This window comes from Paraburkholderia sp. AV2 (assembly GCF_054968425.1).
In genome coordinates this window covers 1-52,845 of sequence record NZ_JBANLK010000045.1, presented here as the reverse complement: position 1 = coordinate 52,845, position 52,845 = coordinate 1, and the positions used below count along the sequence as shown (strand labels likewise).

Sequence of the window (52,845 nt, the reverse complement as noted above, 5' to 3'; positions counted from 1 at the left end):
TCGTCGAAAGCGCGAAAGACCGAGATTCTAGTGACCCGGTCCCCTTCTTGCAAGCAGTTTTTTCGAGGCCCCGGGCGGAGCCCCGAGAAGCACTGATCCGGCAGCGCCAGATCGACCCTGATCACACGTGACGCGACATCACGCGTTCGACGATCCGCAAATAATGATTCAGATCCGGCGTCGGTTTGCCAGCCGCCTTCGCGAGGTCGTCCCAGCGGCGCAGACGCACCGCGTCCTCCGCGAACGGGCGCTTCGCAAACTCGCGCGCCTGTTCTTCGCTGTAAATGCCGCCCTGCAGTTCCAGGCTACGAACCGAATCTGCCGACAGGCAGCCGAAATAGCCCTCGTCGGTCGCACAGAGATAACGCTTCGCATCCACGTGCAGCTTGATTGGCTCGAGCACGCTATCCGGCAGCACCGCGCGCAGAAACGGCAGTGCGTAGTACTGGTGGAGGTCGTCGATACCGCGCTCGGTCGGCGTCTCGCCCTGGCGATTGAGAAGGTGACCGAGGTCGTGGAGGAACGCCGCCGCCACCAGTTCCTCGCTCGCGCCCTCCTCCTCGGCCAGCGCGCCACTTTGCAGCGCGTGCTCCAGTTGCGTGACCGGCTCCCCGCTGTACGCGAGCGCGCCGTAGCCGTCGAACAATCCCTTGATATCCGCCAGACTCAATGCCATCCCACTTGCTCCCAGTTCCATAGCGGCAGCCCACACGCTCCCGCTTTCCGCCTCTACCATTGCAGCTCGCGCCGCCTCGAATCCTCAGTCCGCCCGGCGTCGCGGCACCCGCGCCGCGATCACCAGCAACGCCGCCAGCGACACGATCAGGAGGATCAGCGATAGCGCCGACGCCGGCAGGTAATAGCCACGCTCCACCGCGCCCACCACGACGATCGGCACCGTGGCAAAGCCCGGCGGATACACCGTGAGCGTCGCGCCCAGCTCGCCCAGCGACAGCGCAAAGCCAAGCGCGAGACTCGCGCGGATCGCCGGCACGAGTTGAGGCAGCACGACACGGCGCAGCACCATCGACGGCGGCGCACCGAGGCTGGCCGCAGCCTCGCGCAGAATGGTCAGTTCGGGCCGCAACGCGGCCGACGCACAGCGATAACAGAACGGCAGCACGAGCGCGAGCTGCACCAGCACGACGATCGCGGCAGACCCCGAGAGATCGAGCGGCGCCTTATGGTAGGCAATCAGCACCGCGAGGCCGAGCACGACGCTCGGTATGCCGTTAGGCACCATCGCCAGCGTATCGACCACCACGCCAAGGCCGCGCCGGTCGCGCCCCTCGAGCACCAGCGCGAGCCACAGTCCCAGTACGGTGCCGAGCACCGCCACGCCGAAACCCACCTCGAAACTCGTGAGGAGTGCGTCAAAGTCATCCGAACCGAGACGCTCGAACCAGCGCATGCTGAAGCCATCGGGAAGGATCGTGCCGGACCAGTGCGATGCGACGCTCGACAGCGCCACGACAATCACCGGCAGCACGAACAGCCAGAAACACAGCAGCGCGGCGAAGCCCGCCAGCGCGACGCCCGCCATGCGCGCAGCGAGATTGCGCTCGGCCGCCTTCGCGCGGGGATGCAGCGGCGGCAGCGCCATGCGATCGGGATTAGCGGCCATGACGCGCGCCTCCTTGGGAACGGCGGTTCACGCGCCGGTACAACGTATAGAGCGAAAGCGACATGGCGAGCATCACGACCGCGCCGGCGGCGGCAGTCGGCAGATCGAGGTCGACCGTCGCCGAGCTGTAAATCGCCACCGGCAGCGTGACGAGGTGCGCGCTGCCGAGCACGAGCAAAATGCCGAACTCGTTGAACGTCAGCAGGAAGCACAGGATCGTGCCCGCCGCGATGCCCGGCCACGCAAGCGGCAGGATCACGCGCGCGGCGACCATCCACGTGTTCGCGCCGAGACTGCGCGCGGCTTCGATCAGCCGCATGTCGAGCAGCGCGAACGCGGCGAGCGTGGGACGCACCACGAATGGCGCGTAGAACACGACTTCCGCGAGGATCACGCCGCCCATGCCGAACAGGAAGTCGAGCGGCGGCGCCTGCAGATGGAAGAGGCGCTGCAGCCCGATGCTCACCGAACCCTGCGAGCCGTAGAGAAAGATCAGCGTAAAGGCGACGAGAAACGAGGGAAACGCCACGAACAGTTCGAGGAAGCGCGTCACGAGGCGCGCCCCCGGAAACGGCTTGAAGAACAGCATCGCGGCAAGCGCGACGCCGAGCACCGAGGCGAGGCCCGCGCTCACGCAGAGGATCCAGAGCGTCGTGCCGATCACGCCGCGCGAATCGGGATTGCCGAAGAACGTCGCGTAGGCGCCGAAGCTCAAGCCGTGCGCACCGGTGAGGCTCAGCAGCACGAGACGCACGAGCGGATAGACGACGATCGGCCCGAGCACGAACACGAGCAAAAACGCGATGTGCCACTGCGCGCGGCGCTCGCGGCGGCGCACGGCGGCCGCGTGCGCGTCGGCGCCCGCCAGCGGGAGCGCGGAATCAGGGGTTGATAAGGACGACATCTTCCGCCTCGTAACGCAGGGATACGCGCATGCCTTTCTCCGGCGTCATGCCGTGGCCGCGCTGCAGGGTGACGAACACCGGCTCGTTCGGCATGGCGTCGAGCAGCACCGGCACCGAGAGCACCGAGCCGTACCATTCGACCGATTCGACCGTGCCGTGCAGCGAGCCCTCGCCGAGCGGCACGATGCGCAGGCTCTCCGGCCGCAGGCAAGCGAGCCTGTCGCGCACGTCGTGGCGCGCGTCGCCCACCGGGAACACGACGTTCGGCGGCAACAGGTTCGCCGCGCCAAGATAGCGCGCCACATAGGCGTCGTTCGGCGTGTCGTAGAGTTCCTGCGGCGTGCCGAGCTGCGCGATACGACCGTCGCGCATGAGCAAGGTGCGATCGGAGAGCACGAGCGCATCGTCCTGATCGTGCGTCACGCAGACAATCGTGAGATCGGGCAGGCGCTCGTGCAGCGCCTTGAGCTCGGAGCGCACCGAATGGCGCAGATTGGCGTCGAGCGCGGAGAGCGGCTCGTCGAGCAGCAGCACGTCCGGCTCGATCACGAGCGCGCGCGCGAGCGCCACGCGCTGCTGCATGCCCCCGGAAAGCTGCGCGGGCATGATGTGGCCCGCGTCGCCGAGCTGCACGAGTTTGAGCGCGTCGGCCACGCGCCGCGCGATATCGCGCGACGGCACGCCGCGTGCCTTGAGCCCGAACGCGACGTTCTCGAACACCGAAAGGTGCGGGAACAGCGCGTAGCTCTGAAAGAGGAGACCCAGATTGCGCCGATGCGGCGGCACATGGGTCAGGTCGCGGCCCGCTACGTGGAGCGAGCCGGCGAGTTCATCGGCCTCGATGAACCCGGCGATGAAACGCAGCAGCGTGGTCTTGCCACAACCGCTGCGGCCGAGCACGGTCAACAGCTCGCCGCGCCGGATCGTGAGCGACAGATCGTCGAGGACAGTGCGGGTGCCGAAACGGACGCTCAGACGGTCGATCTGGACGCCCGCGGTTTCCGTTGCGCCTGCGGTTTCCGTTGCGCCCGTGATGCCGGACTGGTCCGGCAGGGCGCGGGCCATGCCGGCCGGCGAGAGGCTTGCAGTATTCACCGGGTTCATCTCCTTCGCTTATTACCGACTACCAACCACGCTTACTGCGGCTTGACGACTTCGAGCTGCTTGCCCGACGAGCCGATCACTTCGTTCTTCCAGCGCGTGGCCCAGTCGCCCTTCTTCGCCATCACCTGATTCCAGTCCACCGGAATCAGCTTGACGCCCGCAATCGCCTGCTTGACCGCCTCGCCGTTCTTGCCCGTGAGCGCAACGTCCGTGCGGCCGGGGATGCCGAAGATGTCCGGCACCTTCGACTGCACCTGCGTCGACATCAGGTAGTCGATCAGCTTCTTGCCTTCGGCCTGGTTCGGGCCGTTCTTGATCAGGCCGATCGCGTACGGGAGCTGGAACGTCGTGGGATGACCGCCGGCGTCGGCCGCGAGGAAGATCGGCTTGAGCGAAAGACCGCCGTTGGCCGCGTCGTCGAGATCCATCTGCAGGTCGCCGTTGGCCACCGCGATTTCGTTGCGCGAGAGCAGCACGTCGAGGTAGCCCGTGCCCTTCGTGTGGAATTTCGCGCTCTGCTCGAGCTTCTTCAGATAGTCGAACGCCTTGTCTTCGCCCATCAGCGAAGTCGTCAGGATGATGACGGCCATGCCGTCGCCCGCCGTCGCCGGGTTCGAGTACGCGACCTTGCCCGAGTAGTCCGGTTGCAGGAGGTCGGCAAAGGTCTTCGGCTGGTTCTTCACGACGTCCGGGTTGATCGCGAACGAGAAGTAGTTGTTCACGAACGTGGCCCACGAACCGTCCGCCGACTTCGCCATCGCCGGCACGTTCTTGTAGTTCACGCTCTGGTACGGCTGCAGCAGACCGTTTTGCTGCGCCTGCTGGATGAACGGCGGCAGCGTGACGAGAACGTCGGCCTTCGGCGAATCCTTCTCGACGGTGGCGCGGTTCACGACTTCGCCGCTGCCCGCCGTCACGATGTTGACCTTGACGCCTTCCTGCTTCTCGAAAGCCGGCAGCACATCACGATAGAGATTTTCGAGACCGTCGGCCGTGTAGAGCACGACTGCGTTGGCCGCGTGCGCGCTCAGCGCGAAGCCTTCCAGCATCAGCGCGGCAGCCAGCGTCGGCAGCAGTTTGCGTGCGAAACCCGCGCGATGGGAATTCCTGTGGTTCATGTCGCTCTCCGAAGGCAAAAACCGGGGTTGCTCGGGGATACCCGATGCGTGTGTGATCGAACGTCGGCGGACTCTGCCGCCTGCCTTGCCCCGGCCGGCGCCGCCACGAATTGCCACTTGTTTGCAATCCGCCCGGCCCGGCCCGAAAACCGCGGCCTGCACACGGCGCCGGCTGTGGCCCGCCTGACGTGCAAGCCCATCTGAATGGGCATCGAGAGAATCTCAAATTTCCGTGACACTGCCGTGACGAATGTGGCAATCGACAAAAAATTCCACAAATTGCCAATTTTCGATTTGAGCGAAATTGCAGCGTGGCGCGGCACCTTGGTGGCGTCTTCGCGGTGCAATCGGCAGATCGGAATGGCGGAGAAAAGCCGCCTAGGGAACCCGGCGCAAATCGTCGCGCCGGCCGGCTTTCGCCTCAGACTGAGGCGACGATCAGTTCGGGCCCGCGCGCCGCGATCGCGAGCACGACCGACTTCTCCGGCGCGCCCTCGGTAATGACGTAGCGCACCCGTTCGAAGCCGTTGATCCGCACCGGCGTCACGCGCCCGAACTTCGACTGGTCGGCCACGACGATCGCGCAGCCCGTGGCCATGAGCATGCGGCTGCGCACCTCGGCGACCATGCGCGAGTAATCGGTCAGCCAGCCGTCGACGGTGATGCCGCCCGCGCCGACGAACGCATAGTCGGCGTGATACTGGTCGAGCTGCTGCACGGTGTCGAGGCCGAATGTGGCCTCTTCGTGATCGGACAGCTCGCCGCCCAGCAAGGTCACGCGGTTTTCGTTGCGGCGGCCGAGCAGCAGCGCAATGCGCCAGTCATTGGTGTAGACGGTCAGCCGATGGCGGTCGGTGAGCGCGCGCGCCACGGCGTGCGTCGTGCTGCCCGAGTCGATGATGACCGAGGCGCCGTCGGGCACGAACGCGGCCGCACGCTCGCCGATCATGCGCTTCGCGTTGGCGTTGGCCGCCTCGCGCACGTCGATATCGGGCTCGCGCCGGCCGCTCGAAAGCGCACCGCCGTGGGTCGTGACGAGCAGCCCGCGCTCAGCGAGCGTATTCAGATCGCGCCGGATGGTCTCGCGCGAGACACGCAGCTCGCGCACGAGCTCGGACACCGAAAGCGCGCCATTCCTGTTGACTTGCGAAAGGATGTATTGGTGACGTTGTTCTGCAAGCATCTCGATGTGCGGCGCATGGCGCGCGTGGATTCGGAAAGGCCGCTGTATTGTATTACGTAGGGGGCGCACGGCATGCCCTTGCCTGCAGCCCACGCCTGGCGAGACGCGAAGCAGCAGCAATCCGCCCCCGGCGAAATCGCACTGCCGCCCGACACGCAACCCTGCTACTCTCGCCCTGTGCCCCATGTCCTGCCCCGCGGGCGGCACGGCTTTCATCGACAACGGCATCGATGCGTTCGAAACTCCGACAACTCCGACTCCTCTTTTGTGCGCTGCGTTACGGCGTCAGGCTGCTCTGGCTCGCGGCGCCCGAACATCACAAGCTGCACTGGTTCCTCACGCTGGCTTCGCGCCTGCGCGACGACGCCCGTTTCGCCTCCAGCCTGCACGGGGTGCTGCCTCAACTCGCGCCGCTCGCGGCCACGTTCGCGCAAACGATGGCGGCACGTCCCGAGCTCGCCGCGACGACCCTGCACGACGCCATCGAAGCGCTCGAGCGCCTCGATGAGCCGCTCGCGCCAGAGGGCCTCGACGCGGCGCTCCATGCCGCACTCGGCAAGCCACCGAAGACCGTGTTCTCGTGGATCGCCCCCACGCCGGTCCATCACGGCTGGTGCGAGCAAACGCACGTCGCGCGGCTGGCGCTGCCCATCAACGGCCATCAGAGGGTGACGCTGCGCGTGCTGCGCACCGACCACATCGAAGCCGTCGACGACGAAGCCGCGCTGCTCTGCGGCGCCGCGCGCTGGCTGGAGCGTTTCTCGCACGCCGCGCGCGAGCTGCGGCTACGCGAGCTGGCGCTGGTGCTGCGCGAGGATCTGCAGCGCCGCTTCGATCTGCGCGCGCAGGCCGCGAACCTGAGCCAGGCCGGCCATCATCTCGCCGACAACCCGCGCATTGCCGTGCCCGACGTGATCTGGGATCTGTGCACGCCGCACACGCTTGCCGTCCAGCATATCGACACGGTCGGCGCCACCGATCTGGCCGGGCTCGCCGAGCATGGCATCAACGTGACGCGGGTTGCGACCAACCTGATCGAAGTCGTCACGCAACAGGCGTTCGAGCACGGCTTCTTCCACGCGGCCATCGACGCACGGCATGTCTCGGTCAGCGTCGAAGAGCCGACACGCGGACGTCTGGTGCTCGCCGGTCCGGCGATGATGACGAGCCTGTCCTCACCCGAACGCGAATTCTTCGTACACGGCGCGACGGCGCTGTTCCAGCAGGACTACGGGCAGCTTGCCCAGTTGCATCATGCCGCCGGCCATGTGCCCGCGCACGCGCGCACCGAGCAGATCGAAGCCGAGCTGCGCACGCGCAGCGAAGCGCATTTCGCGGACGCTGCCGACACTCGCAGCGCCGGCGCGCTCTTCCACCAACTGCTGCACGCCGTGCAGCCGTTCGGCGGCGAGGTGTCGCCGCGGCTCGTGGCGGCGCAACGCGCATTCAGCCAGGCGGAGGATCTCGCGCGGACGATTCACCCCGGCGTCGACGCATGGGGTATCGCGCAAAGCACGCTCGCCGGCCTGGCGCAGCGCGATCTCGACCATCGCGGCTGGATCCGGCGGCTCTCGCAGGAGCTGCCTCATCTGGCGCAGATCGCGCCGCGCGTGCCGCAAATGCTCTTTCATTTCCTGCAGCACCACGCGGGGCCGCGGCACGGCCATCCCGCGGCGGCGAGCGCGCCGCACGCCGATCTCGCCGAAGCGCTGCGCCGCGAATACCGGCGTACGCGCACCCTGCTTGCCGCCTGCGCGCTGTGCGGCGCGGCCGTCGGCTTGGCGGCGGTCTGGCTGGGGCACTGAAGCGGGCGGCCGCCCGGCAGCCTGGGGTTGGGCGTGGGGCATTGCAGTCCTGAACAAGACGCGTCGCGGCGGCCGGGCGATACTGCCGGCCTTTCGGATCCCCCGCGCATGCGCGCTCCCCTGCAACCGACACCGATGCTCGCCGCCCTCGCTCCCGCCCTGTTCGTTATCCTCTGGTCGACGGGTTTCGTCGTTGCCCGCGCCATCGCCCCCTACGCCGACCCCAACCTGTTTCTGCTCGCGCGTTTCGCGGGGACGGCCGCGTTGTTCGCGGGCGTCGCGCTGATCGCGCGCGCGCCGTGGCCGCGCGGACGCCAGCTCGGCAAACACCTGTTCGCCGGCGCGCTGCTGCAGGGGATCTATCTCGGCGCAGGCTACTGGGCCGTCGCGCAAGGTTTGAGCGCAGGCGTCATGGCCCTGCTCGGCGCGCTCCAGCCGTTGCTCACGGCCGCCTTCGCCGCGCGGCTCTTCGGCGAGCGACTCGCGCCGCGCCGCTGGGCCGGCATGGCGCTCGGGCTCGCGGGTGTGGTGCTCGTGCTGCTGCCGAAGCTGCAGGCGGCCGCGCACGGCGCATCCGCGCCGGGCCACGCGCTCCCGGGACACGTGAACCCGCTGCTCGTGGTGATCGTCGCGGTGGCGGCAGTCGGCTCGATCACAGCGGGCACGCTCTATCAGAAGACCTCGCTCGCCGAGGCCGATATTCGCAGCGCGAGCGCCGTGCAGAACGCGGGCGCGGCGATCGTTGCCGCGCTGCTCGCGCTGGCGCTGGGGGAAACGCGCTGGGTCGCCTCGGCGACGCTCTGGTTTTCGCTCGCCTGGGGTATCGCCATGCTGTCGGGAGCGGGCGTGACACTGCTGGTGCGGATGGTCCGCCGCGGCGACGCGGCGCGCGCCACGGCCCTGCTCTTTCTCGCGCCGCCGCTCGCGGCGCTCGAAAGCTGGCTGCTCTTCCGCGAAACGCTCACACCGCTGCAGATCGCGGGCTTCGGCGTGGCGCTCGTGGGCGTGCTGATCGCGCGGCGCGATCAGACCGGCGATGCGCCCGCTCGCGCAATGCGCAAGGCGTCGCGCGCCTGAACCATGACGGCACGCGGCGCGCCGTCCCGTGCCCGGGTACGTCCCCGGTTTCGTCCGCCGTTCTGCCCTTAATCGGCCGTATCGCCACCTGCGGGCACCTTCGCGCGCGCCTTGCTGCCGGGAGCGGGCGCCCAGGCGGGACGCGTCTTGCGCTCCGAATCGATGACGACGACGAAGCGCCCCGCCCAGGGCGTGGCCTCGCGATCCGGATGCAGCACCCAGAGCGACTTGCCCGACGCGACGAGCGCTTCATACTCGGCGTCGATGATGCCGTAGTGATCGAAGAACATATTCAGCGACGCCGGAATCCGCACGCAGCCCTTCGAATGGCGAATGCCGAGCAGCGGCTCGAGCCGGTCGGGATCCGTGGCATGCATCTGGAAGCGCATCTGCGAGTAGCCGCCCTTGCCCCAGCCGCGTTCGCCGTTTACCCAGCCGAAGTCGTAGATGCGCATGTCGCGCTTGCCATAGCCGCGTATGCCGTTGTCGTTCATCGTGCCTTCGGCGCGGAAGTCCATATTGCCCGGGGTGTGCTCGAAGACACCGAGCGGCGTGAGGAAGTGATCGAACTCGCCGGGCCGTCCCGTCGCAACGGGCGAGGCGCCGATCATCTGCCAGCGTTCGCCGGGCGTCGCGCGAAAGTAGATGAAAAGCGCCTGGACGTTCGCGGAACGATCCACGAGGACGACGAATTCGCCCGCCAGCTCGCCGAGGTTCGCCGCTTCGAGCGCCGTCTGGAGACGTTCGCCGTAGGCGTGCTGGTCCGCGAGCGGCACGCTCAGGCGGCGCGTGACTGCGCGTGCGAATACCGCGCGCATTTGCAGCGCACGGTGCATTTCCTCGGCGGCCTGCTCGGGCGTGAGCGTGGGATGTTCGGGCAACGTGAACCCTGCAGGCGCCGAGGCTCCAGTGGGTGCTGAAGCGGCAGCGGCAGAAGCGGCGGCGGCCGATGTCGCGCTGCCAGAGGCCGGTGCGGCGCCCGACGCGGACGAAGCACCCGGCGCGGGTATCGCCGCGGAAGCAGGCACAGCCGACGAAACCGGCGCCGACGCGGCACGGGATCCAGCGCTCGATACGGCTCGCGGCGCCGTCCCGGCCGAAGCAGGCGCGACTTGCACGGCCCCCGATGCCACGTGCGCCGCAGCCGCCGACGCGGCGTCGGCCGACCACGCGGGACTCACCGCCCAGCACGCGCTGGCGCAGAGCGCGAGACGCAACGCCGGCGGCAACGAGCGGCCGGCACGCCGCAAGGAAAAACAGGAGGCGCCGCCCCGTATGCCGGCCTTTACGCGCACGCCAGGCCGGCGCGAAATCTTGTTGTTCATCGTTCGAGTACGGCCCGAGTGATTACGGCCTGATTATGCGTTCGGTGTGAAGGGAAGCGGCGTAATACCAGACGTTCGGAAACCGGAACAGGAAAGCGCCGACCCTCGCAGCGCTGGCGAGGCGGCGTACGCGAGAACTCGCGCCATGCGAAACAAAGGGAACGTTACGGCTGGGCGGACTCGCCCTCGAACGGATCGGCGCTCACCTGCAGCGCAACGCCCGCGAGATGCCGGCCCTGCAACTGGCGCGCGACCGCCTCGGCAACGTAGGGCACATCGGCGTGCAATTCAAGGTCGGCGTGCGCGTTGGGCGTACCGACGTCGTACACCGTCACGTCTTTCGCATAGTGACCGAGTTCACGCGTGAAAAAGTCGCGGACTTCCTGCTCGCTGCAGGACGCGGGAACATTCCAGACCGTGAGATGCGGCATGGCCAGGCTAGCGCGGATAGCGCGCGCGATCCGCACGCACGCGGACGGGTTGCAGGCTTGCACGCGAACGTGCGCGAGTCCACACCACCTGGCCGAGCAGCGCCGCGACAGAAAGCAGCAACAGGGTGGACGCGATCATTTCACAACTCCTTCTTTTTTGACTAATCTCAGCATAGTCTCAATTCGAGACTCCTGCGCTGCGGCATATTGCCGTTGAGATGAAACCCGCTTTACCGTTTCGCCAATCGAACGCAACCGGCAGGCCCACCGGTATGGGAGCGCTCACTGACCGTCGTCGCTGGCTGCCGTGAGGTCTGCCGAAGTGCTCGCACCGCAGGCCATGCGAGTGAGGCGCTCATATTCGCTCACCCAGTTACCGAGGATGGCGTTCTGGGCATCGGCCAGCGACATCTGGCCCGCACACACGCAGCGCTTCAACCGGACCGTCAACAGCGCCTTGCGGCGCTCCCCGCCATGCCCGCCCCACGGCAGCAGGTCGTAGTTCTCGACCGCATCCGGCGATCCGCCGAGCACGATGGGCACGCGCCGGTCGAGCGCATAATCGGCGCCTTCGTCGGCCTCGATGCCACGCTGCGCGAGCAGCCTGTCCTTCAACGCCATCGACTCGTCGAACGGCGGCGCGACGGTATCGGCATAGCCCGGACGGCAGATCGTTTCGCCAACCGATTGCTGGGTCACGCGCGAATCCAGCAACTGCGCGTCCTGCGCCGCGGCGGCCAGATGGTGCATGCCGCCGGCAACGGTGAGCAGCAACAGCACAATGTGCCGCACGCGCGCGCGACGGGTCGGAACCACAGCCATGCTGCGCGCGATGCGGCGTCTTTCTGCCTTTTCTGCGTTCATGGGTAGGCGCACCATAAGATGCGGAATGGATTGTCTACCGGGATTATTAAAACATATTCGAAATTCTTCGTGGCGAATGCCGCTCAATTCCGCCACCGGGCGCAGCAGCGCCTCATAACGCGTCACATAAACGACATGTGAGTCAAACCCCGGTTTCTACATGACAATTTTATTTCGCAATGCAAATCGTTAGCGCCTGGGCAAGGAAATAGCCCGGACGGCGACGCAGCAGCCCACGCGAGCTCGCGCAAAGCCGGCCGTATGGCCAATGGCAGCGAGAAAACCGATAGAGCATAATGAGCCGCCAGCCGGCGCCCGCCCGGGCGCAGCTCGCTCATTCGAAGAAACGAGGAATTCCCATGTCTATCACCATGTATCAAGCCTCGGTGCCCGTCCTGATCCGCGGCCTCACCAGTCTGCAAACCATCATCGGCAAGGCGCAGGCGCACGCGGCCGAAAAGCAGATCGACCCGTCGGTGCTGACCGCCGCACGGCTCTTCCCCGACATGCTGCCGCTCACGCGCCAGATCCATATCGCCACCGATACGGCCAAGGGCTGCGCCGCGCGTCTTGCGGACGTGGAGGCGCCGAAGTTCGAGGACGTCGAGGTGACGTTCGACGAACTGCATTCGCGCATCCAGAAGACCATCGACTATCTGAACATGTTCAAGCCCGAACAGATCGACGGTTCGGAAGGCCGCAGCATCACGCTCAAGATGCGCAGCGGTCCGATCGAGTTCAGCGGTGTGAATTATCTGCTGGCCTTCGTGCTGCCCAACTTCTACTTCCACGTCACGACGGCTTACGACATCCTGCGCCACAACGGCGTCGAACTCGGCAAGCTCGACTACCTCGGGCGCCCGTAAGAAGGTAAGCGGCGGGTAAAGCGACGCGGGCCGCTTCGCAGCGGCCCGCACCCTCGCACCGAAGCCACCGGAGCATCAGGACGGCGGTGTCTCGCGCCGCCCCTCAATCGAGAGACAGGCGCACCGCAAAGGCCACCAGCGCCGAAGAAAACGCCCACTTCTGCACGGTCTGCGCAACCGGATGCTTGCGCAACCATACGGCAATGCGCGCGGCGCCCAGCACGTAGAGCATGTCGAAAAGCGCGCAGACGATAACGAGCAGAATGCCCAGTTGCAACACCTGCAGCCACACCGACCCCGCCTGCGGCCGGATGAACTGCGGCAGCAGCACGGAGCAGAACAGCAACGCCTTGGGATTGAGCAGGTTCGTCAGCAGGCCCTTGACGAAGTCCGCGCGGCGCGAACGTGCCACGGCCGTCTGAGTGCCCGCCTCCGGCAGCGCGAAGACCGGCGCCCGGAAGATTTGCAGCGCCACCCACCCCAGATAGACCGCACCGACATAGCGCACCCCGTCGTAAAGCCACGGCGCATTGTGCAGCAGCGCCGCTAGGCCGCAGGCCGAGAGCGTAACGTGCGTCGCGCGCGCAATGCCGAGGCCGCAAGCCGCCGCGAAGCCGCTCCTCGCGCCGCGGCTCATGCTGGTCTGCATCACGAGCGCCATGTCCGCGCCGGGCAAGGCGCTAACGATGATCAGGGCGACGACGAACATGAGCAGCAGGTGGGCGGAAATCATGATGACCTCGTTGGATGGAGGCTCTATGTTGCCGCCAACGAAGGAGCGATTTCTGGCGATTTTCTTGCGCCTCCTCGCCACGTTTGGAGCAATGCACTAAAATTTCCCCATCCATCAAGGAAATCCCCTCCCGCCTCATGAGCGACATCGACAAACTGGACAGGGCGATCCTGCGCGCGCTGCAAACGGACGCGCGCATCTCGAATGCGCGGCTCGCCGAAACGGTCGGGCTGAGCGAGACGCCGTGCGCCCGCCGCCTCAAGCGGCTCGAGCAGGACGGCTATATCGAACGCTACCGCACGGTGCTGTCGCGCCGCGCACTCGGGTTCGGCGTGGTGGCGTTCGTGTACGTGCGCTTCGCCCAGCACGACCGCACGCTCGCGGATCGCTTCGAGCGCGAAGTCTGCGCGATTGAGCGTATCCTCTCCTGCCATAACGTATCGGGCACCGCGGATTACATCCTGCAGATCGTCGCGCGCGACCTGGACGACTACGGCACCTTCATGCGCGACCAGTTGCGCGGCCTGCCGGGCGTGACCGCGGTGGAGTCGGCGCTGTCGCTGCGCGAGGTGAAAGCCGACAACGGCCTCCCCCTGCCGTGAGCACCTCCCGTCTCCACGCTGCCCATTTCACCCCTCTCACACCGGAGCTTTCGATGACCCCAGAACAGGCGCGAGCCGAAGAATCCCAGGCCATGGAGCGCGTGCTGACCGCTACGCAGCGCGTCCAGTCGGCGTTCACTTCGTTACAGTCGCAGTTTCCGCCGGCCGGCGACGGCCGCCCCTCCCAGTTTGCCCTGACGACGTTCGACGCCGCCCTGCAGGAGCTGGAAGACGCCCAAGCCGCCTTCGACGAATTGCTCAACGATCTACTGGACGGCGAGCGCTGAGCGGTCGAAGCGCTCGCGCGCGAAGGCCGCGATCCGCTCGCAGGCCTCGAAGAGCCGAGGTTCGTCGACCACGAAGCCAAGACGGACATAGCCGTTGGCCGTCTCTCCGAACGCGCTCGCATCGAGCACCGAGACCTTCTGCGCGTTGAACAACTGCCAAGTGAATTCGTGCGTATCGAGCCCCGTGCCGCGCACGTCGATCATCATGAACATGCCCGCCTCCGGCAGCAGGCAACGCAGGCCGGGCACACCGCTCAGCCGCTCGTAGACGATATCGCGCCGGCGCCGGTATAGCTCGCGCATGTCGGCGACGATCGGTGCGCGGTGCTCCAGCGCGGTCAACGCCGCCTCCTGAATAAAACCTGGCAGTCCGTAAAACATGCAAAGCGCGAGCCGGCTGAAATGGCCGACCAGCGTTTCCGGCGCAATCGCCCAGCCGAGCCGCCAGCCCGCCATCGCATGCGATTTCGAGAGGCTGCCCAGCGTGACGGTACGCTCCGCCATACCGTCCAGCGTGGCGATGCTCACGTGCTCGCGCTCGAAGGTGAGGTCGGCGTAGACCTCGTCGGAAACGACCCAGAGATCGTGCGCCTTCGCGATCTGCGCGATACGTTCGAGGTCCTCGCGCGGCATCACCACACTGGTCGGATTGCAGGGCGTCGCGAAGAAGATCGCGCGCGTGCGCGGCGTCACCGCGGCGGCAAGCGCGTCGCAGTCGAGATGAAAACCGTGCGCCGGATCCACGGGCACCGGCACGAGCGTCGCGCCCGAAGCGCGTATCGCGGCCTCGTAGGTCAGATACATCGGCTCGGGCACGAGCACCTCGTCGCCGGCTTCGCACAGGCACAGCGACGTGGCGAACAGGCCGTTCTGCGCGCCCGCGCAGAGCATGACGTGCTCCTTGCCGACCGGGCGCCCGCTGCTGTTCGCGTGCTCGCGCGCAATGGCCTCGCGCAGCGGCTCGCGGCCCATGATCGTGGTGTAGTGGGTGTCGCCTGCGCGCAGCGCGGCCACCGCGCGTTCCACGATCGCCTCCGGCGTGCCGAAGTCGGGGTCCCCCACGCTCAGCACGATCACGTCCTCGCCACGCGCCGCCGCCTGCTGGGCGGCATGATGGATCTCCCACGCCGTCGTTCGCCTGCCCTGCAGGCGCTCGACCAGATTCGAATACTTCATCGCGCTCGGCTCCTTGAGTCGTTCTCGTTCGCTCGCGCGCGGCAAACCCGGGCCGCGGCGCCGCTCATGCGGAACTGGTTCGGATCGTTGTCCGGACTGGCATTGTGCCCCGGACCCTCCAGGACGGCAAAGCGGGACCGCAGCGCATTGGTGCTAACCCGCAAACCGTTCGATAATCGCACACGCATGTGCGTTCAACGCGCGTAGACGGGCGCGCAGCGATTGCCGTAGCGTGCCATGCGGCCTATGCTCGCTTCACCCAACGCCCCACCCCGGCACGACGCCGGGGCACTGCCACAAGACCCGGCCGCGCACCGCGTTCGCGCCAGCCTCAGGAGACACGATGACCCCCGCCTTTGACACCCCCGATGCGACAGCTTCGCGCCGCTCCCCATCCCGCGCGCGGCGCGCGGCCATCGGCAGCTTCGTGGGCGCCGTCGTCGACTGGTACGACTTCCTGCTCTACGGCATCGTCGCCGCGCTCGTCTTCAACTCGGCCTTTTTCCCCAAGGTAAGTCCGACGATGGGCACGCTCGCCGCATTCGCGACGTTCGGCGTGGGTTTCCTGTTCCGTCCGCTCGGCGGCGTCGTCTTCGGCCACTATGGCGACCGGCTCGGCCGCAAGCGCATGCTCGTGCTGACCGTCATGATGATGGGTCTCTCGACGGTCGCGATCGGCTTTTTGCCGACCTTCGCCACGATCGGCTGGTGGGCGCCCGTGCTGCTCGTCGTCCTGCGCGCGCTGCAGGGTTTCGCCGTGGGCGGCGAATGGGGCGGCGCGGCGCTCATGGCCGTGGAATCGGCGCCGCAGCACAAAAAGGCGTTCTATAGCAGCGGCGTTCAGGTGGGCTACGGCGTGGGTCTCGTGCTCGCCACCGGCATCGTCTGGGTGCTCAATCACACGTTCGGCGAAGCGGCGTTCAAGGCCTGGGCCTGGCGCGTGCCGTTCGTGCTCAGCATCGTGCTCGTGCTGATCGGCCTGTGGGTGCGCCGGAGCATGGACGAGTCGCAGGAGTTCGTCGAGAAGGTCGAGCATGCCCATCACAAGGTTCGCATGCCCGTGATCGAGGCGCTCACGCAGCATCCGAAGGCCTTCCTGCTGATCGTCGCGCTGCGCCTCGCCGAACTGTTCACGATGTACATCGTCACCGCCTTCGCGCTCAGCTACTCGACGACGAACCTCGGCATGTCGCGCGACGTGTTCCTCAGCATCGGCCTCATGGTCGGCGCGATCAGCTGCGCGACGATCCCGTTCTTCGCCGTGCTCGCCGACCGCTTCGGCCTGCGCCGCATCTACATGATCGGCGCCGTGGTCGGCCTCGCCTCGGCCATCCCGTTCTTCCTCGCGCTCGAAGCCCGGTCCGTCGCATGGATCGTCATCTTCTCCATACTGCTCGCCAATCTCGCGCACGACATGGTGGTGAGCGTGCAGCAGCCGCTTTTCACCGAACTGTTCGGCACGGAGTATCGCTACAGCGGCGCCGGCGTCGGCTACCAGTTCGCGAGCGTGGTGGGCGGCGGCTTCACGCCGTTCATCGCGGTCGCGCTCGTGGGGGTGGCCGGCGGCTCCTGGCACCTCGTCGCCGGCTACCTCGCCGCCGGCTGCCTGATCTCGCTCGTCGTCGCCGCCCGCATGCGCGCCGCCTGACGCCCCGCCCCGCCGCGTTGCGTTGCGGCGCGAAGAACGCCCCGAGCCCGCGCGCAAGCGCCGGGCCCGGGGCGTTCGCGCTTGCGTCTCCTTGTGCCGGCTTGCACCCGTTCCGGCTCGCTTGATAGACTGCACGCAAACCTCCCGCCGCCCTCCGGCACCCACCGCATGACCGAAAATGCTCTCCATGTCTGATACGCGATCCGGCGGCAATCCTGGTGGCAATCCCGGCGACAATCCTCTAGGCATTCGCGGTCTCGAGTTCGTGGAGTTCGCCTCGCCGGATCCCGCGGCGCTGGCGCAGTTGTTCATCCGCCTCGGCTTTCGCGCCGTGGCCCGGCACCGGTCGAAGGCCGTCACGCTGTACCGGCAGGGCGACATCAATTTCCTCGTCAACGCGCAGCCCGATTCGTTCGCGAGCCGTTTCGCCGACGTAAACGGCGTGGGCGTCGTGGCCATCGGCATGCGCGTCGAGCACGCCCAGCAAGCCTGCCACCAGGCAATACGCTGGGGCGCCTGGCGCTTCGACAACGAAACGATCGGGCCGCAGGAGTTGCGCATTCCCGCCATCCAGGGCATCGGCCATTCGCTGATCTATTTCGTCGAGCGCTGGCGCGGCAAGCCGGGCGGAGACGAGTCGGTATTCGACGTCGACTTCGTGCCGCAGGACGGCATCGACAACGTGCAGGCCGTCGTCGCAGGCACCGGTCTGGAGACGGTCGATCACCTCACCCAGGTCGTGAGCCGCGGCACGCTCGCCGAGTGGACGGACTTCTATCGCACGGTGCTGCACTTCTCCGATACGCCCGAAACGAACGCGAACTGGCATGTTTCGGAAGCCTCGGGCGTGATGGTGTCGCCGGGCAACCTGATCCGCATTCCGGTGTACGAGGAAGGCGCGCCGCGTACGGCGCTGATGCACCGCTACCTGCACGAGCACGCGACGGATGGCGTGCAGCACGTGGCGCTCTCGACGAAAGACATCTTTTCGGCAGTCGATCGGCTGCGCGAGGCCGGCCTCGAACTGGTCGAGCCGCCCGCTCCGTATTACGACCAGCTCGACGCACGCCTGCCCGGGCATGGACTCGACATCGACGCGCTGAGAAGCCGGCATATCCTCGTCGATGGCGACACCACGGGCCCCGGCGCGCCGCGCCTCTTCCTGCAGACCTTCGTGCGCCGCGGGCTGGGCGAGATGGCGCTGGAGATCGTCGAGCGGCGCGGCGACGAAGGCTTTGGCGCGGGCAATCTCGCGGCGCTCGAACAGGCTCGCCTCGCCCTGGGGGCAACGCGGCCGTCGGGCGGACAGTAAGCCAGTAATTGCGCCGGCCAACCGGCCGGCATGAAACCAGACAGGACCGAGTGCATGGATCGCCCGCCGCTTGCGAGGCGCGACTGGATCGCGGGGCTGGAAAAGGGTCTCGCGATCCTCGAAGCCTTCGACAGCGAACACGCCCGCATGACGCCCTCCGAGGCGGCCGCCCGCACCGGCCTCACGCGCACGGCGGCGCGCCGCTATCTGCTTACGCTGCAACATCTGGGCTATGTTGCCGGCGACGGCAAGCAGTTCGGCCTCACGCCGCGCGTGCTGCGCGTGGGTTGGTCGTACTTCGATTCCGCGCGCCTGCCGAGGCTCGTGCAGCCGTATCTGCAGCAACTGAGCGCCCGCATCAACGAGTCCGTGTACGTGAGCGTGCTCGACGCGTGGGAGCTTGTCTTCATTGCCCGCAACAGCGCCTCCCGCGTGATGACGACCGGGTTCGTGCTGGGCGCGCGCGTGCCGGTGCCGCTCACCTCCCCGGGCATGGTGCTGCTCGCGCACCACCCCGACCAGGAGGCCGTGCGCCGCTGGCTCGGCACCGTCGATCTGCATCCGTTCACGCCGCACACGCTGACCGCGCGCACGCCGCTCCTCGAAGCGATCCGGATCGCACGCGCCAGCGGTTACGCACTCGTCGAACAGCAGTTGCAGTCCGGCGTGCGCGGCATCGCCGTACCGGTCAAGAATCGCCACGGCGAGGTCGTGGCCGCATTGAGCACCAACATGCCGATCGGCCGGGAGTCGGCGGAGAAGGCCGTGCAGCGCGTGCTCGTGCCGCTGCAGGAAACGGCGCTGGCGCTGATGAATATCGTCTAACAGGAGCAAGGCTTATGGGAAGCATCGACGCGGTTGTGGCGGCGGCTGTCGCCTTCGTGGCCAGCCATTTCCTTCTGTCTCATCCCCTGCGCAAACCGTTGGCCGGCGCAATCGGCGAAGCGGGATTTCAGGGGGTCTACTCGCTGGTCGCCTTCGCGACCTTCGGCTGGCTGATCGCCGCCTACCTCAAGGCGCCGCTCACCGAGCCCCTGTGGCAGGCCGGCGACGCCCTCTGGGCGCTGGTGTCCCTCGTCATGCTGATCGCGTCGATCCTGCTGATGGGCTCGCTGATCCGCAATCCCGCGCTGGCCACGGGCGGGCGGCCCGCGCCGTTCCCCGAAACGGCGCGCGGCGTGTACGCGATCACGCGCCACCCGATGATGTGGTCGTTCGCGCTCTGGGGGCTCTGCCATATCGCCGTGTTCCCGGTGACGAAAAGCATCGTGCTGGCCGCGGCCATGATCGTCCTCGCGCTCGTGGGCGCCGCCTTGCAGGACCACAAGAAGGAGCGGCTCGAGCCCGAACGCTGGCCTGCCTGGGAAGCGAAAACGAGCTACGTGCCGTTTGCGGCAATCATTGCGGGTCGCGCGCGGCTGGGCGGGTTCGGCCTGCATGCGCTGCTTGGGGGCCTCGTCGTCTGGCTGGTCGCCACCTGGGCTCATATCCCGCTGACCGGCTGGCACGCGGGCATCTGGCGGTGGATCTAGCGGTCGGCCGAAACGAAAAAAAAGCCGCTCCGAAGAGCGGCCCTCGCCAACGGACAGGCGGGCACGCAGCCCGCCGGCCCGTTCAGTCGTCCAGCAAGGACAGATCGCGCACCGCGCCCTTGTCCGCCGACATGACCAGCTTCGCGTAAGCCTTGAGCGCAGCCGACACCTTGCGCGGACGCGGCTTCGCAGGCTTCCACCCGAGCGCGTTCTGCGCTTCGCGGCGGCGCGCCAGTTCTTCGTCGGACACCAGCACATCGATCGTGCGGTTGGGGATGTCGATGCGGATCCGGTCGCCGTCGCGCACGAGGCCGATAGCGCCGCCGGCCGCCGCCTCCGGCGAGCAGTGTCCGATCGAAAGGCCCGAGGTGCCGCCCGAGAAGCGCCCGTCGGTCAGCAGCGCGCATGCCTTGCCGAGGCCCTTCGACTTGATGTAGCTCGTGGGGTACAGCATTTCCTGCATGCCGGGGCCGCCCTTCGGACCTTCGTAGCGCACGATCACGACGTCGCCGGCCTTGACCTTGTCGTTGAGGATGTTCTCCACGGCTTCGTCCTGCGATTCGGTCACGTGAGCCGTGCCCTCGAACACGAGCAGGCTGTCGTCCACGCCGGCGGTCTTCACCACGCAACCATTGCGCGCGATGTTGCCCGTCAGCACGGCGAGGCCGCCTTCCTTCGAGAACGCGTGCTCATACGAGCGGATGCAGCCCTCGGCGCGGTCGAGATCGAGGCTCGGCCAGCGCGAGTCCTGGCTGAACGCCACCTGCGTGGGAATGCCGGCCGGCCCGGCCAGGTAGAAGTTTTTCACGGCGTCGTCGCGGGTATGGACGATGTCCCACTGCTGCAAGGCGTCCTTGAGCGTGGGGGCGTGCACCGTCGGCACGTCGGTATGCAGCTTGCCGGCGCGGTCGAGCTCGCCGAGGATGGCCATGATGCCGCCCGCGCGATGCACGTCTTCGATGTGGTACTTGTTCGTGTTGGGCGCCACCTTGCACAACTGCGGCACGACGCGCGAGAGACGGTCGATGTCGGCCATCGTGAAGTCGATGCCCGCCTCCTGTGCCACGGCCAGCAGGTGCAGGATCGTATTGGTGGAGCCGCCCATGGCGATGTCCAGCGTCATGGCGTTCTCGAACGCCTTGACACCCACCGAGCGCGGCAGGACGCGCTCGTCGTCCTGTTCGTAATGCTGGCGCGTAAGCTCGACGATACGGCGGCCGGCGCGCTTGAAGAGCTGCTCGCGGTCCGCATGCGTGGCCACCACCGTGCCGTTGCCGGGCAGCGAGAGACCGAGCGCCTCGGTCAGGCAGTTCATCGAGTTGGCCGTGAACATACCCGAGCACGAGCCGCAGGTCGGGCAGGCCGAGCGCTCCACTTCCGCCACTTCGGCATCGGAATACTTCGTGTCGGCGGCGATCACCATGGCGTCGATGAGGTCGAGCTTCTTGATCTCGATGGCCTTCGTGGCGGGATTCGCCAGGCGCGTCTTGCCGGCTTCCATCGGACCGCCGGAAACGAAAATCACCGGGATGTTCAGGCGCATCGCGGCCATCAGCATGCCGGGAGTGATCTTGTCGCAGTTCGAGATGCACACCATGGCGTCGGCGCAGTGCGCGTTGACCATGTACTCCACCGAGTCCGCAATGATGTCGCGGCTCGGCAGCGAGTACAGCATGCCGTCGTGGCCCATGGCGATGCCGTCGTCGACGGCGATCGTGTTGAATTCCTTGGCCACGCCGCCCGCGGCCTCGATCTCGCGCGCGACGAGCTGGCCCAGGTCCTTCAGGTGCACGTGGCCCGGCACGAACTGGGTGAACGAGTTGACCACCGCGATGATCGGCTTGGCGAAATCGTCGTCTTTCATGCCGGTGGCGCGCCACAGGGAGCGCGCACCCGCCATGTTGCGGCCGGCGGTGGAGGTTTTGGAACGGTATGTGGGCATCGTGGGTGCTGTAGAAAGGTCGCAGGAAATGGCGGGCCACGGGATTGAAGGCCCTCGCGCGCCCGTGCGTACAACCTCTTGAGTCGCGCCCTGGGCAGACCGGGAATTATTGCACAGGCCCGAGCGGGGCGCGGTCGCGCGCCTTCGCCACGCACAACGCGGCGCCGACGGCTACAGCGGGGGGAATTCGAGAAAAAGCGGGGGAAAAACGAGAGGAACAACATTCCCCGCGAACGGGGGAATCGAACCAACCCGCCTGCATGGCAGGCGGGTTGCGAATACCGCGCGCGACGTCTTACTTCGCGCCGGCTTGCGAGGCACCGCCCATCGACGAGCCGTAAGCCGTATTTTCTTGCGCCACACGCGCCTGCGCAGCTTGAATGTCCGACGTATAGGTACGCGGGTTCATGCGTGCCGGGTTGTAGCCAGCTTGTTCGACCTGGGCCAGTTCGGCACGCACCTGGGCACGCGTCAGCGAGTCACTGGATTGAGCAAACGACACCGCGGGAACGGCGAGAGCAGCGGCAACGACAACAGCAACGAGGGAATGCTTCATGGTAAACGCTCCGGAAAGGGACTTGTAGGCGGCTCCCCGCAGGAACCTTGAACCGGAGTCTATAGGTAGTACCACCTACAGATAAACCCTGAAATGGCGAATTCACTATTCTCGTGAGAGATACAATCCGGAGTGCAAAAAGTACCTCTCCCCGCACTCCCCTGCGCTCTGTTGCGTGGCGCATCGTTAATCCAGGCTATCTGGAACGGCAATGAAGCGGGTGTGCGCCCGATATATTTCATTTTCCTTTCTAATAATACAAAATCCTTTCTTGTGCTTTAGAATTGGCCGGTCCCGAGTCGAAGGAAATCGCCCACATCCCCGCCAGCAGGCCATGGCGCGGCCTTCCCGGGACATTAAATCTTCGTTCATGAAAATTTTCGACCATTGCACAAAAAAATAAATCAATCAATAGAGAGTAACCTTGCGAAATCGACAGGCAAGTGGACACTCCTTTAAAAACAAAGACTTATTACGACCATAAAGCCTCGGTGCATTGGCATGCCTTTTCCCCCTTTGTAATTTGGCGACAATTCGCAACACCACCGCATTCTTCCCTCGCCTCGCCCGGTCGCCTTTGATACATTTGTTGTGAAAATAAACAAAAGAACGCAGCAGAAAGTAGTTTCGCTCCCTGACAACAGCAAGCGTGATCGCCCAGGACGCAGGGCAAAAGCGGCGGCGCCCCCGGAAGTGATTCGAGGTGCCCTGCTTGCAACAGGCGTCTTCGCTCACGGTATAACAACCATTGGGCAAAGTTAGTAGTACTACAACCCAACTCTTTTTTTGCGAAGGTATGGAGGAGAGAATGAAGAAGGCTTTGCTCGCCGCGGCACTCATGTCTGCGGGAATCGTCGCCCATGCACAAAGCAGCGTGACCCTGTATGGTCGACTGGATGTCGGCGTCCAGTACCGCCAGGGCATCTACGGCGGCAACGCCGTGCAGATGGAAAGCGGTGACTGGGGTGAGTCGGAACTCGGCCTCAAAGGCGCTGAAGATCTCGGCGGTGGCACGAAGGCCATCTTCAAGATGGAAATGGGCCTGAACATGACGAACGGCACATACAACAACGGCTCGCTGTTCGGTCGCGAAGCCCGCGTCGGTCTGACGAACGATGCTTGGGGTACGTTCAAGATCGGTTACGCCGGTGCTGCTGAAATCATTCAGGACAGCTGGGATCTCGACCCGCAACTGATGCAGCAGTACGCAATCGCCACCCTGGTGCGCGGCCGTAACTGGGCACAGGCAGGCAACAGCGTGGAATACACCTCGCCGCTGCTCTACGGCCTGACGTTGAAGGGCCAGTATGATCTGGCCAACAGCCCGAACTGGAACGGCAGCGTCACCTCGCCGGGCAGCTCTGGCCCGAACCAGCTCGGTGGCACCGCGCAGGGCCGTTCGGACGGCTTCAAGATCCAGTACAACGCTTCGGCCTTCGAACTGCAGGCGATCTACGACGAAACCCGCGACGCGTTCGGCAACTTCAGCAACGTCTACCTGTTCTCGCGTTCGATCATCGCCGGCGGCAACTACACGCTCGGCCCGGTCAAGTTCTACGCGGGCTACCAGCACCTGTCGGCGCCGGGCGCCGACGAGTATGGCTACGGCGGCGCCGCTGCGCCGTCGGGTGCCGGCCTGCCGACCGCGGTCGATCACGAATGGGGCGGCGTGGCCTGGCAGATCAACGCGGCTACGGCTCTTACCGGCGCGATCTACCACGCCAACGCCAACAACGGCAACGGCAACGCCACGATGTACACGCTGGCTGGCACCTACAATCTGTCGAAGCGCACGTTCTTCTACACTGAACTGGGTTACATCCACAACAGCTCGACGTCGAACATCGGTCTTGGCAACGGCTACTCCGACCCGTACGGCACGGCTGGCCAAAGCCAGGTCAACGGCGGCTCTGGCTCGAGCGGCAGCTCGTTCGTCAACGACGGTCCTGGCTACGGTCACAGCCAGTTCGCGGCTAACGTCGGTATCATGACGCAGTTCTGATGTAGTTTCCGCAGTATCGGCAACAAGCATCGACTCGCGCCGCGGGAGGTCGCATCGCAAAACATGCGCTTCCCGCGGCGGACATTCACCCAGTTACTCAACGAATAATTTTCAGGGCATAGGAGAATCGATATGAAGTTGATACAAGTTGCCAAGGCAACCACGGCCGCGTTCGCACTGACGCTGGCTCTGGGCGCCCACGCACAGGCCAGCGATACGTCGGCATCTGCTCCGATGGCAGCGGCACCGACCTCGGCCAAGGCGTCGAAGGCGGCCAACCGCGCGCTCGCCCGCAAGATCCATCGCGCCCTGTCGAAGACCAAGGGCCTCGATCCGACCCATATCTACGTCAAGGTCGCTAGCGGCGGTGTCGTGACGCTGACCGGCAGCTGTGTCAGCCAGGACCAGATCAACCTGGCCGCCGATACGACGCAGAAGGTCGACGGCGTGACGTCGGTCAGCAACAAGCTGAGCGTGAAGACGCCGCAGTAATCGTTTTGTTGTTATTGCGTCGGGCGGTGTTCGCACCGCCCGACGCTACGCTGTCCCCCTCCGCACCTTACGTTTGCAGTGCAGCGCAAACGCCCCGCCCAGTTTCTCCTGCATCCCGCCGCCCCCATCTCCGAAGCCGTAATCGTGAAGCGGCAATCGCATTGCATCGTTCGTACCGCGTCAAATTGATGACAGAGGTTTAATCTTCACCCTGTTGCATCTTTATCCAGCCCGGCATTCGGGCGGTCGATAATGAATTAATCAATGATAGAGACCGTGCGCTGCGCGACGCGCCACCGGTCGAAAGACGGAGACAACGCGGTGTATCCCCAACTGCCGCAGCAATCGCGCGTGACATTCACGGCGGGTTGCCCATGAATCAGCTTCAAGCCATGCGCGTGTTCACGAAAGTCGTGGAGCTGAACAGCTTCGGCCTTGCCGGCAAGCAGCTCGGCATGTCCGCGGCGGCCGTCACGCGCAGCATCGGCATGCTCGAAGCGCATCTGAACATGCGCCTGTTGAACCGCTCCACGCGCTCGCTCTCGCTGACCGAGGCCGGGCAGCTCTATCTGGAAGGCTGCCGCGCCGTGATCGAAAAGCTCGACGACATGGAGTCGGAGCTCGTACGGACCACGCGCGACCCGAGCGGCGTTCTGCGCATCGCCTCGCATTCGATCTTCGCGGGTCACGACTTCGCATCGCTGCTTGGCGCCTATCACGAGGCCAATCCGCGCGTCGACTTCGACGTCACGATTTTCGACACGCATCTCGATCTGATCGAAGGCGGCTTCGACCTGTGCTTCGCCATCGACCGGCAGCCCATCAATGCCACGCTGGTACGTCGCGAGCTCACGACGATCCGCGAGATCGCCGTGGCGACGCCGGGCTACCTGGCGCGGCGCGGCGCCCCGCACACGCCGCTCGATCTGGCCAGCCACGACCTGCTCGTGGCCGGGAACGGTCCGCGCACGTGGGAATTCAGCAACGGTGCATCGCAACACCGCATCGGCGCGACCGGGCCGTTCGTGGCGAACAGCTACGCTACGGTGCGCGCGGCGGTGCTCGCCGACATGGGTATCGGCGTCCTGCCGCTGCCCTGCATCGCCGACGACCTCGCACATAACCGCCTGCTGCCGGTCCTGAACCAGTACGCGATCAACGGCGGCGAACGCAGTCTGTCGCTGGTCTACCCGGGCCGCAGCTATCTGAGCATCAAGGTGCGGAACTTCATCGACTTCGCCGTCGAACGCTTTCGCACCATGACGCCCGGAACCCAGCCGAGCGCCCACCACGTCGTCGCCTGACACCCGTCGCGACTAGCCGTCCGCGACCTCGCGCACGCGACCTTTATTCACCTGCCCTGTTCCAGCCGACATCATGCATCGAGTTCTCGCGATTGAAGATCAAGCGGTTGGCCGCGACGCCGTCGCCCCGCGTCTTGCGCAGTCCGGCTTCGACGTGGAAGTCGCCCGCACGGGACGCGAAGGCATTGCGCTCGCCCTCTCCGGCCAGTACGACGCGGTCACCATCGAGCGGCGGCTGCCCGATCTCGACGGTCTCGCGATCGTCACCACGATGCGCAGTGTGGGTCTCGATACGCCCATTGTTCTGCTGAGTTCGTCGCAGGCGGTCGAGGAGCGCGTGCAAGGCCTGCGCGCCGGCTGCGACGACTATCTCTCGCGCCCGTTCGTGCCCGAGGAAATGCTGGCCCGCGTGGAGGCCATCCTGCGCCGCTACCGGCACACCAGCGCGCCGGAGACGATCCTGCGCGTCCCGCCGCTCGAACTCGATCTCGTGCGCCACACGCTGGTGTCGAACGGCAAGCTCCTCAAGCTGCGGCCCGCCGAGATGAGCCTCATCGAGTATCTGATGCGCCACCCGCGCATGGTGCTGACACGCACGATGATCTACGAGTCGGTCTGGGGCGGCCGCTACGACCCGACGAGCAATGTCGTGGACGTGCACATCGGCCGCCTGCGCAGCCGCATCGACGTACCGGGCATACCTTCGCTGATCCGCACGGTGCGCGGCACGGGTTACCTGCTCGGTTGAGGGCGATAGCGCGCCACCTAACAATCTCTTCATCTTCACGCGACCGTTTTGGTAGGTAGGCCTGACTATCCTGACTCTCATGTGCCCGACGGGTACCTCTGAATTTGCGGGTCGGGAGAAAGGGAGGGTATTCAACATGACAAGACATCGCACTGGCGTTCTGGCACGCCGCCTCGTCGTGGTGGCGATCGGCATCTTCGCCCTGGCGGGCTGCTCGTCGCTGCAAGGCACGGCTAACGGGCCCGGCGGCTGTGTCGGCCCGCCCGACTTCTGCACGCCCTACTTCGGTTCGTAAGAAGGACGGGCCCCGGTGCGCTGACCTCGACTTCAGGCCGATTTCACGCCGAAGAGAGATCCGGCACCGTAGTGAGCTGATAGCCGTAGCGGTTCACGGTATCGAGCCGAAAGTGCGCGCCGGAGGCCTTCAGCTTGCGCCGCAGCCTCGACACGACGAGATTGACGCTCGACGGTTCGACATCCTCGCGCTCGGGCCACGCGTAGCGCGTAAGCTGCTCGCGCGCGACAGGCGCATTCGGCCGCCGCAGCAGGCATTCGATCAGGAGGAATTCGCGCGTGGTGAGCGGAATGCGCAGTTCGCCGTCCACCGCTTCGCGCGTCATCGGATCGAGCCGCAGCGTGTGCATGTCGGCCTGGTTCTGCCCCGCCGCATAGGCCACGTTGCGGCGCAGCGCCTGGATGCGTTCGTGTATTTCGAGCACCGAATAGGGCTGGACGTAACAGGCGTCGGCGCCCGCTCTCAGAAGCCGCGCGCATTCGACCGGCGTCGCCCGGCCCAGCGCAATCACAATGGCAGGCGCATTGTCGATGTGACGCAGATCGGTCAGCACTTCGAACAGCGTGTCGAGATCCTCCTCGCTCTGCCGGCAGATGACGATCGCGTCGAATTCTTCGATTCGCGCGAGATGCGAGGCATAAAAAAGATCGTCGGTCGCTTCGACGCTGTTGAGACTCTCGGTCAACGCCTTTTGCATGTAGTGGCGGGTCGTGTCGGCAGTCGCCGTAAGCAACACTCTCATTCGGTCGAGGTCCGTTACAGGTTATGCGGCCAGCAGTCGACGCGCACGACCGTGCCGTGGCTCGATCCGCTGATGTCCAGCGCAAAATCGTGCAGGCCGATGATGGCCGAAACGATCCCGAGCCCAAGACCGCTGCCCGGCAGGTGCCGCGTCTGTCTGCCGCGATAGAGCTGGTCGAGCACGAGCGTGCGCTCGTCTTCGGGGATGCCGGGTCCGCTGTCCGCGATGCTGATGCTGGCGCCCGCCGCCACCGTTTCGAGGCGCACGCGCACGGTCCCGCCCTCGGGCGTGAATTTCACGGCGTTGTCGAGCAGATTGCTGAATGCTTCGAACAACAGCGCGCGGTCGCCCGAGACCGGCGCAACCGGGGCAAGATGCCGCTCCAGCACCACCTGCTTCTCTTCGGCGAGAGGCTCGTAGAGATCGCACAGATCGGCGACCAGCGGCTCGAGGTCGAGCTCGGAAAACGCCGCACGCCGCTGGCGCGAGCCGAGCTCCGCAATGCGCAGCATCGCGGTGAAGCGGTCGAGCAGCCCGTCGACTTCCTCGCGGGCCGCGGCGACCACCGCCGCGAGGTCCTCGGCGTTGCGCCCCGTGGCTTCGCTGCTGGCGTTCGAGAGGCGCGCGCGCAGACGCACGAGCGGCGTGCGCAGATCGTGCGCGATGCCATCCGTGGCGAGCTTCACTTCGGCCATGAGGCGCTCGACCTCGTCCAGCATGCGGTTGACGAGCTGCGCCAGCATGGCGAGTTCGTCGCGGCCGCTATTGGGCAAGCGCGCCGAGAGATGGCCCGACGCGATGGAAGCGGTGGCCTTGCGGATGGCCGACACGCGGCGCATCTGGTGCACGCTGATGAGCAGGCCGCCCAGCACGCTGGCGCCAAGGCACAGAATGCCGCCGAACACCAGCGCATGGATGAGATCGCCGCGCACGCGCCGCACGTCGTCGAGCGAGCGCGCGACGACGAGACGCTGACCGTTCGGTCTCACCTCGCCCATGATGCGCAGCTCGCGCGAGGCGTCGTCGACGCGCAACTCGACGTTTTGCCCGCTCGTGCGCTCGTGCGCCTGCCCGACCGAATCGAGCCTCAACGCGGCCGGCAGAACGTCGAGATCGCCGGCCACGTAGCTGCCGTCCGGAGTGAAGAGTCCGTAGTGGTTCTGGTGGGGGCTTTCTCGCGCAAGCCGCGCGGCGATCGCGCCAGGCAGCTCGGCGTCGCCGCGCGCATCGAAATAGCGCAGTTGCCAGCGCAGGCCGCTGTCGGTCTCGCGCTCCATGGCGCGCGTGACCGAATACTCGATCAGACCGATCAGCGCCATGAACGCGAGCGAGAAGATCGCCGCGTAGGCGGTCAGCCAGCGAAACGTCGTCGTGCGCCAGTGCTGGCCCGGCGCCTGCAACGCGCGCGCATGCGCCGGCGACGCTGTCGCGTCGCGCTGCGGCTTCGGTTTGCGAACCGTCCAGCCCATGCTCACCATAGCCCGATCACTGCTTCGTCGTTGCAAACCGGCATCTCGTCTCCGTAGATCGCGCGAGTTTCCCCTGTCGTTTCATGAAATTTCGTTCAGGATACGCATTGCCCAGCATCGTCATTTAACCGATCCGGATCATCCGCATTAACCTTCATTTAGCGCGAGGCCGGCGCCGGACCGTGTTGCAGAGCAAAACGCACGCCCACCCTAGCCGCACATCGCGAGCGGCAGCTTCATCTCCGCAAGCAGGGTCCGCGTCACGCCGCCCAGCAGCTTTTCCCAGAGCATGGCGCGACCGTGCGCGCCGGCGATCAGCAGGTCCGCCCCTTCGTCCAGCGCAGCGCCTTGCAGCAAACTGCCGGTAGCCGGCCCGCCACGCTCGAGCGTGCGAATTTCCACGTTGACGGCATGGCGTCGCAGATGATCCAGCACAACCGTGGGGGCGAGCTGTTCGGGGCGTGCCGGTTCGTCGCTGTCCATGACGAGCACAACGGTGGACTGCGCGCACTCGATCAGCGGCAACGCGGCCGACAGCGTGCGAGCGCACGCCGGGCTGCCGTTCCAGGCGAGCGCCACCCGGCGACCGAGCGGACACTCGCCGGGCAGGCTGTCGACGTCGGAGCCGCCGCCCGGCGGCATGATCAGCACCGGCCGGCCCGTCGTGAAGAGCACCGTCTCCGCGAACGAATATTCCTCGGGCAAATCGATGTCCTCCAGCGGATCGTGGCCGACGATGCTCAGGTCTGCGTAACGTGCGCGCTGCGGAACGATCACGCGCGCACGGCCGTCGGCGCCTTGCCATTCCACCTCGACTCCGCGCTGGCGGCCGAGATCGGCGAGCATGGCGTGCAGCATGTCGGCCTGCTCGTCGAGCTCGCTTTCGATCGTGGCGCGCAGCGATCCTGCCTGGCCGCCCGGCATGAGCCCGAGCTCGGAGGCCTTGAGCCGCCGCTGCTGCGCAATGCTGCGCTCACGCACATGCAGCGCGCTCAATCTGGCGCCGTGCCGGGCCGCCAGATCGGCGCCGCGCAGCAGACGCACCTGACCGGCCTCGCTGGCGTCGACATGCACCAGGATGTCCTTGAAACCCATCGTCCTGCCTCCCCCTTACAACTGACCACTCATTATCGCGCCTCGGCGGCCGCGTCGCTTGCAGAATGTGAGCCATACGCAAGCGGCCCGAAAGGGATCGTCTGCTTCGGCGTGGGCAGGTCGGCCGTGCTCCAGCCGCCGCCCAGCGCGCCGATCAGCGCAACCGACGTCTGCAGGCGCCGCGTCTGCACCTGTGCTTCGGCAATCTGCGCATCGAGCGCCGCGATCTGCGCGACCGTCACGTTCAGGTAGTTGTCGAGTCCTTCGGTGTACAGACTGAGCGACATGTTCTGCACCCGCACCGCCGCATCCACCGCCGCCTGCTGCTGTTGCGCCTCGGTGGCGAGGCGGTCGGTCAGCGCGAGATTGTCCTCCACTTCGCGGAAGGCCTGCAGCACGGTCGAGCGGTAGTCGTCGCTGGCTTCGTTGAACACCGACCAGCTTGCCTGCAGCTCGGCGCGCCGCAGTCCGCCTTCGAAGAGCGGCAGCACCGCCGACGCCCCAAAGGCCCACAGGCTGTTGGAGAGCGTCGTCAGCCCCCAGCCCGAGTCCTCGAAGCCGCCCATGGCGGAAAGCCGCACGTTCGGGTAGAACGCGGCGCGCGAGACGCCGATCGCCCGGTTGGCCGCCGCCATGTTGCGCTCGGCCTGCGCGATGTCCGGGCGCCGCTGCAGGAGCAGCGACGGCATGCTGACCGGCACCGTCGGGATCGCATAGTCGTGCTCCGGCATCGTGGTCAGACGAAAGTCGACCGGATTGGCGCCGACCAGAACGGCCACCGCATGCTCCAGAACGGTGCGCTGCGCCAGCACCTCCGTGTCCGCGGCCTGCGCCGAGGCGAGCTGGTTCTCCGCGCGCCCCACGTCGAGCCCGGACGAGATCTTGCCCGCCAGCCGCATCTGCGTGATGGAGACCGCCGTGCTGTAGGCCTTGATGGCCTGCTTGTAGATCTCGTGCTGCTTGTCGTAGCCCCAGATCGCCATGTAGTCGGACGCGAGCTCCATTTCGAGCGAGAGCCGCGCGTCGGCCACCGCGGCGGCCACGCCCTGCGCGTTGCTCTGGGCCTCGCGGGTCAGGTTGCGTGTCTGGTCCCAGAAGTCGGGCCCCCATGACGCTTGCCCGCCCCAGAAGTTCGACGCCTCGTGCATCGTGCCGCTGTTGTTATGGAACAGCGTGTGCGCCGATTCGCCGTTCTGGCTGGTGTAGGCGTTCAGCCCGATCTGCGGGAACAGGCCCGAGCGCGCTGCGGCCACAACGTCCTGCGCCTGCGTAAAGGTTTCGCGCGCGGCGGCGAGATCGGGGTTGGCGGCGTCGAGCTGCGCTTCGAGCTGGTCGAGCTGCGTATCGCCGAACATCTGCCACCACGGCCCGCGCTGCAACTGGTCCGAGGGATTCGCCGTCACGAACGGACCCGTGCCCGTGTACGAGGCGGGCAGGATCATCTCGGGCGGATGATAGGTGGGCGCGAGATCGCAGCCGGCGAGCAACGACACCGCCACGAGTGCCGCAATGCGGGTCATGCGTTTCATCAGGAGCCGTCCTCGTCTTCTGCCGGTGTCAGCGCCGCAGCCGACGCCGCAGCCGGGGCCGAAGCCGACGTCGTCTCGCCCGGCACCTCGGTGCCCTTCGCGCCCGTCACGATGCGAACCTGCTGGCCTTCGAGAATACCCGCGGAAGGATTCAGCACGATCTTGTCGGTGGGCTTCAGGCCCGACACCACCTGCACTGTCTTTCCGAAGTTGGTCCCGAGCTTCACGTCCTGCAGATGCACGCGATCGTTGGGTCCGACGAGCGCCACCTGCATGCCGTCGGAGCGGAACAGCAGCGCCTGTTCGGGCACGACCGGGATATTGCGGTCGAGCGGCACCTTGAAATGCACGTTCGCGTAGCCGCCCGGCCAGATCAGGTGATCCGGGTTCGGCACGAGCAGTTCGGTCGTCACGGTGCGCGTCTGCGGGTTGAACGCGTTGGCGCTCGTGGCGAAGGTCGCGTCGAACACGCGGTCCGGGTACTGCGGCAGCGACAGCGTGGCCGTGAGGCCGGGCTTGAGGATGTTCGCGTAGTCCTGCGGCACCGAAACGAACACGCGCATCTCGTGAATGTCGGAGACCGTGAAGAGTTCGTCCGCCGCGCCGCGCGAGCTCACGTCGCCGCCCGCCCCATTCACGTAGTTGCCCACGTCGGTGTTGCGCGCCGTCACCACGCCGTCGAAGGGCGCCACGATGCGCTTGAAGCCTTCGAGCACCCGGAAACGGGCCACTTCGTGCTGGGCCGCGCGCACCTTGGCTGCCTGCGCGGCGGCGTCGGCCACCTGCACGTCCACTTCCTGCTGCGACACGGCCTGCGTGCCCGCCAGCGCCTGATAGCGCTTCGCGGTGAGCGCCGCCAGGTTGTAGTTGGTCTGCGCGACGTCGAGGTCGGCGATCGCGCGCTGATACTGCTCGTCCACGGCCGGGGCGTCGATCGTGGCAAGCGTCTCGCCCGACTTGACGAGCCCGCCGTAGTCCTTGTTCCACTTCAGCACGTAGCCCGAGACCTGCGCATAGATCGGCGCCGTGTACCACGCGCGGACCGTGCCCGGCAGCGTGAGCGTGTTCTGGGCCGGCCCGTTCTGGGGCGAGATGAGCTGCACGGACGGAACCGAATCTTCGTTGGCGACGGCGCGCAGGTCCGCCATGTTGTTGTGCCGCTGGATCACGCCGATGGCGACGACGACGGCAGCAATCACGCCCGCGCCGATAAGCCAGGTCCGCGGCCCGAATCGCCGGGGAACCGGTGCTTCCCTGTTTGCGCTCATGACTGTGCCTCCTTGGAAGGTTGATGATCCCGGTGCAGCAGCGCGAACACACAAGGGACGAAAAGCAGCGTAGCAAACGTGGCGAACATCAGACCGCCGATCACGGCGCGTCCGAGCGGCGCATTCTGGGTATTGCTGAAAGACATGGGCAGCATGCCGATCATCATGGCGAGCGCCGTCATCAGCACCGGACGGATCCGGCTGAAACCGGCCTCGATCGCGGCCTCGACGGCGTTGCCGTATTGCGCGAGGTGCTCGCGGGCAAACGAAACGACCAGAATCGAGTTCGCGGTCGCCGTGCCCATGCACATGATGGCGCCCGTGAGCGCGGGGACCGAAAGCGTGGTGTGCGTCACGAAAAGACTCCACACGATGCCGGCAAGGGCCGCCGGCAGCGCGGTGATGATGATGAACGGATCGAGCCAGGACTGGAAGTTGACCACGATGACGAGATACACGAGCAGGATCGACAGCGCGAGACCGCCCAGCAGCTGCGCGTAGGCGCTGCTCATGGTCTGCGCCTGGCCGCGCAGGTGCACGCTGGCGCCGTGCGGCAGCTCGCCCTGCATGTCGTTCACGATCTTCTGCACGTCGTCGTACACGCCGCCGAGATCGCGCCGCTGGTTGCTCACGAAGATGTCGATGGCCGGCAAGATGCTGTAGTGCGTGGCCAGCAAGGGCGTGCCCATCTGCGTGATGCGGCTCAGCGCGCCCAGCAGCTGCGCATGCTGCGCGTCCGGCGTGCCGGTGCCCGTGTCGATGGGAATCGTCTCCAGGTCGTTCATGGACTCCAGCTCGTTCTGCGGCGTCTGCATGTTCACGAGGTGCGACACGCCGTTCGAAGTGTCGAGCCAGTAGGTCGGCGCCGTCTGGCCGCTGCCCGAGAGCGTGGCGAGCGCGTTGTTCGCGATGTCCGCTTCCGTGAGGTTCAGGCCCGAGGCGAACGAGCGCGAAGCCGTGATCTTCAGTGTCGGCTCATTGAAAGCCTGCTGGATGTTGACGTCGGTGGCGCCAGGAATCTTGCGCAGGCGCGCGGCGATCTTCTGCGCGTAGGCGAAGTTCGCCTCCTGGCCGCGGCCGGCGATCTGCACGTCGATCGGCGCGGGCAGGCCGAAGTTCAGGATCTTCGCCGTGATGTCGCCAGGCAGGAACGTGAACTGGGTGCCCGGATACAGCTTGGGCAGCTCGCGCCGCAGCGTGTAGCGGTAGTCGTCCACGGGCGAGCGCTCGCTCGCGAGACTGATCGTAATGTCGCAATCCTGCGGGCCGATCGTGCCGGTCGAGTTATACGCCTCGTTGATACCGCTCGCCGGCAGGCCGCAGTTGTCGAGCACGTTGGTCACCTTGCCGGGCAGCAACTGGCGGATCGAGCCGTTGACGAGCACCGCCAGCTTCGACGCTTCTTCAAGGCGCGTGCCGATCGGCGCACGCATGTGCATGTCGATTTCGCCAGACTTGATGCCGGGGAAGAAGTCACGGCCGAGGAAGGCGATCAGCACGAGCGAGCCGAACGCGCACAGCGCGAAGATCGGCACGAAGCGACGGCGGTTCCCGACCACGCTGGTCAGCACTTCGCGATAGCGATCCCGGAAGTTCGAGAACGCATGCTCGAAGCCGCGCTGGAAACGTCCGAATACGCCGGGCGGCGCACTGTGGCCGCCGCCGTGCGCATGCTCCGCCACCTGGCCGCGCAGCAGCCATGCCGCCATGGTCGGCACGAGCGTACGCGAGAGGATGAACGAGGCGATCATCGCGAAGACGATGGCCTCGGCCATCGGCAGGAACAGGTAGCCGGCCACGCCGCTCAGCTGGAACAGCGGCAGCCAGACGATACAGATACACAGCGTGGCGACGAAGGTCGGCACGACGATCTGGTTCGCCGCCGCGATGATGCCGGGCTCGAGCTCCGCGCCGGCTTCGAGGTGGGTGTCGATGTTCTCGATCATCACCGTCGCGTCGTCCACCAGAATCCCGACCGCCAGCGCGAGCCCCCCCAGCGTCATCACGTTGATGGTCTGGCCGAGCCACGAGAGCGTCAGCACCGAGCAGAGAATGGCGAGCGGAATAGAGGTCGCGACGATCAGCGTGGAGCGCCAGCTGCCGAGGAACAGCAGCACGGTCAGGCCCGTGAGGATCGCCGCCGTGATCATTTCCTGCACCACCTCGCGCACGGAATCCTTCACGAAGCCCGAGGCGTCGTTGAGGGGCTTGATCTCCACGCCGGGCGGCAGCGTGCGCAGAATGCCCGGCAGCGCCTTCTTGATGCCGTCGACGACCGAGAGCGTCGAAGCGTCGCCGCTCTTCAGGATCTGGATCAGCACGGCCTGCTTGCCTTTCACGAGCACTGCGTTGATCTGCGGCGGCGAGCCGCGGTGCACGTAGGCGACGTCGCGCAGGAAGACCGTGGCACCGTTCACGGTCTTGATCGGCATGTTGTTGAAGGTGTCCACCTGGATCGGCGTCGCATTGGTCTGCACCATATAGTCGAGCGCGCCGATCTTCTGGTCGCCGGCCGGCAGCACCACGTTCTGCGCCGCGAGCGCCTTGCCGACGTCGGTGGCCGAAAGGCCGTGTGCGAGCAGCTTGGTCTGGTCGAGGTCGATTTCGACGTTCAGCTGCGCGCCGCCATACGGTGTCGGAATGGCGGCGCCCGGGACCGCCACGAGCTGCGGACGGATCAGGTTCGACGCCATGTCGTAGACCTGGGCTGCCGTCATGCCGGGCGCCGAAACCTGCAGGTCCAGCACCGGAACGGAGGAGGCGTTGTACGACAGCACCTGCGGCGGCGTGATGCCCGCGGGCATCTGTTTGAGCACCGTCTGCGAGATCGAGGTGATCTGGGCCTGCGCAGCGGCGATGTCCGTGCCTGGCTGGAAAAAGATCTTGACGATGCCGCGCCCGTAGAGCGACTGGCTCTCGATATGCTCGATGTTCTCGACCGTGGTCGTCAGCGAGCGCTCGTAGTAGTAGATCACACGGCCCGACATGTCCTGCGGCGACAGACCGTTATAGGTCCAGACGACCGCGACGACGGGAATTTTGATGTTCGGGAAAATGTCGGTGGGTGTTTTGACCACCGCCAGACCGCCGAACAGGACGATCAGTATGCTCATCACCACGAACGTCAGCGGACGTTTCAGGGCGACCAGAACGATTGCGTTCATTGGAACTCAGGAACGAAAGGGAAAGAATGGTCAGCAGGGAGCGCGGCTCGCGCCGCATGCAACCGCAGCGTGCAACATTTCGCGTCGCGCTCACTCCGCCAGCATGTAGCCGGAGCCACGAACTGTTTTAACGGCAGGACTGTCGCCCACCTTGGCGAGCTTGGTACGCAGCCGGCTCACGTGTACATCGATCACATTGGTTCCCGGATCGAACCGGTAACCCCAGACCTCCTCGAAAATCATGGTCCGGGTCAACACCTGCCCCGGGTGACGCAGCATGTACTCCAGAATACGCAGCTCCGTGGGCAGCAGGTCGATCGCGCAGTGATGGAACTGGGCACGGCGCGAGATGAGATCGAGCTCGAGGTCGCCAAGGCTGAGCGAGGTCGCCGTCGGCGACGACTGCCCGCTGCGCCGCAGCAGCACCTCGATGCGCGCGGCCATCTCCTCGGGCGAAAACGGCTTGACCAGATAATCGTCCCCGCCCGCGCGCAGGCCCCGCACGCGTTCGTCGAGATTCGACATGGCGCTCAGGATCAGCACCGGCGTGTTGATGCCCACGCTGCGCATGGTCGTGAGCACGGCAAGCCCATCCACGTCGGGCAACGCGCGGTCGAGGGTCACGACGTCGTACGGACCGGTCATGATCTTGGCGAGGCCGAGACGCCCCGTGGTCGCCGTTTCCACCTCGTGCCCGAACGCGCAAAGCGAGGTCTGGATCTCCTGCAATATCAGCTCGTCATCGTCGACGGAAAGTATCCGGGTCATGAGTCGCACATCTGGGTAATGCGCAGCCGCTGGCCGCGGCTGCTCAGGATCTTTGCGGCGCTGCAAAACAAACCGCCTCGCCGCCCTGTCATTCGGTGTGGCGCAATGATGCATGACGGCACCTAACGCGCTATCGCCACCTGGATTAAGTGTTGTTAATCTTTGCGCCCTTCGATGAACGATTCGCGACAAAAAAGAGTATCAACGCATTTCGCTCAACGAAAATGAAAAACTGAATTTCAGTTTTCGAAGATACCGCGGGCGCGCGGCGTCTTCGGCTAGTTCACGCTCAGGCTGCCCGGAGGCATCACGGGCCGGTGCCCGATTTCGAGCAGACGGTGGGCGCTTGCCAGCGGAATCGCAAAACCCGCCCATCCGTACCCGCTATGCCGCAGGAAGAGCAGCACGCCCGCGAACCCCGGGTCGACGATCGTCTTCCAGCGCGGCTCGGTTTCGATGGGGAACTGCTGGTCGCGCGGCACCTGCGCCGGCACGGCCGGCAAGAGCTCGACCCGGGCCAGGCCGAGCGCCTCGATCAGTTCGCTGATCGAGGCCGGGTCGAGCAGCACCCGGCTATTGCCCAGCTTGAGCATGAGCGCATTCGCGCCGTACTCGTTGACGATTTCGAGTTCGACCTCGGATGCGCGGGTGGAGCGCGGCCGCGAATCTAGCATGGCTTCGCTCCCTTGCGGTCCTTGCCCTCGATCGCGCGGACGGCCGCACGCAGTTCGCCAAGCCAGCGCCTGCGCCGTTGATCGTCGAACGCGTGGCCGGTCCAGCCCAGGCCCTCGTGGCGAAAGAACACCACGGTGGCGTCGAAGAGGCGCGCCGGCTCGGCGTACCAGCAGGGATCCAGCGCGACGTGATAGTTGTGGCGCGGCTGCATGGTGTCGGGAATCGGCGGCTTCATGGCGGACCGGTACAGCGCCAGTTGCTCGATCAGCGCCTCGACGCCCTCTCCGTCCAACAGGGTCACGTCGTCGCCCACCGTGAGCCTGAGACCACGGCGCCCGTCTTCGTCGACCCGTTCTATCCGCAGGGGTTGTTGCATGGAAGCTTCGCCTTCTGTGTGCCTGTCTGGTGGCGACAAGTTAGCGATTGGGCCTGCGCGGAACAATGTCTCGAACATTAAAACTCTTTTAGCCTTCAGCGCGCGTTCGCCCGAAACCCCCATGCACGCGCCGTTCCGCGCACGTCCTGCCTGCCATGCCGGTCCTGCGTTAAGAAAGCTTAATCCCTGGCTATTGGTATGCGCCGGTTAGCTCGACTAAGTTTGTCAATGCCGCGGCACCGAAGATGCCTGCTCGGGGCGCTTCCGTTGCGTGGCCGCTCTGGCCTTGCCGGAGGGATTTCGCTCTACCGTCAGGAGGTTTCATCATGAAGCTCGCCACTATCGCCGCCATTCTGGGGCTCGCCATGGTTCTCTCCAGCCCCGTTCACGCAGCCCGCTTCCAGGTCTGCCACAAGGTCTTGCAGCATCACGACTGGCAAGAGCACTGCGCACCGTGACGCCGGCCCGGGGGAGGACGCCGGCCGTGCTGCGTCAGGCGCCCTCCCCCGGATACGGCGCCTGTGCGACCCCGCCACCTGGATTAAATAAAGTTAACGTCAGGGACATTTCAATTTTCCTGACTCGGTCTAACATAAATCTTGCGTTTGGGTGACCGGTCAGAAAGGTGACCAGATCAAGCGTGACAAACCGGAGGTAATTATGAGGAATGCTACTCTTTTGGGCGCTGCAGCGATCGTTCTGGGTCTAGGTTCGGCGTATGCGCCAGCAACGATGGCGGCACCGTTGACGGCACACGAATGCCAGTCCTATCCGTTCGTGAAGTCCAATGGAGCCGTCACCCACAAGCAACTGATGCGCGAATTGCGCGAGCTGGAGGCAGTCGGCTATGATCCGGCCCGGATCGACGTCTACTATCCCTCGGACATCGAGAAAGCCGAAGCGCGTCTCCATGCCAAATATGAGCGCGATTGCACGGGTGGCGCGGCCGGCGGACAAATGCCTGGTACTACGCAGGGTTTGTGAACCAGAGTTTTTGAAGCCGTTTTTAGCATCCCGACCGCACGCCGCGTGATTTCCCTCGCGGCGTGAGTTTCATTGCCCTCATCGGCGCCACGCTTCGAGAAACCGCAGCCACGCGGTCGCGCCCGGATCGGCATGACCCGCGCTGCGTTCCTGCAACCATCCCGCCCGCCCCTTCTTCGACTGCAGCGCGGCTGTCTCGCGCACCTGCTGCGACGCTGTCGCGATCATCGCGTCGAGTTGTGCACGCTCGTCGCCGCTTGCCGCTTCGAGCGCGTCGAGGCTCGGCACGAGCGCATCGAGCACGGTCTTGTCGCCCGGCTGCGACTTGCCGCGCTCGGCAATACGCGCGGCCAGCGCTCTTCCTGCGGCCAATGCATCGGCCTTGCCGACTTCGCGCCGACCCGCCACCGTCTTTGCGGCGGCCAGCATGCCGCCGCCCATGAGCGCGGCGAACGTCGAGGGATTCGCGGTGGAGAACGCCTTGCCGGTCGCTATCAGCACATCGGAAACCGTGGCGTCGGCCGGCAGCTTTTCAATCGCCTCGGCCGCCGCCAGCGAGCCCGCCTTGACGGTAACGCCCAGATCGCCATCGCCGAGTGCGGCGTCGAGTTCGCGCAACTCTTCGGCGCACGCCGGCATCGCACGCAAGGTGTCGACGAGCCGGGTACGCAGTTCGTCTACGGTCAGGCTCATCGCGCCCCTCCCTCGTCGACTCGCCAGCCTTCGCGCCAGAGCGGCGAGTGCACCGGCGCGTCGAGCAGCGTGTCGAGCTCTTCGTCGAGCTGCATCACGGTAATCGACGCCCCTGCCATTTCGAGGCTCGTCACATACTCGCCCACATACGCGCGCGTCACGCGCAGCCCCGCGGCAGCAATTTCGCGCGCCGCACGCCGGTAAAGCAGATACAGCTCTTCGAGCGGCGTGGCGCCAAGCCCGTTGACGAGCAGCGCGACGCTCGATCCGGCTTTCGCCTGCAGATCGCGCAGAATCCCGGCCGAGAGCCGCTCGGCAATCGTATCCGCATTCTCCAGCTTGCCGCGGTGCGTGCCGGGTTCGCCGTGAATGCCGATGCCGATCTCCATCTCGCCTTCGGGCAGCGTGAACGTGGGCTTGCCCGCCGCAGGCAGGATCGTGGGAGACAGCCCCACCCCCATCGTGCGCGTCGCGCCGTTCGCCTTCGCCGCGATCCGCGCCACGTCGTCGAGCGTATCGCCGCGCTCGGCAGCCGCCCCCGCGCATTTGAAGCCGAACACCATGCCCGCCACGCCGCGCCGTTCGGAGGCCCGCTCGGGCGGCGCGGACGCGACGTCGTCCGCCACGAGCACCGTGCGCGTTTCGATCCCGTCCGCATCCGCGAGATCGGCGGCGAGGTCGAAGTTGAACACGTCGCCGCCATAGTTGCCGTACAGGTAGAGCACGCCCGCGCCGCCCTGCACGGCCTTCGTGGCCTCGTAGATCTGCTCGGAGGACGGGGAGGAAAACACGTTGCCGACGGCGACGCCGCTCGCCAGCCCCTTGCCGACGTAGCCGAGAAAACCGGGCAAGTGTCCCGAGCCGCCGCCCGTCACGATGCCGACCTTGCCCGCGCGCGGCGCGTCGGCGCGTACGAGCGCGCGGCGGTCGGCGGTCACGGGTTTGAGCCAGCCCGGATGGGCAAGCAGCAACGCGTCGATCATTTCATCGACGAAATGATCCGGGTGATTGATGATCTTTTTCACGTCTCGCGTCTCCAGAATCGGCGGCAGGCAGGCCGCCAGTCAGGGATGAGGCAGCGCGCGCCTAGCGCTTGCGCCGCTGGCTGAGCGCATCGAGCAGCACGGCTGCGAGGATCACGCCGCCCTGGATGAACTGCGTCCAGAACGGATTGACGCCGAGCAGCGAGAGCCCGACGTTGATCACACCGATCAGCACCACGCCGATAAACGTGCCGACAATCGAGCCGCGGCCGCCGGAGAGCGACGTGCCGCCGATCACGATCCCGGCGATCACCTGCAGCTCCAGCCCGTTCGCCGCGGAGGGCAAGGCGGAGTTGAGGCGCCCGGCCAGCACGATGCCGGCGATGGCGGCGGTCAGCCCGGCAAACGTATAGGTCAGGAAAATCACGCGATTGACGGGAATGCCGGCCAGCCGAGCCGCTTCCTTGTTGCCGCCCACGGCGAACACCTGGTGGCCGAATGCGGTCTTGCGCAACAGCACGTGGCCGCTCACGAACACGACCAGCATGACGAGCATCGGCATGGGGAGGCCCGCCAGAGTCTTCGCGCCGAATGCGGTGAACACGGAAGGGAAATCGAACTTCGTCTGCCCGTCCGAAATGGCGAGCGTGAGGCCGCGCCCCATCGCCATCATCGCGAGCGTGACGATGAACGGCACGAGACGCAGCCACGCAATGGCGAAGCCGTTGAGCGCCCCCACCGCCGCGCCCGTCACGAGCGCAATGGCGAGACCCGCCACGCCGAGCCCGACCGCGCCGGGGCTCGCGCCCGCCATCGCGGTCGCCGCCACCATGCCGGACAGCGCGACGAGCGAGCCGACCGAAAGATCGATGCCCGACGTGATGATCACGAACGTGCCGCCCACGGCCGCAATGCCCACCACCGAGACCTGCACCATGACGCTCGTGAGCGTGCTCGTGGTGAGAAATTCGGGCGAGGCAATCGAAAGGGCGATGCAGATCAGCACGAGCGCCGCGATCAGCGGCCCGAGACCGCTCCGCAACTGCCGCAGCATACGCTGCTGCGGGGTTTCCGAATCGTTCGGGGAAACGGTGGTGGATGTCATGCTGCAACTCCGGTGGTGGCCCATTGAATGATCGTCTCGGAGCTGGCGTCCTCGCGCGCCAGTTCGCCGACGATGCTGCCGCGATACATCACGAGCACGCGGTCGGACATGCCGAGCAGTTCGGGCAGTTCCGAGCTCACGAGCACGACGGCGGCGCCCACTCGCGCCATCTCCACGATATGCGCATAGATCTCGGTCTTCGCGCCCACGTCGATGCCGCGCGTGGGCTCGTCGAGCAGGATCACGGCGGGCGAGGTGGCGGTCGCGCGCCCGAGGATCACCTTCTGCTGGTTGCCGCCCGAGAGATTGCCCGTAAGCTGCATGACCGAAGGCGCACGCACCCCGAAGCGCCCGGTCGCCTCGCGCGCAAGACGGCGCTTGCGTGCGGCGCTGACGAAGCCGCCGCGCACGAGTGCGCGCAAGCTGGAAAGCGCGATGTTCTCCTCGATGCTCGCGTCGAGCACGAGTCCTTCGAGCTTGCGGTCCTCCGCGGTGTAGACAATGCCTTCGCGCACGCCCTGCGCGGGCGAGCGCAGCGCGAGCCTGCGCCCGCGCAGCCGCAGCTCGCCGCCGGTTAGCGGCAGCGCGCCGCACAGCGTCTTCAGAAGCTCCGTGCGTCCCGCGCCCGCAATCCCGCCTATCCCCACGATCTCGCCGGCGCGCACGCTGAAGCTCGCATTGCGCAGCATGGGTGCGCTCGCCACGTTGCGCGCTTCGAGCACGACGTCGCCATACGCGCGCGGCTGCCACGGATAGAACGAGTCGAGATTGCGGGCCACCATGGCCTGCACGAGCGCGGGCTCGGTCCATTCGGACATGGGCCGCGCGCCCACCGTCGCGCCGTCGCGCATCACCACCGCGGAATCGGCCAGCTCGAACACTTCTTCGAGGTGGTGCGAAATGAAGATGATGCCCATGCCCGCCGCGCGCAAACGGCGCACCACCGCATAGAGGTTCTCGATGTCGTGGTGCTGCAGCGCGGCCGTGGGTTCGTCCATCACGAGAATGCGGGCCTCGCGCGCGAGCGCCTTCGCCACTTCCACGAGCTGGCGCTTGTTGAGCGGCAGGTCGCCCACGCGCATCGAAGGGGACACACCTTCCAGCCCCACCTGCGCCAGCGCCTCGCGCGCCATGGCCTGCGCCTCGCGCTGGGCGAGAAAGCCATAGCGCGCGGGCATGCGGCCGAGGAAAAGATTCTCGGCCACCGTCATGTCGTTGACGAGCGAGAGCTCCTGATAGATCACGGCCACGCCCGCATCGATCGCGGCCTGGGTGCCGCGCGCGAGCGGCCTCCCGTCGATCTCGATCGTGCCCTCGTCCGGCTCGTAGGCGCCGGACAGCGTCTTGATCAGCGAGGACTTGCCCGCGCCGTTCTCGCCGACGATCGCCATCACGTGGCCCGCGTGCAGTTCGAGGCTCACGCCGCGCAGCGCCTTCACGCCGGGAAAGCTCTTGACGATGCCGCTCATGCGCAGGAGCGGCGAATCCGCCTTCGCCGCATGGGCGGCGGCATTCGCCGCGGTGCCGCCATGCTTGCGCCGCGGTGCATGCAATGCTGAACCTGGTTCGCGTTTCATCCGTTCATCCTGCCCGCCGGCGCACGCCGCTTGCGCGTGCGCCAGACGCGTTGATCGAAGCGCGTTACTGCGAGACTTCGAGCGCCCACAAACCGTATTGCTTCACGCCGTCCGAATCGATGTTCGACTTGTCGATCAGATAGGTCGGCCACGCGTAGTTCGCGGGCACGTCCTTCTTCGCTTCGTAGTCCGTGATGAAGCTCATCGCCTTCGCCGACATGCCGATCGGGTTCTGCGAGATCGTCGCATCCTGCTTGCCCGCCCGGATCGCCTGCAGCGCCTGGGCCGTGCCGTCCGCGCCGATGACCATGATGTGGTCCGGATCGCCCAGCGGCTTGTAGCGGCCCGCATTGTCGATCGCCTTCTCGGCGCCCACCGTGTTGTCGTCGTTCGCGCCGAACACCGCATCGATCTTCGGAAACTTCTGCAGGATACTCGTCATCGCGTTGAGCGACTTCTCCTGATCGAAGCCGCCTTCCTGACGCGCGACCACCTTGATGTCCGGATACTTCGCGATTTCCTGCGAGAAGCCTTTCTCGCGATCCGTCGCCGCGGTGGTGCCGACGAGGCCGATCAGATCGACCACGTTGCCCTTCGGCGAGCCATAGCGCTTCGTCAACTGGTCGGCAATCCACTTCGCGCCGGTGGCGCCCAGCGCCACGTTATCCGATGCGACGAACGACGTGACCTTGCCGCCGTCCGAGCCACGGTCGAGCATGAAGACCGGCACGTTCATCGAATTCGCCTTCTCGACCGCCGGGATGATCGCCTTCGAATCGATCGGATTGAGCACGAGCGCGTTGACGCCCTGGCTCAGGAGGTTCATTGCGTCGTTGACCTGCTGCTGCGCGTCGCCGTTCGCGTTGGTCTGCACGAGGTCGAAGCCTTGCTGCTTCGCGCCCCGCTCCACGCCATTCTTCAAGCCTACGAAGAAGGCGTTGTTGAGGGTGGCGATCGAGAACCCGACCTTCAGTTTGCCGCCCGCGGGCGCCGCGTCGGCCTGCGCCGGCGCGCTTGCCGGTGCATTCGCCGCCGCCGCGCCGGACGAGGCGTCGCTGGACGTCGGCGACTCGCTCTTCGAACAGCCGCTCAACATCGCCGCGAAAGCCAGGACCACGGCGCCCATCGAAACGCCCATGCGCGCACGCGGCGCCGCCCATCTGTCGAAACCTGCCGAACTCCACGTCATGACTGTCTCCTGTTTGTCGACCAGAGTTAGCGCTTCAGCACGTGATCTGGTCCCCTGCGGGTTGGATTTCTGCTGAATACGTGACTTTCCGTGTGTACCGCACTGCCGCGACTGCTCCGGGCGCGCCGTCATGTTTCACCTGCGCGGTCCGTACCCCTTGAACTTTTCCACCACTTCCTCCATCTGCGCGTCCGAGAGCAGCGGCGGCTCGCCGAGCTGACACGCGAGCAGATACTGCTTCGCCAGCACTTCCACTTCGTTCGCGAGCCACAACGCCCGCGCAAGATCGCGGCCGAGCGCAATGACACCGTGATGCGCGAGCAGGCATGCGAGCCGGTCGCGCAGCGCGTCGAGCGCATGATCGGACAGCGCCTGGCTGCCAAACGTCGCGTAGGTTGCGCAGCGAATCGAATTGCCGCCCGCCGCGGCCACCATGTAGTGATGGGCGGGAATGCCGCGGCCGTGAATCGCGAGCGCCGTCGCCGCATTCGAGTGGGTATGGACCACGGCGCCCACCTCGGGCCGCGCGCGCAGGATGTCGCGATGAAAGCGCCACTCCGACGAAGGACGCTGCGTTTCGAAGAGCGGATCGTCGTCGCGCACGTCGAGGGGCATCCAGACGATGCGCTCGCGCGCGAGCGACGCGCAGGGCACGCCGCTCGGCGTGATCAGGAGTCCGTCGCGCCAGCGTGCGCTGACGTTGCCCGAGGTGCCCTGATTGATGCCCAGGCGCTCCATCTCGCCCGCGGTATCGACGATCTGCTGGCGCAGTTCGGCTTCGGCCCGCACCTCTCTCGCGCGCGCCGCCGCCTCGCCTGCGTGGTGCTGGCCCGCGTCGCGCATGTCGCCCACGCCGCTCATGCCGCTTCCCCGGGCGCGAACAGCGCCGCCAGATTAGCCTCGAACGGCGCGCGCACGATACCGAGTTCCGTCACGATGCCGGTGACGAGTTCATGCGGCGTCACGTCGAAAGCCGGATTGCGCACCTTGATGCCCGCCGGCGCGGTGCGCTGCCCGCCGAACTGCGCCACTTCGTCGGCGCCGCGCTCTTCGATGACGATGTCCGCGCCGCGCGCGGTGCGCAGATCGAGCGTGGACGAAGGGCACGCGACATAGAACGGAATGCCGAAATGCTTCGCCGCGATCGCGACGCCAAGCGTGCCGATCTTGTTCGCGACATCGCCGTTCGCGGCCACGCGGTCGGTGCCGACGATCACGAGATCGACAAGTCCCTGCGCCATCAGCGCGGGCGCCATGCTGTCCGTGATCAGCGTGACATCGAGCCCCGCCTGCTGAAGCTCGTAGGCGGTAAGCCGCGCGCCTTGCAGGAGCGGCCGCGTTTCGTCCGCGTAGACGCGAAACGCCACGCCGTCGCCATGCGCGCGATACAGCGGCGCCGTCGCGGTGCCGATGCCCGTCGTCGCGAGCGCACCTGCGTTGCAATGCGTGAGCACGCCGCTACCCGCGGCGATCAGTTCGCGCCCCTGTTCGCCAATCCGCGCGCACAGATCGACATCCTCGCGGTGAATGCGGACCGCCTCGGCCACGAGCGCTTCGTAAAGCTCCATTCCTGTCTGGGCGCGAACACCCCGGATATGGTTGCGCATGCGGTCGAGCGCCCAGCGCAGATTCACGGCCGTGGGCCGCGCACTGTCCAGATACGCGGCATGTTGTTCCAGCCTCGCGAGGAAGACTTCGCGCGACGCGGACCGCTCGCGCTGCATCGCCACGCACAACCCGTATGCGGCCGCTACGCCAATGGCCGGCGCACCACGCACGCGCAACTCGTGGATCGCGCGCCACACCGCCTCCACGCTGGCGGCCGCCTCGACCACGCACTCACGCGGCAGGCGCGTCTGGTCGAGTAACAGGAGGGTGTCGTCGCGCCACGCGATAGTGGGGGGAAGACTCGATTTCATCGGCTGCCGGGCCATGTATTCTCCGTCGATGCCGCTATTCCGTATCATTTCCGCGCGTGCAAGGGATCTGCTCGACTCCACGCTTCGCTACACATTTCTCTGCACGCTCAAGCTTCGCCGTCCTGCGGCTGCGCGAGCACTTCGGCAGCGAGCGCCACGACGGCCTCGATCGAGGCGAGTTCGCGCCGCCGCACGAGCAGCGCCTCGGCAAGACGCAGGCAGCGCACTTCCACGCGCGCGCGCACCGCGTCGTCCTGGATGCTGGTGATTTCCGAGACCTTCGCCATGCCGACGATACGCCGGATCATCTTGCAGCCCGCAAAGCCTAGCGTATCCGCAAAGAGGCGCCGCATGAAGTCCTCGCGGAACGCATCGGCCGCGCGCGTATCGGCGGGACCGCCGATGAAGGCGCGGCCCGCCTCGCGTTCGTGCATGCGCCACAGACCCGCGAACTTCTCCGCGAAACCGTTCCAGACCTGGATGACCTGCTCAAGCAGCCAGCGCTGATAATCGCGCGGGTCGCGGCCGCGCAGGCGATCGTGCCAGTCGCGCGCATAGTACGCCAGCAGCAGGTTCGCGATGAACGCCCCCGTGTCGAAACCGAACGGCCCGTAGAACGCGAACTCGGGATCGATCACATAGGTCTCGCTTTCGTTCGCCATGATCGAGCCCGTGTGCAGATCGCCATGCACGAGCGTCTCCGCATGGTTCATGAAGGCCCACTTCATCTCGCCGGCCGCGCGGCGCAGCGGCTCGTGCGAACGCAGCCGCGCGATGGCGCCGGCGGGCAGCGCCGGACTGTACACGTTCGACGGGTCGTCTTCGAACGGGAACGTGAAAACGAGGTCCTCGGTAATCCGGCACAGCTCCGTGTTGATGTTGGCGCGCACGGCTTCCTTCTTCGCGCCGGGCGCGAGAGCCAGATCGGAGCCGTGAAACAGCGTGCGCGCGAGAAACGTGGAGATATGGTCGGCGAGCCACGGATACACGATCCCTTCGGTCAGCCCCTGGCGCAACACGCGATGCGAGGCGAGCCGCTGCATCACCATCAGGTACTTCTCGCTGTCGGCGTGATACACGCTCGGCACGTGCTGCGGGCACAGCGCCCCGAACGAACGCAACGCCGCCACCTCACGCTCCATGCGCTCGCGCGGCAACGGCCAGGCTTCGCCCACGAGCCGCAGAAACGGCGGCGCCTGTTTGACGACGACGCTGTGCCGCGGATCGCGCGCACTGCTAACGAAGTACACGTAGTTCAGGTTGCCGTCGCCGACTTCCACGACCTCCAGGTCGCTGTCGCCGCCCAGCCGCTCGCTGACGGCAGGAATGCCCCGCAGGTATGCGGCCAGTTCGGAAGCACTGAAAGCCTCGAATTGCATCGTTTTTCCTGTCCGGAAAGGGAGACGAAGGTCCTTCTACCGCCGCTTGCGTACGAGATCGAACTTGAAGATGCTGGTGTTGTAGTAGTCGTTGCTATAGCAAACCGCGCGCCCCGTGTCGTCGAAATCCACTTCGTCGATCAGCAGGAACAGTCCGAAGCTCTCCTGCAGCTCCGGCAGGTCGCGCGGCGTGAGTATCGTGGGCTGGATCGAGCTGTGCGTATGCGAGAGCCGGATGCCGGCGCGCTCGAGCGTACCGAAGAGCGACTCGCCCAGCTCGTGCTCGTCGAACACCGACTTCGGCACGATGTCGATGCAGTACGCCGCAATCGCGTCGTCCGCGCGACGCACGCGCTCCACCCGCATGCAGGGATCCCCTACCGCAATGCCGAGCTTCTGCGCGAGATTGTCGGAGGCGGCAATCGTCTTCACCTGCAAGCGGCTCGTGGACGGCACGGCGCCGACGCTGCGGATCATGTCCGTCACGGACATCAGATCATCCAGGCCGCCCTGCAGCTTCAGCACCACCTGTCTGACGAAGGTGCCCTTGCCCTGCACGCGCGTGAGGACGCCGTGCGAAATCATCTGCGCCACCGCTTCGCGCAGGCTCGAACGGCCGACGCCAAGCAGTTCGCACAACTCGGTTTCCGTGGGGATCTGATCGCCAGGCTTGAGCGAGCGCTCGCGGATCATCGCCAGCAGCGAGTCCTGGATCCGCTCGCTCATCGATTGGTCGACACTCAGACGCATGCTGTCCTTTCGTAGCCACGCTTGTCACCACGTTTGGCTCGAATGTACATCAGACGTCTGATGTTATCGATTCATGGTTTTCCCTTTCGTGCAGCGCAACAGGCGCCGCGCGCCGCCCCGCGCAAGGGCCGGCCGGCGCCGCGGTGCGCTCACTCGTGGCCCTGCCGCATGAAAGGTGCGCCCACCGCCGCCACGAGCAGCAGCACGGCCATGATGATGAGCCCGTTGCGCGTGCTGCCGGTCGTCTGCTCGATCACGCCCATCACCGAGGGACCGAGGAAGCCGCCCACGAGCCCGCAGGTGTTGATGAGCGCGAGTCCGCCCGCCAGCGCCATGCCGGAAAGACGCGACGCCGGGAACACGAACACGATCGACTGCACGACGAAGAACATCAGCGCGGTGAGCGAGAAGCCGGTCAGCGCCAGCGCCGGACCCGTAAAGGCCGCGATCAGAAGCCCCGCTGCCATGACGATGAGACCGAGCAGCAGCAGGCGGCGCCCGCGTTGCGGCGTATCGGCGTATTTCGGCAGCCATGCCGCGCCCACGGCCGCGGCAATCCAGGGCAGCGAATTGAGCAGACCGATCTGCAGCGGCGTGAGCTTCCCGTAGGTTCCGATGATGCCGGGCAGGAAGAAGATCACCGTGTAGATGGAGATCTGGTGACAGAAGTAGATGAAGATCGCGAGCCACACCTGCGGGTCGCGCACCGCCGCGAAAGACGAATGCCCCGCCCGCGCCGCCGCGCCCGACGCCTCGCTGTCGAGCCTGCGGCGCACCTCTTCCGCCTGGGCGGGCGTGAGCCACGGCGCGGAGTCGGGCCCATCGGGAAGCTTGCGCCAGACGACGAACGCCAGCACCACGGCGGGCAGGCCTTCGGCGAGGAACATCCACTGCCAGCCCTTCAGGCCCAGCACGCCGTCCATCTCCAGCAGCGCGCCTCCCAGCGGGCCGCTCACGATGTTGGCAATGCACACGCCCAGCAGAAAATAGCCGACGGCCCGCGCGCGGTCCTCGCGCCCGAACCAGTAAGTCAGGTACAGCATCACGCCGGGAAAGAGGCCGGCTTCGGCCACGCCCAGCAGCAACCGCATGACGTAAAACGAGGTGGGGCCCTGCACGAACGCCATCGCCGCCGAAAGCACGCCCCATGTGATCATGATGCGCGCGATCCAGAAGCGCGCGCCGACACGATGCATGATCAGATTGCTCGGGATTTCGAGCAGCGCGTACGAGAGGAAGAAGAGACCGGCGCCCAGCCCGTACGCCGCCGCCGAGATATGGAGGTCGACGGCAAGGTGCGACTTGGCAAGCGCGATATTGGTGCGGTCGACGAAGCTGATCACGTAGGCGAGTACCAGCAGCGGCATCAGCCTGCGAAAGAGCAGCGAGGTTAGCGTTCGGTCGGCGGACTCCGGAAGCGAGGCGCCGGAAACATGAGCGGTTGGCATGGGCGGAAGTCTCCACGGCACGCGGGGCGGGTGCCCCGGCGTGCGACCCTGAAGGTCAGGTGAGAAAAAGCGGAAGCGCGGGCATGAGCGCGGCGTCAAGCCTGGAAGGCCGCACCCGCCGCGCCCTTCAGTTCCAGAATGTCGCGGGCTTCGTCGGGCGAGGCCACGTCGATATTGAGAGCATCGAGCACGGTGCGAATGCGCACGACCTGTTCCGCGCTCGAAGCCGCCAGTTGGCCCGGCCCGATCCAGAGCGAATCTTCCAGACCCACGCGCACGTTCGCCCCCATGGCCGCGCCGATGGTGGCCAGCGGAATCTGGTTGCGGCCGGCGCCGAGGATCGACCAGCGGAACCGGTCGCCGAACAGGCGCTGCGCCGTGCGATGCATGTGCATCAAATCTTCGGGGTCCGGACCAATGCCGCCCAGGATGCCGAACACCGTCTGAACGAACACGGGCCCGGTTACGAGGCCGCGATCGACGAAGTGCTTGAGGTTGTACAGATGGCTCACGTCGTAGCACTCGAACTCGAAGCGCGTGCCGTTCGCCGAACCGATGCGCAGGATGTTCTCGATGTCCTGGTATGTGTTCTTGAAGATCAGGTTGCGGCTGTTCTCCAGATGCTCGCGCTCCCAGTCGTGGCGGAATTCCTTGAAGCGCTCCAGCATCGGAAAAAGGCCGAAGTTCATCGAGCCCATGTTCAGCGAGGCCAGCTCCGGCTTGAAGGTGGTTGCGGGCCGCATGCGCTCCTCGACCGTCATATGCGGACTGCCGCCCGTCGTGATGTTGATCACCGCGTCGGTCGCGGCGCTGATCTTCGCGAGGAACGGACGAAACAGTTCGGGGTCCTGAGAGGGCCGGCCGTCGTGCGGGTCGCGGGCGTGCAGGTGCAGGACGGCGGCGCCCGCGCGGGCAGCCTCGATGGCGGCCTCGGCGATTTCGTCGGCGGTGACCGGCAGATGCGGCGACATGCTCGGCGTATGAATCGCGCCCGTTGGTGCGCAGGTGATGATGGCTTTGGCTCGCTTGGCCATGGTGTCTCCTTCCCGGTCCGGGTCGTGGCGCGCGTCCGCGCGCCCGTTGAATCGTTGAATGATGGCGCGGCTGCGCGGCTTAACTGAGCGCCTGCGTCAAGCCGTCGACGACGAGTTCCTGCCCATGCACGCTCGCGGCCTGATCGCTGCAGGCGAAACGCACCATGTTGGCGATGTCGCGCATTGTCACCATGCGGCCCAGCGCGGCCTGCGACGTGTAGCTGCGGGTCACTTCCTCCACCGGCTTGCCGAGCGATTCGGCCTTGGCGGCAATCACAGCGCGAATGCGCGGCCCGTCCACGGCGCCCGGCAACACCGTATTCACGCGAATACCTTGCGGCCCGAGTTCGAGCGCCAGCGACTTCGTGAAGCCCACCACCGCCCACTTCGAAGCTGAGTAGACCGAACGACCCGGCATGCCCAGGTGCCCCGCAGCCGAGGAAAGATTCACGATGGCCGGCGCGCGGCCCTGGCGCAACCGCGGCACGGCAGCTCGCGCACACAGGAATTGCCCCGTGAGATTGACGGCGAGCGTGCGCTCCCAGTCGGCGAGCGAAAGCGTTTCCACGCCGCCGGTCGGCCCCGCCACGCCCGCATTGTTGACGAGCACGTCGAGCCCGCCCAGCGACGCATCCACGCGTTCGAAGAGCGCCGCGACATCGCTCTCGCTCGACACGTCCGCCCTCACGGCCAGCACGCCGGGCAACTCAGCCGCCACGCGCTCGAGGCCAGGCCCCGAGACGTCGCACACGGCCACCCGCGCGCCCGCTTCCACGAAGGCCCGCGTGATCTCCAGCCCAATGCCGTCCGCGCCGGCCGTCACCAGCACCCGCTTGCCAGCGAGCGATTCATCCTTCCACATGTCCGTCGTCTCCATGAGTGCATCGTATCCGGACTGAATGCTATAACTGTGATCACAGATATCATATCGGGGATACCCTATGTGCTATGATCGAGCCATGGCCCTGAACGAACTCGTGACCCCGCTGACGCGCCAGACGCTCAGCCGCGACGTCTACGCGCAATTGCGCGACCTCCTCATCACCGGACAGATGATGCCGGGCGAGCAGATCTCGCTGCGCAACATCGCGGCGGCGCTCGGCGTGAGCGTGATGCCCGTGCGCGAGGCGGTGCACCGGCTGGTGGCCGAACAGGCGCTCGAACTCACGCCCAACCGTGCGCTGCGCGTGCCGACCATGAGCATCAGCCAGTTCGGGGAGATCACGCAGATCCGCGTGAATGTGGAAGGTCTCGCCACGGCGCAGGCGGCCGCGCGCATCGAGGAAGACGAGCTCCAGCGTCTGCAGGCGCTGCACGCGCGGTTCGCCGACGAAATGGAAAAGACGCGGCCCGACGGCGCCAGGGTGATCGCCATGAATCAGGCGTTCCACTTCGCCATCTACGACGCGGCGCGCATGCCCATGCTGCTGCAGATGATCGAAACGCTGTGGCTGCGCATCGGGCCGATTCTCAACTACGATCTGCGCTCCGGCTCGAAGCGCGTGGGCGAACGCGTCGCCGTCAAGCACCACAGCAAGCTGCTCGACGCCCTGCGCCGGCGCGACAGCGACGCGGCATGCGCCGCCTTGCGCGGCGATATCGAAAGCGCGGCGGCCTATATCGTCTCGGCCGGCGTGCTGCTCAGCGCGGAGACCGGCGGGGGGGGGGGGGGGCGGGGGGGCCCCCGCCGGGCGCCGGCGGCGGGCGGCGGGCGGCGGCCCGAGGCCCCCCTACAAGAACGAGGCGACCAGCCCGAGCCGGGCCGGG

Annotated in this window: 51 protein-coding genes and 1 pseudogene; 17 read left to right on the top strand and 35 right to left on the bottom strand. The window is 66.2% G+C overall.

Annotated features, from left to right (window positions below):
• Positions 1-121 precede the first annotated feature (121 nt).
• The 6 genes from V8683_RS24980 to V8683_RS24955 form a co-directional block, all read right to left on the bottom strand.
• Entirely contained in the window at positions 122-676 is a 555-nt protein-coding gene (locus tag V8683_RS24980; RefSeq protein ID WP_411192356.1) for a phosphonate degradation HD-domain oxygenase, read from the bottom strand.
• An 84-nt stretch (positions 677-760) separates the two neighbouring features.
• The gene (phnV, locus tag V8683_RS24975) at positions 761-1,543 is read right to left on the bottom strand and encodes a 2-aminoethylphosphonate ABC transport system, membrane component PhnV (protein ID WP_411192547.1); all 783 of its coding nucleotides are present in this window, start codon (positions 1,541-1,543) and stop codon (positions 761-763) included.
• Between the two features lie 70 nt (positions 1,544-1,613).
• Positions 1,614-2,528, bottom strand: coding sequence for a 2-aminoethylphosphonate ABC transporter permease subunit (locus V8683_RS24970; protein WP_411192355.1), 915 nt, complete (start codon positions 2,526-2,528; stop codon positions 1,614-1,616).
• Positions 2,506-3,624: a 2-aminoethylphosphonate ABC transport system ATP-binding subunit PhnT gene (gene phnT / locus V8683_RS24965; protein ID WP_411192354.1), complete on the bottom strand. Its 1,119-nt coding sequence runs from the start codon at positions 3,622-3,624 to the stop codon at positions 2,506-2,508. Before phnT ends, V8683_RS24970 begins: the two co-directional genes overlap by 23 nt.
• 41 nt (positions 3,625-3,665) lie before the next feature.
• Entirely contained in the window at positions 3,666-4,751 is a 1,086-nt protein-coding gene (gene phnS, locus V8683_RS24960; protein ID WP_411192353.1) for a 2-aminoethylphosphonate ABC transporter substrate-binding protein, read from the bottom strand.
• A 421-nt stretch (positions 4,752-5,172) separates the two neighbouring features.
• Positions 5,173-5,934, bottom strand: coding sequence for a DeoR/GlpR family DNA-binding transcription regulator (locus V8683_RS24955; RefSeq protein WP_411192352.1), 762 nt, complete (start codon positions 5,932-5,934; stop codon positions 5,173-5,175).
• A gap of 230 nt (positions 5,935-6,164) precedes the next feature.
• Here V8683_RS24955 and V8683_RS24950 point away from each other — a divergent pair, with 230 nt between their 5' ends.
• Positions 6,165-7,739, top strand: coding sequence for an ABC1 kinase family protein (locus V8683_RS24950; RefSeq protein WP_411192351.1), 1,575 nt, complete (start codon positions 6,165-6,167; stop codon positions 7,737-7,739).
• Positions 7,740-7,874: 135 nt separating this feature from the next.
• Complete coding sequence (locus V8683_RS24945) at positions 7,875-8,816, top strand: DMT family transporter (RefSeq protein WP_411192546.1); 942 nt, start codon at positions 7,875-7,877, stop codon at positions 8,814-8,816.
• A gap of 68 nt (positions 8,817-8,884) precedes the next feature.
• Here the strand turns inward: V8683_RS24945 and V8683_RS24940 are convergent, their stop codons facing one another.
• The 4 genes from V8683_RS24940 to V8683_RS24925 all read right to left on the bottom strand — a co-directional run bounded on the left by V8683_RS24940 (position 8,885) and on the right by V8683_RS24925 (position 11,562).
• The gene (locus tag V8683_RS24940) at positions 8,885-10,141 is read right to left on the bottom strand and encodes a L,D-transpeptidase (protein ID WP_411192350.1); all 1,257 of its coding nucleotides are present in this window, start codon (positions 10,139-10,141) and stop codon (positions 8,885-8,887) included.
• Between the two features lie 164 nt (positions 10,142-10,305).
• Positions 10,306-10,572: an RNA-binding protein gene (locus tag V8683_RS24935; protein WP_411192349.1), complete on the bottom strand. Its 267-nt coding sequence runs from the start codon at positions 10,570-10,572 to the stop codon at positions 10,306-10,308.
• Positions 10,573-10,579: 7 nt separating this feature from the next.
• Complete coding sequence (locus tag V8683_RS24930; RefSeq protein WP_411192348.1) at positions 10,580-10,711, bottom strand: hypothetical protein; 132 nt, start codon at positions 10,709-10,711, stop codon at positions 10,580-10,582.
• A 143-nt stretch (positions 10,712-10,854) separates the two neighbouring features.
• Positions 10,855-11,562, bottom strand: a complete 708-nt coding sequence (locus V8683_RS24925) for a hypothetical protein (RefSeq protein ID WP_411192347.1) — start codon at positions 11,560-11,562, stop codon at positions 10,855-10,857.
• A 233-nt stretch (positions 11,563-11,795) separates the two neighbouring features.
• Here V8683_RS24925 and V8683_RS24920 point away from each other — a divergent pair, with 233 nt between their 5' ends.
• Positions 11,796-12,302 (top strand): DUF1993 domain-containing protein, encoded by a 507-nt coding sequence (locus V8683_RS24920; RefSeq protein WP_411192346.1) that lies wholly within the window; start codon positions 11,796-11,798, stop codon positions 12,300-12,302.
• 103 nt (positions 12,303-12,405) lie between these two features.
• On the opposite strand, the gene V8683_RS24915 is transcribed toward V8683_RS24920, so the two are convergent.
• On the bottom strand, positions 12,406-13,035 hold the full coding sequence (locus V8683_RS24915) for a LysE family translocator (RefSeq protein ID WP_411192345.1): 630 nt from the start codon (positions 13,033-13,035) through the stop codon (positions 12,406-12,408).
• 137 nt (positions 13,036-13,172) lie between these two features.
• Between V8683_RS24915 and V8683_RS24910 the strand changes: the two genes are divergently transcribed.
• Together V8683_RS24910 and V8683_RS24905 are read left to right on the top strand one after the other, a co-directional pair.
• On the top strand, positions 13,173-13,637 hold the full coding sequence (locus V8683_RS24910; RefSeq protein ID WP_027797543.1) for an Lrp/AsnC family transcriptional regulator: 465 nt from the start codon (positions 13,173-13,175) through the stop codon (positions 13,635-13,637).
• A 53-nt stretch (positions 13,638-13,690) separates the two neighbouring features.
• A complete protein-coding gene (locus V8683_RS24905; protein WP_411192344.1) occupies positions 13,691-13,924 on the top strand; it encodes a hypothetical protein in 234 nt (77 codons plus the stop codon).
• Here V8683_RS24905 and V8683_RS24900 read toward each other — a convergent pair.
• A complete protein-coding gene (locus V8683_RS24900) occupies positions 13,904-15,100 on the bottom strand; it encodes a pyridoxal phosphate-dependent aminotransferase (RefSeq protein WP_411192343.1) in 1,197 nt (398 codons plus the stop codon). The two genes, V8683_RS24905 and V8683_RS24900, sit on opposite strands and share 21 nt — an antisense overlap.
• 343 nt (positions 15,101-15,443) lie before the next feature.
• Between V8683_RS24900 and shiA the strand changes: the two genes are divergently transcribed.
• From shiA to V8683_RS24880, 4 genes are all read left to right on the top strand, one after another.
• A complete protein-coding gene (gene shiA / locus V8683_RS24895) occupies positions 15,444-16,748 on the top strand; it encodes a shikimate transporter (RefSeq protein WP_411192342.1) in 1,305 nt (434 codons plus the stop codon).
• Between the two features lie 187 nt (positions 16,749-16,935).
• Positions 16,936-18,060 carry a 4-hydroxyphenylpyruvate dioxygenase family protein gene (locus V8683_RS24890; protein WP_411192341.1) on the top strand — a complete coding sequence of 375 codons (1,125 nt, stop codon included), beginning with the start codon at positions 16,936-16,938 and terminating at the stop codon, positions 18,058-18,060.
• A gap of 54 nt (positions 18,061-18,114) precedes the next feature.
• Positions 18,115-18,885, top strand: a complete 771-nt coding sequence (locus V8683_RS24885; RefSeq protein ID WP_411192340.1) for an IclR family transcriptional regulator domain-containing protein — start codon at positions 18,115-18,117, stop codon at positions 18,883-18,885.
• Positions 18,886-18,899: 14 nt separating this feature from the next.
• On the top strand, positions 18,900-19,592 hold the full coding sequence (locus tag V8683_RS24880) for an NnrU family protein (protein WP_411192339.1): 693 nt from the start codon (positions 18,900-18,902) through the stop codon (positions 19,590-19,592).
• A gap of 82 nt (positions 19,593-19,674) precedes the next feature.
• Here V8683_RS24880 and ilvD read toward each other — a convergent pair whose 3' ends face one another.
• Positions 19,675-21,534 carry a dihydroxy-acid dehydratase gene (gene ilvD, locus V8683_RS24875; RefSeq protein WP_411192338.1) on the bottom strand — a complete coding sequence of 620 codons (1,860 nt, stop codon included), beginning with the start codon at positions 21,532-21,534 and terminating at the stop codon, positions 19,675-19,677.
• A gap of 295 nt (positions 21,535-21,829) precedes the next feature.
• The gene (locus tag V8683_RS24870) at positions 21,830-22,090 is read right to left on the bottom strand and encodes a DUF4148 domain-containing protein (RefSeq protein WP_411192337.1); all 261 of its coding nucleotides are present in this window, start codon (positions 22,088-22,090) and stop codon (positions 21,830-21,832) included.
• An 808-nt stretch (positions 22,091-22,898) separates the two neighbouring features.
• Between V8683_RS24870 and V8683_RS24865 the strand changes: the two genes are divergently transcribed.
• The 5 genes from V8683_RS24865 to V8683_RS24845 all read left to right on the top strand — a co-directional run bounded on the left by V8683_RS24865 (position 22,899) and on the right by V8683_RS24845 (position 26,931).
• Positions 22,899-24,092 carry a porin gene (locus tag V8683_RS24865; protein ID WP_411192336.1) on the top strand — a complete coding sequence of 398 codons (1,194 nt, stop codon included), beginning with the start codon at positions 22,899-22,901 and terminating at the stop codon, positions 24,090-24,092.
• Between the two features lie 132 nt (positions 24,093-24,224).
• On the top strand, positions 24,225-24,584 hold the full coding sequence (locus tag V8683_RS24860) for a BON domain-containing protein (RefSeq protein WP_411192335.1): 360 nt from the start codon (positions 24,225-24,227) through the stop codon (positions 24,582-24,584).
• 374 nt (positions 24,585-24,958) lie between these two features.
• Positions 24,959-25,888 (top strand): LysR family transcriptional regulator, encoded by a 930-nt coding sequence (locus tag V8683_RS24855; protein ID WP_411192334.1) that lies wholly within the window; start codon positions 24,959-24,961, stop codon positions 25,886-25,888.
• Positions 25,889-25,961: 73 nt separating this feature from the next.
• Entirely contained in the window at positions 25,962-26,636 is a 675-nt protein-coding gene (locus V8683_RS24850) for a response regulator transcription factor (RefSeq protein WP_411192333.1), read from the top strand.
• Between the two features lie 136 nt (positions 26,637-26,772).
• Positions 26,773-26,931: a hypothetical protein gene (locus tag V8683_RS24845; RefSeq protein ID WP_411192332.1), complete on the top strand. Its 159-nt coding sequence runs from the start codon at positions 26,773-26,775 to the stop codon at positions 26,929-26,931.
• Between the two features lie 43 nt (positions 26,932-26,974).
• On the opposite strand, the gene V8683_RS24840 is transcribed toward V8683_RS24845, so the two are convergent.
• The 9 genes from V8683_RS24840 to V8683_RS24800 form a co-directional block, all read right to left on the bottom strand.
• Positions 26,975-27,673 (bottom strand): winged helix-turn-helix transcriptional regulator, encoded by a 699-nt coding sequence (locus V8683_RS24840; protein WP_411192331.1) that lies wholly within the window; start codon positions 27,671-27,673, stop codon positions 26,975-26,977.
• Between the two features lie 14 nt (positions 27,674-27,687).
• Entirely contained in the window at positions 27,688-29,142 is a 1,455-nt protein-coding gene (locus V8683_RS24835) for a sensor histidine kinase (protein ID WP_411192330.1), read from the bottom strand.
• 210 nt (positions 29,143-29,352) lie between these two features.
• Positions 29,353-30,237: a universal stress protein gene (locus V8683_RS24830; protein WP_411192329.1), complete on the bottom strand. Its 885-nt coding sequence runs from the start codon at positions 30,235-30,237 to the stop codon at positions 29,353-29,355.
• Between the two features lie 32 nt (positions 30,238-30,269).
• Complete coding sequence (locus tag V8683_RS24825) at positions 30,270-31,766, bottom strand: efflux transporter outer membrane subunit (protein WP_411192328.1); 1,497 nt, start codon at positions 31,764-31,766, stop codon at positions 30,270-30,272.
• Positions 31,766-33,034, bottom strand: coding sequence for an efflux RND transporter periplasmic adaptor subunit (locus V8683_RS24820; RefSeq protein ID WP_411192327.1), 1,269 nt, complete (start codon positions 33,032-33,034; stop codon positions 31,766-31,768). The genes V8683_RS24825 and V8683_RS24820 overlap by 1 nt, the downstream gene beginning before the upstream one ends.
• Entirely contained in the window at positions 33,031-36,198 is a 3,168-nt protein-coding gene (locus V8683_RS24815) for an efflux RND transporter permease subunit (RefSeq protein ID WP_411192326.1), read from the bottom strand. The genes V8683_RS24820 and V8683_RS24815 overlap by 4 nt, the downstream gene beginning before the upstream one ends.
• 90 nt (positions 36,199-36,288) lie before the next feature.
• Complete coding sequence (locus V8683_RS24810; RefSeq protein WP_411192325.1) at positions 36,289-36,966, bottom strand: response regulator transcription factor; 678 nt, start codon at positions 36,964-36,966, stop codon at positions 36,289-36,291.
• Between the two features lie 278 nt (positions 36,967-37,244).
• Entirely contained in the window at positions 37,245-37,640 is a 396-nt protein-coding gene (locus tag V8683_RS24805) for a hypothetical protein (RefSeq protein WP_411192324.1), read from the bottom strand.
• On the bottom strand, positions 37,634-38,017 hold the full coding sequence (locus V8683_RS24800; protein WP_411192323.1) for a hypothetical protein: 384 nt from the start codon (positions 38,015-38,017) through the stop codon (positions 37,634-37,636). The genes V8683_RS24805 and V8683_RS24800 overlap by 7 nt, the downstream gene beginning before the upstream one ends.
• Before the next feature lie 326 nt (positions 38,018-38,343).
• Between V8683_RS24800 and V8683_RS24795 the strand changes: the two genes are divergently transcribed.
• Together V8683_RS24795 and V8683_RS24790 are read left to right on the top strand one after the other, a co-directional pair.
• Complete coding sequence (locus V8683_RS24795) at positions 38,344-38,475, top strand: hypothetical protein (protein WP_411192322.1); 132 nt, start codon at positions 38,344-38,346, stop codon at positions 38,473-38,475.
• A gap of 202 nt (positions 38,476-38,677) precedes the next feature.
• A complete protein-coding gene (locus V8683_RS24790; protein WP_411192321.1) occupies positions 38,678-39,001 on the top strand; it encodes a DUF4148 domain-containing protein in 324 nt (107 codons plus the stop codon).
• Positions 39,002-39,079: 78 nt separating this feature from the next.
• On the opposite strand, the gene V8683_RS24785 is transcribed toward V8683_RS24790, so the two are convergent.
• From V8683_RS24785 to V8683_RS24730, 12 genes are all read right to left on the bottom strand, one after another.
• Positions 39,080-39,694, bottom strand: coding sequence for a DAK2 domain-containing protein (locus tag V8683_RS24785; RefSeq protein ID WP_411192320.1), 615 nt, complete (start codon positions 39,692-39,694; stop codon positions 39,080-39,082).
• Complete coding sequence (locus V8683_RS24780; protein WP_411192319.1) at positions 39,691-40,719, bottom strand: dihydroxyacetone kinase subunit DhaK; 1,029 nt, start codon at positions 40,717-40,719, stop codon at positions 39,691-39,693. The genes V8683_RS24785 and V8683_RS24780 overlap by 4 nt, the downstream gene beginning before the upstream one ends.
• Positions 40,720-40,780: 61 nt before the next feature.
• The gene (locus tag V8683_RS24775) at positions 40,781-41,782 is read right to left on the bottom strand and encodes an ABC transporter permease (RefSeq protein WP_411192318.1); all 1,002 of its coding nucleotides are present in this window, start codon (positions 41,780-41,782) and stop codon (positions 40,781-40,783) included.
• On the bottom strand, positions 41,779-43,359 hold the full coding sequence (locus tag V8683_RS24770) for a sugar ABC transporter ATP-binding protein (protein WP_411192317.1): 1,581 nt from the start codon (positions 43,357-43,359) through the stop codon (positions 41,779-41,781). The genes V8683_RS24775 and V8683_RS24770 overlap by 4 nt, the downstream gene beginning before the upstream one ends.
• 64 nt (positions 43,360-43,423) lie before the next feature.
• Positions 43,424-44,548 (bottom strand): sugar ABC transporter substrate-binding protein, encoded by a 1,125-nt coding sequence (locus V8683_RS24765; RefSeq protein WP_411192316.1) that lies wholly within the window; start codon positions 44,546-44,548, stop codon positions 43,424-43,426.
• A 135-nt stretch (positions 44,549-44,683) separates the two neighbouring features.
• Complete coding sequence (locus V8683_RS24760; protein WP_411192315.1) at positions 44,684-45,409, bottom strand: class II aldolase/adducin family protein; 726 nt, start codon at positions 45,407-45,409, stop codon at positions 44,684-44,686.
• Entirely contained in the window at positions 45,406-46,482 is a 1,077-nt protein-coding gene (mtnA, locus tag V8683_RS24755; protein WP_411192314.1) for an S-methyl-5-thioribose-1-phosphate isomerase, read from the bottom strand. Before mtnA ends, V8683_RS24760 begins: the two co-directional genes overlap by 4 nt.
• 92 nt (positions 46,483-46,574) lie before the next feature.
• On the bottom strand, positions 46,575-47,846 hold the full coding sequence (gene mtnK, locus V8683_RS24750) for an S-methyl-5-thioribose kinase (protein WP_411192313.1): 1,272 nt from the start codon (positions 47,844-47,846) through the stop codon (positions 46,575-46,577).
• A gap of 36 nt (positions 47,847-47,882) precedes the next feature.
• Positions 47,883-48,596, bottom strand: coding sequence for a GntR family transcriptional regulator (locus tag V8683_RS24745; protein WP_411192312.1), 714 nt, complete (start codon positions 48,594-48,596; stop codon positions 47,883-47,885).
• Positions 48,597-48,745: 149 nt separating this feature from the next.
• The gene (locus tag V8683_RS24740) at positions 48,746-50,044 is read right to left on the bottom strand and encodes an MFS transporter (RefSeq protein ID WP_411192311.1); all 1,299 of its coding nucleotides are present in this window, start codon (positions 50,042-50,044) and stop codon (positions 48,746-48,748) included.
• Positions 50,045-50,139: 95 nt separating this feature from the next.
• Positions 50,140-51,078 carry a 3,5-dioxohexanoate:acetyl-CoA acetone transferase gene (kce, locus tag V8683_RS24735; protein WP_411192310.1) on the bottom strand — a complete coding sequence of 313 codons (939 nt, stop codon included), beginning with the start codon at positions 51,076-51,078 and terminating at the stop codon, positions 50,140-50,142.
• A 79-nt stretch (positions 51,079-51,157) separates the two neighbouring features.
• Positions 51,158-51,940: an SDR family oxidoreductase gene (locus tag V8683_RS24730; protein ID WP_411192309.1), complete on the bottom strand. Its 783-nt coding sequence runs from the start codon at positions 51,938-51,940 to the stop codon at positions 51,158-51,160.
• Between the two features lie 97 nt (positions 51,941-52,037).
• On the opposite strand from V8683_RS24730, the pseudogene V8683_RS24725 reads away from it, so the two are divergent.
• A pseudogene (locus tag V8683_RS24725) lies at positions 52,038-52,730 on the top strand (GntR family transcriptional regulator); the annotation flags it as partial.
• Positions 52,731-52,845 lie beyond the last annotated feature (115 nt).

Bases quoted from the DNA above. Each gene is read 5' to 3' on its own strand.
- V8683_RS24970 (WP_411192355.1), bottom strand. From the start codon at position 2,528: ATGTCGTCCTTATCAACCCCTGATTCCGCGCTCCCGCTGGCGGGCGCC.
- V8683_RS24805 (WP_411192324.1), bottom strand. From the start codon at position 37,640: ATGCTAGATTCGCGGCCGCGCTCCACCCGCGCATCCGAGGTCGAACTC.
- V8683_RS24830 (WP_411192329.1), bottom strand. From the start codon at position 30,237: ATGGGTTTCAAGGACATCCTGGTGCATGTCGACGCCAGCGAGGCCGGT.
- V8683_RS24905 (WP_411192344.1), top strand. From the start codon at position 13,691: ATGACCCCAGAACAGGCGCGAGCCGAAGAATCCCAGGCCATGGAGCGC.
- V8683_RS24745 (WP_411192312.1), bottom strand. From the start codon at position 48,596: ATGCGTCTGAGTGTCGACCAATCGATGAGCGAGCGGATCCAGGACTCG.
- V8683_RS24880 (WP_411192339.1), top strand. From the start codon at position 18,900: ATGGGAAGCATCGACGCGGTTGTGGCGGCGGCTGTCGCCTTCGTGGCC.
- V8683_RS24840 (WP_411192331.1), bottom strand. From the start codon at position 27,673: ATGAGAGTGTTGCTTACGGCGACTGCCGACACGACCCGCCACTACATG.
- V8683_RS24800 (WP_411192323.1), bottom strand. From the start codon at position 38,017: ATGCAACAACCCCTGCGGATAGAACGGGTCGACGAAGACGGGCGCCGT.
- mtnA (WP_411192314.1), bottom strand. From the start codon at position 46,482: ATGGCCCGGCAGCCGATGAAATCGAGTCTTCCCCCCACTATCGCGTGG.
- V8683_RS24785 (WP_411192320.1), bottom strand. From the start codon at position 39,694: ATGAGCCTGACCGTAGACGAACTGCGTACCCGGCTCGTCGACACCTTG.
- V8683_RS24740 (WP_411192311.1), bottom strand. From the start codon at position 50,044: ATGCCAACCGCTCATGTTTCCGGCGCCTCGCTTCCGGAGTCCGCCGAC.
- V8683_RS24915 (WP_411192345.1), bottom strand. From the start codon at position 13,035: ATGATTTCCGCCCACCTGCTGCTCATGTTCGTCGTCGCCCTGATCATC.
- V8683_RS24855 (WP_411192334.1), top strand. From the start codon at position 24,959: ATGAATCAGCTTCAAGCCATGCGCGTGTTCACGAAAGTCGTGGAGCTG.
- V8683_RS24790 (WP_411192321.1), top strand. From the start codon at position 38,678: ATGAGGAATGCTACTCTTTTGGGCGCTGCAGCGATCGTTCTGGGTCTA.
- V8683_RS24870 (WP_411192337.1), bottom strand. From the start codon at position 22,090: ATGAAGCATTCCCTCGTTGCTGTTGTCGTTGCCGCTGCTCTCGCCGTT.
- V8683_RS24890 (WP_411192341.1), top strand. From the start codon at position 16,936: ATGTCTGATACGCGATCCGGCGGCAATCCTGGTGGCAATCCCGGCGAC.
- V8683_RS24730 (WP_411192309.1), bottom strand. From the start codon at position 51,940: ATGTGGAAGGATGAATCGCTCGCTGGCAAGCGGGTGCTGGTGACGGCC.
- V8683_RS24835 (WP_411192330.1), bottom strand. From the start codon at position 29,142: ATGGGCTGGACGGTTCGCAAACCGAAGCCGCAGCGCGACGCGACAGCG.
- V8683_RS24885 (WP_411192340.1), top strand. From the start codon at position 18,115: ATGGATCGCCCGCCGCTTGCGAGGCGCGACTGGATCGCGGGGCTGGAA.
- V8683_RS24945 (WP_411192546.1), top strand. From the start codon at position 7,875: ATGCTCGCCGCCCTCGCTCCCGCCCTGTTCGTTATCCTCTGGTCGACG.
- V8683_RS24980 (WP_411192356.1), bottom strand. From the start codon at position 676: ATGGCATTGAGTCTGGCGGATATCAAGGGATTGTTCGACGGCTACGGC.
- V8683_RS24825 (WP_411192328.1), bottom strand. From the start codon at position 31,766: ATGAAACGCATGACCCGCATTGCGGCACTCGTGGCGGTGTCGTTGCTC.
- mtnK (WP_411192313.1), bottom strand. From the start codon at position 47,846: ATGCAATTCGAGGCTTTCAGTGCTTCCGAACTGGCCGCATACCTGCGG.
- ilvD (WP_411192338.1), bottom strand. From the start codon at position 21,534: ATGCCCACATACCGTTCCAAAACCTCCACCGCCGGCCGCAACATGGCG.
- V8683_RS24765 (WP_411192316.1), bottom strand. From the start codon at position 44,548: ATGACGTGGAGTTCGGCAGGTTTCGACAGATGGGCGGCGCCGCGTGCG.
- shiA (WP_411192342.1), top strand. From the start codon at position 15,444: ATGACCCCCGCCTTTGACACCCCCGATGCGACAGCTTCGCGCCGCTCC.
- V8683_RS24820 (WP_411192327.1), bottom strand. From the start codon at position 33,034: ATGAGCGCAAACAGGGAAGCACCGGTTCCCCGGCGATTCGGGCCGCGG.
- V8683_RS24760 (WP_411192315.1), bottom strand. From the start codon at position 45,409: ATGAGCGGCGTGGGCGACATGCGCGACGCGGGCCAGCACCACGCAGGC.
- V8683_RS24940 (WP_411192350.1), bottom strand. From the start codon at position 10,141: ATGAACAACAAGATTTCGCGCCGGCCTGGCGTGCGCGTAAAGGCCGGC.
- V8683_RS24900 (WP_411192343.1), bottom strand. From the start codon at position 15,100: ATGAAGTATTCGAATCTGGTCGAGCGCCTGCAGGGCAGGCGAACGACG.
- V8683_RS24920 (WP_411192346.1), top strand. From the start codon at position 11,796: ATGTCTATCACCATGTATCAAGCCTCGGTGCCCGTCCTGATCCGCGGC.
- V8683_RS24795 (WP_411192322.1), top strand. From the start codon at position 38,344: ATGAAGCTCGCCACTATCGCCGCCATTCTGGGGCTCGCCATGGTTCTC.
- V8683_RS24930 (WP_411192348.1), bottom strand. From the start codon at position 10,711: ATGATCGCGTCCACCCTGTTGCTGCTTTCTGTCGCGGCGCTGCTCGGC.
- V8683_RS24935 (WP_411192349.1), bottom strand. From the start codon at position 10,572: ATGCCGCATCTCACGGTCTGGAATGTTCCCGCGTCCTGCAGCGAGCAG.
- kce (WP_411192310.1), bottom strand. From the start codon at position 51,078: ATGGCCAAGCGAGCCAAAGCCATCATCACCTGCGCACCAACGGGCGCG.
- V8683_RS24910 (WP_027797543.1), top strand. From the start codon at position 13,173: ATGAGCGACATCGACAAACTGGACAGGGCGATCCTGCGCGCGCTGCAA.
- V8683_RS24775 (WP_411192318.1), bottom strand. From the start codon at position 41,782: ATGACATCCACCACCGTTTCCCCGAACGATTCGGAAACCCCGCAGCAG.
- phnV (WP_411192547.1), bottom strand. From the start codon at position 1,543: ATGGCGGGCGTCGCGCTGGCGGGCTTCGCCGCGCTGCTGTGTTTCTGG.
- V8683_RS24770 (WP_411192317.1), bottom strand. From the start codon at position 43,359: ATGAAACGCGAACCAGGTTCAGCATTGCATGCACCGCGGCGCAAGCAT.
- V8683_RS24955 (WP_411192352.1), bottom strand. From the start codon at position 5,934: ATGCTTGCAGAACAACGTCACCAATACATCCTTTCGCAAGTCAACAGG.
- V8683_RS24850 (WP_411192333.1), top strand. From the start codon at position 25,962: ATGCATCGAGTTCTCGCGATTGAAGATCAAGCGGTTGGCCGCGACGCC.
- V8683_RS24815 (WP_411192326.1), bottom strand. From the start codon at position 36,198: ATGAACGCAATCGTTCTGGTCGCCCTGAAACGTCCGCTGACGTTCGTG.
- V8683_RS24845 (WP_411192332.1), top strand. From the start codon at position 26,773: ATGACAAGACATCGCACTGGCGTTCTGGCACGCCGCCTCGTCGTGGTG.
- phnS (WP_411192353.1), bottom strand. From the start codon at position 4,751: ATGAACCACAGGAATTCCCATCGCGCGGGTTTCGCACGCAAACTGCTG.
- V8683_RS24865 (WP_411192336.1), top strand. From the start codon at position 22,899: ATGAAGAAGGCTTTGCTCGCCGCGGCACTCATGTCTGCGGGAATCGTC.
- V8683_RS24860 (WP_411192335.1), top strand. From the start codon at position 24,225: ATGAAGTTGATACAAGTTGCCAAGGCAACCACGGCCGCGTTCGCACTG.
- V8683_RS24950 (WP_411192351.1), top strand. From the start codon at position 6,165: ATGCGTTCGAAACTCCGACAACTCCGACTCCTCTTTTGTGCGCTGCGT.
- V8683_RS24810 (WP_411192325.1), bottom strand. From the start codon at position 36,966: ATGACCCGGATACTTTCCGTCGACGATGACGAGCTGATATTGCAGGAG.